The sequence below is a fragment of the Chryseobacterium lathyri genome (assembly GCF_003290185.1).
GTDB lineage: Bacteria > Bacteroidota > Bacteroidia > Flavobacteriales > Weeksellaceae > Chryseobacterium > Chryseobacterium lathyri.
The window spans coordinates 57672-115342 of the sequence record NZ_QNFY01000011.1 but is presented as its reverse complement, the minus strand read 5'-3'; the positions used below and the strand labels follow the sequence as shown (position 1 = coordinate 115342).

The window sequence follows — 57671 nt, the reverse complement described above, 5'->3', positions numbered from 1 at the left end:
CGCCAGAATCGTTGTAGGAACCAATACAGCGACCTGTTTTCCATCTGTTGCCGCTTTAAATGCGGCACGGATTGCTACTTCAGTTTTTCCAAAACCTACGTCACCACAAACCAGCCTGTCCATTACTGTATCAGCTTCCATATCCCGTTTTACATCTATGGTTGCTTTTTCCTGGTCCGGAGTATCTTCGTAAATAAAACTGGCTTCCAGCTCATTCTGCAGATAGGAATCCGGAGTATAGGAAAATCCTTTTGCCGTTTTCCTTTCAGCGTATAATCTTATAAGGTCAAAAGCAATCTGTTTTACTTTTGCCTTTGTTTTCTGTTTTAATGATTTCCAGGCCGGAGATCCCAGCTTACTCAGCACAATTTCTTTTCCGTCCGGACCGTTATATTTTGAAATTTTATGCAGGGAGTGAATACTTACATATAATAGGTCTCCGTTTTTGTAAGTCAATTTAAAGCATTCCTGGATTTTTCCATCATTATTTACTTTGACAAGCCCCATGAATTTACCGATTCCGTGGTCGATGTGGGCAATATAATCGCCTATTTTCAGAGACATCAGATCCTTCAGGGTAAGCTGTTCGGATTTTGCAAAGGTGTTTTTTGCTTTATATCTTTGATAACGGTCAAAAATCTGATGGTCGGTATATACTAAGAGTTTATGGCCATTATCTACAAAACCTTCATGCAGCTCGGATTTGAAACTTTTAAAAGGAAGTTCGTGCTCAAGCTCTTCAAATATAGATTCCAGTCTTTCTTTTTGTTTTTCTGTAGAGAAAGAGATCCAGGTATCAAAACCTTCGGCCTGTCTTTCTTCAATGTCTTCTATCAGCAGTTCAAAGTTTTTGTGAAAGGAAGGCTGCGGAACCTGCTCAACTTTTATTTCCGTGATTTCTTTAAGCCCTTCAATAGGAATTCCGGCAAAATCAATTGTTTTAAATTTTTTAAAATCAAACAGAAAATCCTGATCTGAAATAAAGAGGTCCTGTGGTGCCTTGTGAGCAATATCTTTATTCAAAGTATCATATTTTTCCAGTGCTTTCTCATAGAAGTTCCTGATCTTCTGCATTCCAACGGCACCATTTCTGGAAACAACAAAGCTTTCTTTAGGCAGCAGCTCCAGAAGCGAAACCCGGGTTCCGGTTACTGAAAAATTCATATTGGAAACCAACTGAAAGTCTTTCACCTTATCTATGGAAAGCTGTGTTTCTATATCAAAGGTTTTAATATTCTCCACTTCATTTCCAAAGAAAGTAAGACGGTAAGGCTTTTCATAGGAATATGAAAACACATCAACGATTCCTCCTCTTACCGAAAACTCTCCCGGTTCGGAAACAAAATCTGCCTGCTGGAAGTTATAATGATTCAACAGCTCGTCTACAAAATCAAAATCCAGCTGATCACCTACTTTTATGTGATGGGAGATCGCCTTAAAGTCTTCTTTTTTCAAAACCTTTTCGGACAGAGAGCCCGCATAAGCCACAATAACTTTAGGAGCTTTCCCGGAATTGATTTTATTCAGAACTTCAGTCCGAAGTACAAGATTTGCATTCTGTGTCTTTTCTACCTGATAAGGTTCAAGATGTGTTGCCGGAAAGTACAGCACTTTGTCCTTTCCAAGCAGATCTTCCATTTCAGTATTGGCATACAGGGCATCTTCTTTATCATCCACCAGATAAAGAATGGTCTTCTTCTGAGTTAGAAAAAGTTCGGAAACAAAAATAGAAACCGAAGATCCTGCACTTCCTTTCACGGAAATATGTTGGCTTTTCTCTAACTGGGTAAAGATCTCTTTTCCAAATTCTTTTTGAAGCAGGTCAGGAAGAAACTTTTCGTGAATAGGTTTTAGCTGCATAAATAGTAATAGTATAAACGACAAAAGCGATTTCGGGAGTGTTCCGAAACCGTTTGCTTACAACAAAGATAAGGATATTTTTTTCTTCCCTCAGAAATCAGGGATTACTAAAAACACAATCAAAATACGCAACACCTACCCAAATCTTAATTTTTTACCAATTTATCTAATTAAAAGTTAAAAAAATACGGATATTCTGGCATGGCATAGTGTTTGAAAATTTCAACCTATCAAACTTTTTAAAGAAATAAAATTATGAAAAAAGCAATTAAAATCTTAGGAATTTTTATGTTGGTCTTTGTTACCGCATTATCTTTTGCATCTTGTAGTGATGATGATGATCCAGTAAACAACGATTTCTTCGCAGGAACATATAAGGGAAGCATTTCTTATAATGATGGATCTACCAACAACAGCACAGATAACGGAAGTGTATTTGTAACCAAAATCGCGAGCGGTACGAAATATAATTTCGCATTCTCGAACGGTATTCCGGATCTTAACGGAGTAGAATTTCAACAGCAAGGAGACCATACGCTTGTAATGGTTGGTTCCAATGCCACAACTTATATTAGAATTGACAATAATGAATTGAAAATTCTATACAACAAGGACGGTAAAACCTGGACCGCCAACTGTACACGTTAACCCAACTATTCATACACATGAAAGCCTGCTTTATGAAGCAGGCTTTTTTTCTTTTAAAAGCTTTCATTAAGTTTTTTTTAAGCAGTAATAAACTTTAGTTAAGGTTGAAAATTCTGGATTTCCAGCCTGCTTTTTGTATATCTTTACTCAAGGAAAAACAAACCGTACACCTATGAAAAAATTATTAACAGCAATGTCCCTGGCTCTAGGACTAGGCTTTGCAACTGCTCAACAGACTGCTCCGGCAACACCTGCTGCCCCTCATCATCAGACAGCAAAAACAGTAAAAGCTCCTGAAGCTAAAACTGCAAAACCTGCAGCAAAAATGAAAAAGGACGGAACCCCAGACAAGAGGTATAAGGAAAACCAAAAACTTAAAAAAGACGGCACTCCAGATAAGAGGTACAAAGAAAACAAGTAAACTTTAACATATAGTTGTTATTTTCATAATCAAATTTCGAAGAACCGGTGAACTCATTCGCCGGTTTTTTTTGTGGCATATATGGCTGAAAAATAATTTTATATTCTATACTTATTTATAAATTTGAGGCATGTTAAATTTCTTCAAGAAAAATGTGGCACTTGTCTGGGCAAAAAAGCATGTTCAGAAAACCGGGGAATTCAAAAAAAACTCAGTAAAAAATCAGGAGGCCCTTTTGCTGTCTTTGGTGAAAACGGCTCAGAAAACTCTTTTCGGAAGGGAACATGACTTTGAAAACATTCAGTCCATCAAAGAATTCCAGGACAGAGTTCCTGTTTCGGATTATGAAGATCTGAAACCTTATATTGAGAGGGTAAAAAAAGGACAGGCCAATATTCTCTGGACAGAAACTCCTGAATATTTTGCAAAAACATCAGGCACAACCTCCGGTTCGAAATATATTCCCATCTCAAAGGAGGGAATGCCTTTTCAGATTGCAGGTGCACAGAGTGCACTGTTCCATTATATCGCCCAGAAAAACAATGCTGATTTTGTGAACGGAAAAATGATCTTTCTGCAGGGAAGTCCTGAAATGGAGGAAGTCTTCGGTATTAAAACGGGACGGCTTTCCGGAATTGTGGCTCACCATATCCCAGCCTATCTTCAAAAGAACCGTCTTCCAAGCTGGAGCACCAATATTATGGAGGATTGGGAAGCGAAGGTAGATAAGATTATTGAAGAAACAGAACACGAAAATATGACGCTGATCTCCGGAATTCCGCCATGGCTGATCATGTATTTTGAAAAGCTTACTGAAAAACACGGTAAAAAGATCAAGCAGCTTTTCCCCAACCTCCAGCTTCTTGTAACAGGAGGTGTCAACTATGAGCCTTACCGGGATAAAATGAATGACCTGCTGGGTGGAAAAGTGGATATCATCCAGACGTTTCCGGCATCTGAAGGCTTTTTTGCTTTTCAGGATGACTACACTAAGGAAGGTCTGCTTCTTTTAACGGATCATGGAATTTTTTATGAATTCATACCTCTGGAAGAGTATGGCAAGCCTGCTGCAAGAAGATTAACATTAAAAGATGTAGAACTTAATAAAGATTACGCACTGATCCTCTCTACGAATTCAGGTTTATGGGCTTATTCAATAGGTGATGTTGTAAGGTTCATCGATAAAGATCCGTATAGAATCCTGGTGAGTGGCAGAACCAAACATTTCACCTCTGCTTTTGGAGAACATGTGATCGCTTTTGAGGTAGAGGAAGCAATGAAGGCTACTGTAGAAAAATATACATCACAGATCACAGAATTCCATCTTGCCCCACAGGTAAATCCTACGGAGGGTCTTCCATATCATGAATGGCTGATAGAATTTGAAAGGGAGCCGGAAAATTTAGAATTGTTCAGAAATGAACTGGACCGCCAGCTCCGGGAGAGAAATACGTACTACGATGATCTTATTACCGGAAATATCCTTCAGCCACTGCATATTACCCCACTTAAAAGGAATGCCTTCCATGAGTATGCAAAATCGCAGGGCAAACTGGGAGGCCAGAATAAAACACCAAGACTTGCCAATGACAGAAAAATTGCAGATCTGTTGGAAATTTACAAACTTTAGAGATATTTTTTCAATTCCCAAAACATATATTCGAAAAAAATTATAAATTTGAAAAAATAAAAATAATAATGAAAGCATCTGTACTTTTAAAGTCATCTTTACTAACATCCTTATTTGTCATTTCATCCTGCGCTACAACAAAGTACAGCGAGGACATTTCAAAAAACAATTATTCTAATCTTCAGGCTGGAAAAATGTATGTTGTTACCATGAAAGATGGTTCTGCCAAACAGAAAATGCTATTCCGAAACATAGATGGTGACAACCTTATAGGAACTGCAGGCAAAAAGGACAGTACAGAGGTAATTATCCCGAAATCCAATGTAGCTGCTGTAAAAGACAGATCTAAAGCAAGAGTAACAGCAGGCGCTACCGTCATTGGCGCAGCCGGTGTTGCGGCCATTGTAATCAGTGCATTGAGAGCTGACTAAATAGATTTTATCTTTCGGGACCTATTTGATTTATCATTCAGAAAAACAGTATATAAGCAGCCTTAAATAAATATTTAAGGCTATTTTTGTGCATGATTTCCTTTACACCGTTAAAAACATTGCAAAATGTTGAATTCAGGAATCTTCTTACGGGAAGATTTTTTATTGTTTTAGCCTTCAGAATGCTCGCTACTTTATTGGGATGGTGGGTGTATCAGTTGACAAAAGATCCTTTTTCAATAGGCCTTATCGGACTTTCGGAAGTAATTCCTGCGGTAAGCTGTGCTTTATATGCGGGCCATGTCATTGATATGAATGAGAAAAAAAGGCTGCTCCTGATCTGCAATTATGCATATATTTTCCTGATTGGCCTGCTGCTGATCCCTGCATTTTTCAATGTCGAAATGCATTTTAACGGACATGAAATCACTTATTTTATATACACCGTTATATTTTTCACCGGAATTGCAAGAGCCTTTATTGGGCCTATCGTTCCTTCAATGATTCCTAAAATAGTAAAGAAGGAAAATCTTCCGAATGCAGTAACCCTGAACCAGGCTACATTTTTGATCTCTTCTGTATGCGGGCATGCTGCGGGAGGACTTCTTATAGGATTTTTCGGTGTAAAATGGACATTAATCGTTATTATCTCTTTAATATTTATCGCTTCTCTGTTCTTCTGGCAGCTGAAACAACAGCATTCCGAGTATATAAAGGCGAATGTAAATGTGGTGGAAAGCATGCGCGAGGGTATTTCCTATATCTTTAAGACAAAAGAAATTTTAGGGGCATTATGCCTTGATATGTTTGCCGTTCTGTTTGGTGGGGCCGTTGCTATGATTCCGGTATTTGCCACTGACATTTTAGATGCGGGAGCAGAAGGTTTCGGTCTTTTGAATGCTGCTTCAGATATAGGTTCTATGTGCATCATCACTCTTCTGGCGGTTATTCCGTTAAGGAAAAATCAGGGAAAAATTCTTCTTGCCGTTGTTGCCGGATTTGGACTTTGCATCATTGGTTTTGGCTTATCCAAACTGTATTGGCTCTCATTTATGTTCCTTGTCATGAGCGGAATGCTTGACGGAATTTCGGTGGTAATCAGAGGGACTATAGTACAGCTGAAAACTCCTGACAATATCAGAGGACGTGTACTGAGCGTCAATTCTATATTCATCATGTCCAGCAATGAAATGGGGCAGTTTGAAAGCGGACTCATGGCAAAACTACTCGGTGTGGTGCGGTCTGTAGTCTTCGGGGGAACTATGACGGTGTTGGTAGCCCTTCTTGTAGGGAGCACAAATCCCAAGCTGAGAAAAATGAATTATTAGACAATAATATATTGATTCTATTAAATATATCACAAAAACTTTAATTTAACTTTAATAATTTTTTATATTTGTCTTTTTTAAATCCCCCTTTATGAAAAAAGCATTACTCGTTTTCCTAATCATCTGCTCACGCATCTTATATGCCCAATCAGATTGTATTAGTGCAATATCTATTTGTGGAAACTCGGACATCTCTTACACCCCTTCGGGACCAGGGAATGTCCTGGAAGGTATTGGTGTCAATTCCTGCCTGAGTGATACGGATAACGAACACTTTTCTGTATGGTACAGCTTCACAGCGTCAACATCAGGAACATTAGCATTTGTGATTAATCCGACCATTGATACTGATGACTATGACTTTGCTGTTTATGGTCCTACTACAAACGGATGTACTTCTTTAAATAACAATAACATTTTTGTAACTCCATTAAGATGTAACTTCAATGGTACAGGTTCATCTCAGGGAAATACAGGTTTACTTCTGACAATACCGCCACCGCCGCCGCCAAACACCAATGGAAGTGCCGGAAATCAAGCTGAATGGAGTCCACATATGGTCGTACAGGCTGGTGAGACTTATTATCTTGTGGTAGATAACTATAGAAGTTCACCAGATGGATTCTCGCTAACGTGGACAGGTACTGCAAGTTTAAGCTCTGCATTCAACGATCCTACCTTAGCTCCGTTTCCGTTTGTTACTCCAGGACTTCCTGCAGCTAATCCTGCAGACCCGAATGAAGTAACGGTATGTTCACTTGCCACTCCATTCAATTTTGCTACTCTAAGCGCAGGAATCATCAATGGCAACAGTCCAAATTTCAAAGTATCTTACCATAAAAATACGAATGATGCCATTACAGGAGGAAATCCTGTCACTTCAGAGGTTGTAAACCTTACATCAGTTTACTACTACAGGATCGTATATCAGGATCCTGCGAATCCTACAAACCCCATGAATGGCTGTTTTATTACAGGAAAATTCAAATTCAGGGACGGCGGATTTACATTAACCAACGCCACGCTTACGAGTTGCAGCAACAACGGTTCAGGAACAGCCATGTTCGATCTTACTACTGCCGCTATAGGAGCCGGTCCCACTCATACTCTCCAGTATTACCCGACCTTGTTTGATCTGAACGCTGGAACGAATGAGATCACCAGTCCTGCTATCTATCAGTTTGTTTCTGCTGAAGGAAAAATCTATGTAAAAGCAACCAATGAATTCGGATGTACGGCAACAGCGCAAATCACCCTGAAGTTTCATCCCCTGGTAGCTGTCACTGATGCTTCTTTAAGATCTTGTTTCCTTGAAACAAATCCTTCACTTGGAACATTCAATCTAAGCAATGCCACAGTAACAACTGTAGTAGGGGCGGTCAAAAAATACTATCCGTCTCTAACAGATGCGGTAAACGGAACCAATGAAATTCTGAGTTTCTTAGCCTATACTGCTCCAGCCGGAGTTATTTATGTAAAAGTATTTAATGCACAGGGATGTTATTCTATTGCAAAAGTAACATTAACTGTACTTTCTCCTGTTTATTCAAATGTTCTTCAGGACAAGATCATCTGTGTTGAGGATAAAACAACACTGGATGCGGGGCCTGGATTCAATGGTTACGAGTGGAGCACGGGAGCGACTACGCAAGCTATCAACAATGTAGGGGTAGGAACATATTGGGTTAAATTAAAAACCGGCGACTGTATCACACTACAGGCTGTAAAAGTATACGCTTCTGAACAACCGGTTGTTTCAAGCATTGATATTTCCAACACTACTATAACTGTAAATGTTATTGCCGGAGCACCTGAGTACAAATATTCTATGGACAACATCAACTGGCAGGACTCTAATGTCTTCACCAATGTTTCAAGAGGAGACCATACTGTATATGTAAAAGATGCTTATGACTGCGAACCTATTGAGATAACAGTTGTGGTGCCTAATCTTATCAATGTGATCACTCCAAACGGAGACGGTGTAAATGATGTAATAGATTATTCAGCATTATCTGGCAAAAATGGACTTATATTCAGCATCTTTGACAGATACGGAACCAAGATCCACCAGGCAGATAAGTCCAATGGATATAAATGGGACGGAACAGTTGCCGGCAAAAAAATTCCCACGGGAACATACTGGTACTCTGTCACTTGGAATGAAAATGATAAAAAGAATACTCCATTCAAGTTCTCAGGATGGGTAATGGTAAAAAATAGAGAATAACTCTTGTTAAAATAAAACCGCTCTACGGGGCGGTTTTTTAACATAAATGCTGATAACTTTATTTACTCAAATCTTGTTTCACAAAAATCATTTTAAACATGAAAAAAACATTACTTCTTTTAATTTTATTTATAGCTCAGGTATTTTACGCACAGTCCGACTGTGTTACAGCCATTCCGCTCTGTGGAAACTCGGATATCTCATACACGCCCTCAGGGCATGGAAATATAGAAGAGGAGCTGTCAGCAAACGGATGCCTGGGCAGAGATGAAAATTACTCAGTATGGTATACTTTTACGATAGCAACATCAGGAACTCTATCATTCACTATCGATCCAAACGTTAATTCAGATGATTACGATTTTGCAGTATACGGTCCTACCACCAACGGGTGCACATCTCTGAACACCAACAACACCTTTGTAACGCCAATCAGGTGTAATTATGCAGGAAGGGTACCCAATGGGGATACCGGACTCAGCATGACTATCCCGCCTCCAGGAGCCCCCAATGGTACCGGAACGGCAGGAAACCAGGGAGAATGGAGTCCTTATATGCAGGTACAGGCTGGAGAAACCTATTATCTTATTGTTGACAATTTCGAAAGTTCTGACGACGGGTTCAAGCTGATCTGGGGTGGTACTGCTACATTAAGCTCAGCATTCAACGATCCTGTTCTGGCACCTAATCCTTTTATCCCGCCAGGAATTCCTGCGGCTAACCCGACAGATCCTTCAACGGTTATGGTATGCGGACTGCCATCACAATTTAACTTCACTACGCTTACACCTGGTATTATCAATGGAAATAATCCCAATTTCCTGGTTACTTACCATGACAATACCAACGATGTTGTAACAGGAGAAGATCCTCTTACCATTGCTACAGTAAACGGAACGACCACTTATTACTACAGAATTCGTTATTTTGACCCAAACAACCCGAATAGCGCCGTCAACAAATGTTTTATCAGTGGTAAATTCAAATTTGTAAACGCCAGCATTACCGGGAAAAATGCCAGTATTTTTGCCTGTAACAATAATGGCGAAGGAACAGGAAAATTTGACCTGACAACAGCAGATGTATTTACCGGCCCTATTACTAAAAAATATTACCCTACTCTTGCTGACCTGAATGCTGACACTAACGAAATCACCAATCCTACCGATTACGTTTCTGCTCCTACAACAATATATGTTAAGCTGATTTCCGCATTCGGATGTACAGCTATAGCAACAATAACATTAACATATCATCCGGTTGTTGCCCTAAGGGATGCACTAATGGAAGAATGTTATATTGAAAATGATATCATGCAGGCTAAATTTGACCTGACAACAGCTAATGTAGGCGCTGTAGCAGGACAGACAAAAAAATTCTATAAGACCTTAAACGACGCTAAAGCCGAAACTAATCCTATTGGTAATTCGACCGCTTACCTTACGACAAGTACTGAAGTGTATGTAAGAGTTACCAATGCCAATCAGTGTTATTCTATCGCCAAAATCACACTGAAAGTTCTTCCTCCGGTAAAATCTGCTGTGCTGAAAGACAAAACGATTTGTGCGGAAGGAAAAACAACTTTGGATGCAGGACCTGGATTCGATGGATACGAATGGAGCACCGGCGCTACCACACAATCTATCAATAACGCAGGAATAGGAGTTTATTGGGTGAAGCTGAAAACCGGGAAATGTTTTACACTTCAGACTGTAACTATTTTTGCCTCTTCGCAACCGGTAATCTCCAGTGTAGATATCAGCAACAATACTATAACAGTGAACGCTTCAGGTGGAACTCCTCCTTATATGTATTCAATTGACGGTACCAACTGGCAGTCGACTAACACATTCAGCGGGCTTCCTAGAGGGGATAATAAAATATTCTTAAAGGATTTTTATAACTGTACCCCTGTTCAGATTACCATTACTGTACCTAATCTGATCAATGCGATCACTCCAAACGGGGATAAGATCAATGATGAGATCGACTACTCTGCCCTGTCTTATAAGAAAAATCTTGTTTTCATCGTCTATGACAGATATGGCAATAAGCTTTATGAAGCCAATAAAATGAGAGATTATAAATGGGACGGAACAGCTTCCGGCAAGAAAATCCCTACCGGCACTTACTGGTATACGATCTCATGGAACGAAAACGACAAGAACAGTACTGAAACGAAATATTCAGGATGGATACTGTTGAAGAATAAAGAATAAGATTATTTTTAGCTATATAAAAAAAGACTGCCACAACTGGCAGTCTTTTTTTATATTTCATTATTAACCAACCATTCAATTTCATTATTCAATAAAAAATCATTGACTATTTTCATTCTGATGGATAGTACTTATTGAAATTTTTCTATTTTTGATCCCCACATTTTTACTAACATTTATTTTGAGTTCTACTGCTATAGGTTACAGCAGGATTGCTGATAACTTGTTAGTTACTATTTTTTAATTATTTTTTTTAAATAAGCTATCTTTGCATCATGGCGCAGAAAGAAACATTATCATCCCTTACGCACGGAAATTTTGCAAGAGAACTGTCTATTGCGGATGGAAAAATGCCACCCAATGCTGTAGATTTTGAAAGACTGGTTATAGGAACTTTTTTGATAGACAAAAAAGGTCTTGACCATTCTATTGACCTCCTTACTCCTGAAGTATTTTATGATCCCAGACATCAGGTTATTTTTGCCACAATTCTAAAACTTTACGAAGGCAACCATCCTGTAGACCTTATGACCATTATCCAGGAATTAAAAAAAGAGGATAAATTAAGCCAGGCCGGAGGTGATCATTATATTATTGATCTTACCATGGGAGTAAGCTCCTCCGCTCACATTGAATATCATGTCCGAGTTATTCTTGAAAAATATATCTTAAGAAGTCTGATTAATGTTTCTGCCAACGTGATCGATTCATCCTATAAAGAATCTACCGATGTATTCGAACTTTTGGATAAGGCTGAACAATCTTTCTTTGAAATTACCAACGGTACGATCAAAAAAGGATTCGACACCGCCAATTCATTGGTAAAGCAGGCTATCGATACTATTAAATCTTTGAAAGATAAGGAAGGGCTTTCAGGAGTTCCTTCCGGATTCAGGGATATTGACAAAGAAACGGGAGGCTGGCAAAATTCTGACCTCATCATTATTGCAGCCCGTCCGGCGATGGGTAAAACGGCATTCCTTCTGTCGATGGCCAGAAATATTGCCGTTGGCCATAAGATTCCGATGGTGCTTTTCTCCCTGGAAATGGCATCTGTACAGCTTATCACGAGGATGATTGCTTCAGAAACGCGAATTTCTTCTGAAAAACTGAGAAAGGGAACTTTGGATGATGAAGAATGGCAGAGACTGTTCTCCAACGTATCCGAGCTTGAAAATGCACCACTTTTTATTGACGAAACCCCCTCTCTTTCCATATTCGACTTCCGCGCAAAGTGCCGAAGACTGGTGATGCAGCATGGTGTAAGGCTGATCATGGTGGATTACCTTCAGCTGATGACTGCAGGAGGTGGAGGTAAAGGAGTCGGAAACCGTGAACAGGAAATTTCCATGATCTCGCGTTCATTAAAGGCTATTGCCAAAGAACTGAATGTACCTGTTATTGCCCTTTCACAGTTATCAAGAAGTGTGGAGGCACGCCCGGGAAAAAGACCTCAGCTTTCTGACCTTAGGGAATCCGGAGCGATTGAGCAGGATGCGGATATTGTATCTTTTATTTTCAGACCTGAATATTATAAAATTGCCGTTTGGGACAATGATGAAGAAGGCCAGGAAACTCCAACGGAAAATCAGGCTGAACTGATCATCGCAAAGCATAGAAATGGTGCTACAGCCGACGTCAGATTATCATTCTTAAAACATTTTGCAAAATTCGGGGATATTGAAGCAGCATTAGACGGTGGTATGGGAGGTTATCCTTCTAATTTCGGATCTAACGAGCCTAGTGGTTTTGATAAAATAAGAACTACTATTCAACCTGGAGCTGCATTTGATTTACCAGACAGTTCAAAGCTTTCAGGATCTTCAATGAATGACCTTGATGATGATGACGATTTCCCATTCTAAAAACATACTATTTTAAATTAACAACAGCTTGGCATTCTTCAAACTTAGTTTTTACAGAATACCAGTTTTATATAGACTTAACTTTTGAGAATAGAAATATACACCGACGGTGCATGCAGCGGAAACCCCGGCAAAGGAGGCTATGGAATTCTTATGCGTGTTCCTGAAAAAAATTATCAGAAGACATTCTCCAAAGGATTCAGAAAAACCACCAATAACAGAATGGAGCTATTGGCTGTTATTTCCGCTATGGAAAAACTAAAGTCTTCGGAGAACGATATTCATATTTACACAGACAGCAAATATGTAGCTGATGCCGTGAACCAAAACTGGATTGCAGGATGGATCAAAAGAGGATGGAAAAATGTAAAAAACCCCGATCTCTGGAAAAGATTTATTGAAATGTACAACAAACACAACCCAAAAATGCATTGGGTAAAAGGCCATGCAGGGCACTTTGAAAATGAGCTCTGCGATAAACTTGCCGTAGCAGCTGCAAGCTCACCTGATCTGGAAGTCGATACTTATTTTGAAGGACTGGAAAGCAATTCTCTTTTTTAAAAATCTAAATTAACATCTTTATAATTCTCTATTCGCCTATTCATTTTACAATTCATTGACAAATCATTAATATTTTCAGTTAAATTAACATTAAATACATATTAATCGGTTAGGATTTAATATATTTACAACGTCTAAAATAAAGTAATTCCACTTCAATGAATAAATCTTTACTGTCTTACATTTCTCTCTTTCTGTTTTTTTTGTCAGGGGGAGTGTTTTCTCAAACTTACCAGTTAACCGGAAACCCTGTAAATACTACAGGATGGTCCATGGTTGCTCCAACCCAGGTACTAGGCGATTTTGTCCAGCTTACTCCGGATACCAATAACCAATCCGGATCTATAAGACTGAATGATCAGATTAATTTAAAATATTGTGATAAATGGAGAGTGGAATTCGACTTCAGAATGGACTCTAACCAAACTTCCAACGGAGACGGAATTGCATTTTGGTATCTGGCAAACCCGCCTGTTGCAAGTGTATTGGGTTCCGGCCTTGGAGTTTCCCAAAATGCAGTCGGTTTTATTGTAGGTTTTGATACTTACAACAACACCACTACCGCTACAATGAGTAAGATACATGTTGCTTACGGGCAGGTTGCCAATACAACAGATAGCAACAATGTAGAATTCTTCAATGTTCCGGGGAGCTCTTTTCACTCACCGGACCTGAATACCACCCAACCTTTTCAGGGAACAACTTATAAGCATGTTGAAGTAACAGCTCAGGTAGATCCGGCTATTCCTACGAATTGGATTGTAAAAATAACACTTGATGGTACGACCATCTGTAACCAGTCTTTTGCCCCATCGGGCACGGCAGCTGCTATGACCATTGGATATTTTGGATTTTCGGCTTCTACAGGAGGGGCAAGGTCAAGACATTCTATTAAAAATGTAAAAATCTACACCGATAAAGTTCCTATTTTACAAAGTACAGCGACACAGACTTTCTGTCCAAATCCGACTACAGGGTTTGCATCTGTAAATTTAACAACTTTCAATTCTCAATTCGTTAGTAACCCTTCCAATTATACATTCACGTACTTGCAAGGCTCAACACCTATTACAAATCCCACTAATTTCCAATTCAATGCCAATACTACGGTTACTGTGATTGTAAAGGACAATGCAGGAATATTATGTGATAATCCGGACGGAAAAATACAGCTGGTCCTGGCTCCTCTTACACTTACCGATAAAACTTTAACGGCATGTAACAACAATAAAGCAGGAACAGGATTATTCAACCTTAATACTGCAGATGTAACAAATGTACTTGGCGCCACTAAAAAATATTATAAAACACTGAATGATCTGAATGCCGGAACCAATGAAATCACGAATCCCAATTCTTACACTTCCGCACCCGGCATAGTCTATGTAAAAGTGACTACGCCGCAGGGATGTACCGGTACGGCAAAAATTACCTTAACATTCTATCCTGAAACTCCGGTAAAAGAAGCCACGCTACAGTCATGCTTTCTGCAGGATAATATTACGACTGCCATATTTGACCTTACTTCAGCCAATGTGACGACACTGACGAGCGGGTTTACAAAGAAATATTATTTAAGCGTAGCAGATGCATTAAGCGGAACCAATGAGATTGTCAATCCATCTCAATATATGTCCGTGAGTACTGCAGTCTATGTAAAGGTAACTGACTCAAACGCATGTTTCGCTATAGCAAAAGTTAACCTCGTTGTACTTTCACCAGTGAAATCAAACGTTTTAAAAGATAAAATTATCTGCATTGACGGAAGAACTGATCTGGATGCAGGTCCGGGCTTTGATGGCTACGAATGGATTACCGGAGCAACCACTCCTTCTATACAGGGAGTAGGTGTTGGTCTTTATTGGGTAAAGCTAAAAACAGGAAACTGTATTACATTGCAGACCGTGAAGGTTATTGCTTCGGCAAACCCTGTTATTTCAAGCATTGATATTCATAATACAACGGTAACTGTGAATGTTTCAGGAGGCACTCCACCATATAAATATTCTTTAAACGGTATCGACTGGCAGGATTCAAATATATTTACAGGCTTGCACAGAGGAGAGGTAAAAGTTTTTGTCAAAGACTTTTACAACTGTTCACCCGTTGAAGTTCAGATCACTGTTCCCAATCTGATCAATGCCATTACACCGAACGGCGATAACGTGAATGACTTTATTGATTATTCCGCATTGGCCTATAAGAAAAATCTGGTTTTTATAGTATATGACAGATATGGCAATAAACTTTATGAAGCTGATAAAACAAGAAAATTCAAATGGGATGGAACTGCCTTCGGCAAAAAGATCCTCACAGGGACTTACTGGTATTCTATTTCATGGAATGAAAATGATAAAAACAATACTCCTACGAAATATTCAGGCTGGGTATTGGTAAAAAACAGAGAATAATAGCTTTTCATACAAAATCACTCCTTCACCGGAGTGATTTTTTAATAGGATTGGGCTTGTGGGATCAAGGCTTATCATATCTTAACTTAATAAATAAGATATATTTTATTTTTAACCATTTCATATAAATTTTAAAAATTACTTATAAAATTGACAATTTTTGTTAATCATTTGACAATTATACATTATATATTAGAAAATAAAATAAATATATTTACAGGAATAACCTCAAAAACTAATCGCTTCATATGAAAAGAAAACTACTCCTTTATTATTTAACTATTTTTCTATGCTTTTCAGGTCAGCTGTTTTCACAAACATATCAGCTTGCAGGAAACCCTGTCAACACAACGGGCTGGGACCTTGTTTCAAATGCAGCTGTTGATACAGATTTCATCAGGCTTACAACCGATAACGGAAACTTGTATGGCGCTATAAAACTGGCTACCCCTATCACATTAAGTTATTGTGACAAATGGAAGGTAGAATTTGACTTTAGAATTGACGGAAACGGAACAACACAATTCGGAAGAGGAGACGGATTTACTTTCTGGTATCTTGCCAATCCGCCGACAGGATTCGTATCCGGTGGTGGACTTGGAATTCCCGGAAATGCTTCCGGACTGATGGTAGGATTTGATATTTTCAATAATACCACGGAAGGACAGATGAGTAAAGTACACGTTCTTTATGGCACCAACAATACAGCCGGAAACAATATTGAATACAACACAACGCCCGGCAGCACATTTCATTCTCCGGACCTCAACCCTACTCAGCCATTCGTAGGACCAAACTATAAACACGTAGAAGTAAACGGTGAAACAGACCTTACCAACCCTACGAACTGGATCATTAAAATAAAAATTGACGGGGTTCTTATTGCGGACCAGTCATTCGCTCCTTCGGGTGCTGCCATTGGAATGTCACAGGGATACTTTGGATTTTCGGCAGCTACAGGAGGTGCCAGCGCAAGACATTCTATCAAAAATGTAAAAGTTTTTGTAGACAAAGTTCCCATTCTGAATGCTACAGTAACTCCATTTGTATGTACCAATCCTGCCACCGGTACCGGAACTGTGGACCTAACGTCTTTCAATGCTCAATTTGTCAATAATCCGGCAAATTACATATTCACCTATTATGTTTTAGGAAGTTCAACACCTATTGCCAATCCTTCAAATTTCCCGTATTCTGGCAACACTACAATTAAAGTAGTCATTAAAGATCCTAGTTCTACACTCTGCGATAATGGAGACGGAGTCATACAGCTGAACCCCACTCCGTTTGCAGCCACTGATGCTTCGCTTACGGGATGTAACAACAATAATGCAGGTACTGCAACATTTGACCTTACCACAGCTGCTTTAACAACAGTTCCTGGTTGTACAATGGAATTTTACAATACAATGTCAGACCTGAATGCAGGGATCAACCAAATTCCCAATCCTACAGCTTACGCATCAGGAGCGGCCATATTATTTGCAAAAGTGACCACTCCCCAGGGATGTGTGAGTGTAGCAAAAGTTACCCTGAATCTCAATCCGGTTGTGGTCGTTACCGATGCATCATTAAGAACATGCTTCCTTGAAACCAATCCTTCACTGGGAACATTCAATTTAAGCAATGCACCGGTAACAGTATTGACGGGAGCAATAAAAAAATATTATCCATCCCTTACAGATGCTGAAAACGGAACGAATGAAATTTTAAATTTCTTAGCATATACTGCTCCATCCGGAGTCATTTATATAAAAGTATTCAATGCGCAGGGATGTTATTCTATTGCAAAAGTTACCCTCACCGTCTTATCTCCGGTTTCATCCAGCGTATTAAAGGACAAAATCATCTGTATTGAGGACAAAACCACACTGGATGCAGGCCCTGGATTCAATGGTTACCAATGGAGCACAGGAGCAACGACACAGGCCATCACCAATGTAGGTGTGGGAACTTACTGGGTAAAATTAAAAACCGGAGACTGTATTACACTGCAGACCGTAAAGGTATATGCTTCAGAGCAGCCCGTGGTTACCAATATTGATATTTCAGGAAGCACCGTAACTGTCTTTGTTAACGGAGGAACACCGCCTTACCAATATTCAATGGATAATATACAATGGCAGGATTCCAATATATTTTCAAACGTTCCCAGAGGTGAAACTAAGATTTATGTAAAGGACAACTATGATTGCGAGCCCATTCAGATCGACATCACGGTTCCTAATATTATCAACGTGATCACTCCAAATGGAGACGGCGTAAACGACGCTATTGATTATTCAGCACTTTCCAATAAAAAGAATCTGGAAATCGGAATTTTCGACCGATATGGGTATAAGCTTTTCCAGGCTGATAAGTCCAACAGATATGTCTGGGATGGCACCACTAATGGAAGCAAAAAAGTTCCGACAGGAAATTACTGGTATTCTATCACATGGAATGAAAATAACAGCAAGAATACTCCAATCAAATTCTCAGGCTGGATTATGGTAAAAAACAGAGAGTAAATTAAAATTGATTATTTTTTAAATACCGGGATCACTCCAAATTTGGAGTGATCTTTTTATTTTTATAAAAGGATATATTTCATTATAAGCTCACTTTATTCGCATTCTATTCTTAAATTTGCCCTATGAATTATTTGGAAGCTTTAAGCAGAAGATATTCTGTGAAGAAATTTAATCATGAGATTATTCCCCAGGACATCCTGCACAATATTCTAGAGTCGGGAAAGTTGTCTGCCAGTTCACTTGGGCTTCAGCCATACAAAATACTGGTAGTGGAAAGCCAGGAAATGAAGCAGAAACTAATTCCGGCTTTCTATAATCCTTCACAGATTTCTACCTGCTCACACCTTATTGTTATCATTTCGAAGAAAACTATTGAGGAAAGCTATATTCACGGTTATTTTAATCATATTTCTGAGGTAAGGGAAACTCCTGTTGAGAAACTCGACCTTTTCAGAAAAAGTATTAACCAACATATTACCCAAAAAACACAGGATGAAATTTTCAACTGGGCAGAAAAGCAGTCTTATATCGTACTTGCCAATCTAATGTATACCGCCGCTATTGAAAATATAGATTCCTGCCCTATGGAAGGCTTTCGGCAGGAGATGATAGAGGAAATTCTCAACATCAATTCTGAAACAGAAAAAGTAACTGTCACTCTGGCTTTAGGCTACCGTTCTCAGGAAGATCATTTTCAACACATGAAAAAAGTAAGAAAACCAAACGAAAAATTGTTTAAATTTATTTAATATTTAAACGATCGTACCTAAAGCAAGCATATGATAAAAGCGGATGTATTAGTAATTGGTTCCGGCATCTCGGGACTTTCCTATGCCATTAAAGTTTCTGAACAACTCCCTGATGCCAAGATCATCATCGTAACAAAATCCGACGAAGACGAAAGCAATACCAAATACGCACAGGGCGGACTGGCCGTAGTCACCGACTTTAAAAACGATAATTTCGAAAAACATATCGAAGACACCATGCGTGCCGGAGATGGAGAAAACAAACGCGACGTGGTAGAAATGGTCGTAAGGGAAGCTCCCACAAGATTCAACGAAATTGTAGAATGGGGCGCTAATTTCGATATGAAAAATGGAGAGTTTGCCTTGGGAAGAGAAGGCGGCCACACGGAAAACCGAATCGTACACCATAAAGATATTACCGGATTCGAGATAGAAAGAGCTCTTCTGGCAACAGCCAACAGCAGCCCGAATATTGAGATCCTCGACCATCATTATGTTATTGATATCATCACCCAGCATCATGTTCCAGGAAAGGAAGTAAGCGAAGGTGATATCAACTGTTACGGCGCCTATATTCTTGATGAAAAATCAAAAAAGATCAAAAAGATCACTTCCAAAATAACATTGGTTGCTACAGGAGGTGCGGGACATGTTTATAAAAACACAACAAATCCTACCATTGCTACCGGTGACGGAATTGCTTTTGTAGCCCGCGCAAAGGGCAAAGTTTCCAATATGCAATACTACCAGTTCCATCCAACGGCACTGTACAGCAAGATCAACGGAATGCTTTTCCTGATTTCTGAAGCAGTCCGGGGAGATGGTGCTAAATTAAGAACCAAAAACGGTGAAAAGTTCATGCATAAATATGATGTGCGTGAAGAATTAGCCTCAAGAGATATTGTAGCCAGAGCCATTGATAATGAAATGAAGATCTCCGGTGATGAATTTGCCGGTCTTGACTGCCGCGATATGGATCATGAAAAATTCCTGGAACATTTCCCGAATATTTATAAAAAATGTAAAGAAGAAGGAATTGATCCTTTTATCCAATTGATTCCTATAGTACCGGCATGCCATTATCTGATGGGCGGTATTGAAGTCGACAGGGACGGTCAGTCTTCCATCCGTAATCTTTTTGCAGTAGGAGAATGTACCAATTCCGGATTGCATGGTGCGAACAGACTTGCATCAAACTCATTATTGGAAGGCTTGGTTTTCGGACATAATGCCGCTATAAAAACAGTTGCTCTCCTCAATGAAAATAACTTCAACTTCGATGATCTTAAAGCCGTTCCGGAATGGAATGAGGAAGGAATGAAGATCATGGACGAAATGGTGATCATAAGCTACCTCAGAAAACAGCTTCAGGAAATGATGAGCGATCTGGTAGGTATCGTAAGAAGTAACAGACGTCTTAATATGGCCTTACAGAAGCATCAGGAGATTGCAGCAGCCGTGGACGAGATTTACCACTATTCTATTCTTTCACCGCAACTATCTGAATTAAGAAACCTGACAACCGTTGCCCACCTCATCATTACCCAATCTATGGAAATGACTGAAAATAAAGGGGCATTTTATAATAAAGACTTAGCTTAAAACATACATAATGAAAAGACCAGCTTACGCTACAGATAAAGTATTAAAAACATTCATCAAAAACGCCCTGGAAGAAGACATTCAGGATGGTGACCACTCTACCCTTTCCACAATTCCAAAGGACCTGAAGCAGAGTGCCAAACTTCTGGTAAAGCAGGACTGTATTTTGGCAGGTGTTGAGTTGGCGGAAATTATTTTTAAAACTTTTGATAAAGATCTGAAAGTTGAAATTTTCATTAAAGATGGAAAAGCAGCGAAAGTTGGTGATGTAGCTTTAATAGTAACCGGCAGCGCAAGATCTATTCTTTCCACCGAAAGACTTATTCTGAACTGCATGCAGAGAATGAGCGGTATTGCTACCCTTACCCACGACTGGGATTCACGATTGATAGGAACAAAAACAAAACTTTTAGATACCCGAAAAACAACTCCTAACTTCAGAGTATGTGAAAAATGGGCCGTTGCTATAGGTGGCGGAACCAATCACAGATATGGACTCTATGACATGATCATGCTGAAAGATAACCACATCGACTATAACGGGAGCATTACGAATGCCGTAAAAATGGCAAAAGATTATGTTAAAAATACTAAGAAAAAATTAAAGATCGAAGTTGAGACAAGAAATCTTGAAGAAGTAAAAGAAGCCATCAAAGCAAAAGTAGATAGAATCATGCTCGACAATATGAGCGTATCTATGATGAAGCAGGCAGTAGAAATGATTAACGGCTCTTGTGAGTCTGAAGCCTCAGGTGGAATTACCCGTGATATGTTAAAAGAAATTGCATCTACCGGGGTCACTTATATCTCTGCCGGAGCCCTTACCCACTCGGCTGAAAATATCGATTTGAGTCTCAAAGCCGTGAAATAGCGTTATATTTTTAATAAAAACAGCCCCTATTTGTTAAAAACTCAATAATATGATTTTTTTCATGTAAAAATTTAATTTTTATTTATATAGCTGAAATTCAACAAGTTAAATCTTATTAAGATTGAGTAAAAATTAACATACAGTTAATATTAGTTAAATTTTATTTCGCGAATTTTGCAGAAAATTAAATCTAACTATTACTAACGATTATGAAATTAATCAACAAATCGATGCTATCTGTAGTAATTACATTATCTACAGCAAGTGTTTATTATGCTCAAGAAGTTCAGGATACGGTGAAAACCAAATCCAATGACATTGAACAAGTTGTAATCACTGGTGTTGCTGATATTGCTAAAGATAGAAAAACACCGGTAGCAGTTTCAACCATTAAGGAAGCACAAATTGTACAACGATTAGGAAATCAGGAATTCCCGGAAATCTTAAATTCTACTCCTTCTATCTATGCTACAAAAGGTGGTGGTGGTTTCGGTGATGGCCGTGTTAACATTCGTGGTTTTGATACTAATAACACCGCAGTAATGATTAACGGTGTTCCTGTAAACGATATGGAAGGAGGAACAGTATACTGGTCAAACTGGCTTGGTTTATCAGATGTTACTTCTGCTATGCAGGTTCAAAGAGGTTTAGGATCATCTAAATTAGCTATTGCATCTATTGGAGGAACCATTAACGTTATTACAAGAGCTGCTGATAAAAAGAAAGAGGGTAATGTAACTTTAGGTCTTGGTAATGACGGATACCTGAAAACATTATTTTCATACAATACTGGTAAATCTGCAAACGGGTGGTCTACTTCATTCTTAATGGCAAGAACTGCTGGTGCAACATATATAGATGGTTCTGATTTTGAAGCATACAACTATTATTTTGCTCTTGGATGGCAGCCAAATAAAAAGCATGATTTCCAATTCACGTTTACTGGGGCTCCTCAATGGCACAACCAAAACTTTAACGGAAGTATTGCTACATATTTAGATATGGGTGATGGTAAATTGGATAAGGTTTTTGGGGATGAACCAAACAGAAAATATAATTCTAACTGGGGATATTTGAATGGAAGACAATATTCTCAATCTGTAAATTATTATAGTAAGCCTGTTGCATCCATCAACTGGGATTGGACAATGAGCGAAAAATCTAAATTATCAACTGTTGTTTATGCTTCTTGGGGACGTGGAGGAGGAACCGGAGTTATTGGATCCATTAATGGAACTAGTATAAACAGCCTTCCGAAAACTCAAGATGGTTTAATCCGTTTTGATGACATTGTTGCGTGGAACCAAGGACAATCAGTATTATGGAACCCATCAAATCCTGCAGCTCCAATCAATAAAGTTAATGCAACGCCAGGAATTGCACAAAGAACCAATGGTCTAGTAAGAAGAGCTTCAGTAAACTCTCACGATTGGTACGGATTCCTTACCAATTTCCAACATAAAATCAATGATAATTTTAATTTTTCAGTTGGTCTAGATGGAAGATATTACTACGGTTATCACCCGGGAGTTTTAACCGATCTTTGGGGAAATAACAAATTTATTGAAAAAGACAACAAGAATAATCCTAATATGGATGTAAACCTTGTTTACAATGCAGCACCTTCTGCTAACCCATTCATTAAAGCTATAAAAGATAAAGACCAAATTGTATACAGAAACTATAATGGAGAAGTTCTTTGGGGTGGAGTTTTTGGACAATTAGAGTATTCTAAGGACAATCTTTCCGCATTTGTACAGGGTTCTGCTTCCGAACAAGGGTTCTCAAGAATTGACAACTGGATTATAGATGGTGTTACCGAACAATTAGGAGAAAAGGTAAATACAAAAACAGAGATGAAATATCTGTTTGGTTATAATGTAAAAGCAGGTGTTAATTATAATATCAATGATAACCATAACGTATTTGTAAACGCGGGTTATTATTCTAAACAGCCAAACTTCTTCGGAGTTTATCCTTATTCTGTTTCAGACGGAAGACAAACAGGTAACCTACAAGTTGTAAATAAAGATCTTCAGAATGAAAAAATTGCTTCTGCAGAATTTGGTTACGGTTTCAGATCTTCCAAATTAAGAGCAAACCTTAACTTATATTATACTTCTTGGGATGACAGATTCGTTCGTCTTACAAACCTTACTATTTATGGTTTGGAAAGAGCAACTGTTAGCTTAAATGGTGTAAAGCAGGTGCATATGGGTGCTGAGCTAGAATTATTCTACAAGCCTTTGAACTTTTTAGAATTTAACGGAATGTTATCTATAGGAAACTGGAAATATAAAAACAATCCTACAGGTCTTTTAGTTGATGAAAACGGAGCTCCTATTGTTGGCTCAAACGGAAAAAACGAGGTTACATTAGCTTTAGATGGTCTTAAAGTATCTGATGCTGCGCAAACCACAGCAGCTATTGGAGCTACTGTGAAACCAGTTAAAAACCTTGATATTTACGGAACTTGGAGATATTATGACAACCTTTATGGAACATTTAGTATCAACAGTGGCTTTATCATTGGAGAAAATGGACAAATTCCTGCAGCCAGAGCAGAAAAAGGTTCTTTAAAAGCACCTTCTTATAACCTCACTGATGTTGGAGCATCTTATACATTTGATCTGAAAAATGGACAGAGATTGATTTTATCTGCAAATGTTTACAACTTATTTGACACTACATACATTTCAGATTTAAGATCATCTAACAAAAAAACAATATCTGATTATAAAGATATTGCGGGTGGGCAGACTGCTCAACAGCAATTAGATGCTTACAACGCAAATCCAAATAACTTCTACAAAGGTTTGGATGTTAGCAACAACGTTTATTTCGGATTCGGAAGAACTTGGTCAGCTTCACTTTCTTACAGATTCTAATAAGATCACAATATTAGATTTTATAAATATCAATCCCGGCTTTTCGCCGGGATTTTTGCTATATTTGTGTACAAAAAATTGAATATGGATTTTTACAAGATTTTGCTTAATGCACACAAAGGATTCGGGTATCTTGAACTTCTTTTGGTCTCATTATTTATTATTGCCCTTTTAGCCACAATGTTTGGCTTCAGTGGTAAAGTGAACAAATTTTTAAAGAAGACGACTCTCTTTACGATGATTTTCTTCCATGTTCAGTTTTTAATAGGGATCGTCATGCTGGTGATCAACTTCACAAAAGGATTGGATATGGGATCAGTAATGAAAAATGCCGATTTAAGATTCCAGTATGTGGAGCACCCATTTTCTATGCTGATTGCAGCAGTATTGATGACCATCATCAACAAAAAAGTGAAGTCCAATGACACGATTTCTTTAGGTATTGTGATCATGGGTCTTATCGCTGCAGGTTTATTTGCATTTGCCTTCCCTTGGACGAGAGTCTTTGGGGCTTAAAACATAAAATAATAAGTTATCAATGATGAGTTATAACTTTGTAATAGTTTAACCTTAAATTTTTTAATTAAATCAATGAAAGTAGCTGTAGTCGGTTCAACAGGAATGGTTGGACAAGTTATGCTTAAAGTTTTGGAGGAGAGAAACTTCCCTGTAACAGAATTAATTCCGGTGGCATCCGAAAGATCTGTAGGTAAGAAGGTGAAGTATAAACAGGAAGAATTTACCATCGTAAGCATGAAGGACGCTATAGCTGCCAAACCGGATATTGCTATTTTTTCTGCCGGAGGAGACACTTCTCTTGAATTCGCCCCTCTTTTTGCGGAAGCTGGCACCACAGTGATTGACAATTCTTCAGCATGGAGAATGGACCCTACCAAAAAACTGGTTGTTCCGGAGATCAATGCTAATGTTTTAACCAAAGAAGATAAGATCATTGCCAATCCTAACTGCTCTACCATTCAGTTGGTAATGGTTCTGGGGCCACTGAATAAAAAATATGACCTGAAAAGAGTGGTTGTTTCTACCTACCAGTCTGTAACGGGAACAGGAAAAGCTGCCGTGGATCAGCTCAATGCTGAAATAAGCGGAGATGACAGCGTTGCCAAAGTATATCCTTATCAGATTTTCAAAAATGCTCTTCCTCACTGTGACGTATTCAGTGATGACGACTACACGAAAGAGGAGATCAAATTGATGAAAGAACCTAAGAAAATTTTAGGTGATGATACATTTAATCTTACAGCAACTGCAGTGAGAGTTCCTGTTCAGGGAGGACACTCAGAAAGTGTAAATATTGAATTTGAAAACGAGTTTGACCTTGACGAAGTAAGAAAGATATTATCCGAGACACCAGGCGTAGTGGTAATGGACAACGTGAAAAACAACGAATATCCAATGCCGCTGTACTCCGAAGGGAAAGACGAAGTTTTCGTCGGCAGGATAAGACGGGATCTTTCACAGCCCAAAACGCTGAATCTCTGGATCGTGGCAGACAATCTGCGAAAAGGAGCCGCAACGAACGCTGTACAGATTGCAGAATACTTAGCAGCCAACAACTTAGTTTAAACTAACAAAATAAAAAAGAGTCTCAGAATTGAGATTCTTTTTTTTATCAAACTATGGAAAATAAAAAAACCATTACCCGCAAAGATAAAATAGGATTTCAAAAGCTGATTGCCGCTTTCGGAGTCATTTTATTCATAGGAAAGATTATTGCCTGGAAGCTCACCAATTCCGATGCCGTGTTTTCTGATGCCATGGAAAGCATCGTCAATGTCATCAGTGCATTTATGGGACTTTACTCTCTTCATCTTGCCGCAAAACCTAGAGACGAAGACCACCCATACGGCCACGGAAAAGTAGAATTTGTAACATCCGGTATCGAAGGGGCTTTAATCGCCATTGCCGGTATTATGATCATCTATGAAGGTGTCAACAGCCTTATTGTAGGGAAAACCCTGAGCAAAATAGATATGGGAATATGGATCATTGCTGCAACCGCTATTGTTAATTATCTCCTGGGATATATTTCCATTAAAAAAGGGCAGGCAGAAAACTCGCTGGTTCTTGTATCATCAGGGAAACATCTTCAATCCGATACCATCACGACATTGGGTGTCGTAATAAGCTTAATGATTGTTTACTTCACTAAAATCTACTGGCTGGATTCAGTTGTAGCCCTTATTTTTGGGCTTTACATCATCTACGTAGGCTATAAAATCGTAAGAAAATCTTTAAGCGGTATTATGGATGAACAGGATCCTGATCTTTTGAACCAGATTATCAGATTACTCGAAGAGAACAGAAGAATAGAATGGATCGATGTCCACAATATGAAAATTCAGCAATTCGGAGCCAATCTCCATATTGATGCCCATATTACCTTACCTTGGTACTACAGCCTTCGGGAAGCGCACAATGAAATGGAAAAAATGATTATTCTTTTAGCTAAAAACACAAAAAGAAGCGTAGAATTTAATTTCCATATGGATGACTGTAAAACAGTATCGTGCCCTGTATGCCAGATAAAAGACTGCCCTGTCCGCGAAAAAGATTTTGTAAAGAGAGTACAGTGGACTCCTGAAAATGTCACCAGTGTGGATAAACATACTGCAGATTAGCCTGTAGTAATAAATTTGTCAGATTTATTTATCTGCTCTTTCCATTAATTGTTTTCTATAATAAAACATCGGAATAATCAAAAGCAAAGCCAGCGGCTGGATGACAAACCTTCTCATATAAAAAGAGAAAAGATATCCTATCTCGAACTTATCATGTATACAGTAAAGATAAATCGGAAAAGTAATCACAAAAATAATGGTAATCAGCAATGCTCCCTGTGCCGTCCACTGGCGGTTTTTAAAAAGACATTGAATGATCAGGCACGAAAAGGCAAGATTAAGCATAAACCTGAAAAGATGTCCTGCAATTAATTTCCCCCATTCAAACCGGGGAAATGCAATATTTTTAATCGCTTCATGAAAATATTCGAGAAAAGGGTCATAGAAAATTTTGTCTTCAAGCATCCGTACGCTTATAAGACCGCAGATTCCCGCTATCACCAAAAGCCAGTTAAGAATTTTCATTTTTCAAAGCAAAGAATTTAATCCAAACCAGCCACAGAACCACAACAGTCCCATAAATAACTGCTGGAAAAATAAAATCATGGAATATTTTTCCATATTCCGGATGATCTACCATAACGATATTTAGTCCCATGATTCGCAGAAGGTTCATAATGTAAAGCAAAACAAGCCCAGCCAAGGCGAAAATATATGTTTTAGCACCTTTATAAAATGCAAAAACGAAGGCTATAAACAAGATCATGACGGAAACAGCATTACATCCCTCCACCATTCTTGTCACATAGTTTTTCTTTACATAAAACCAAACCTGTTCATTTTTTACATCATCATAAAGCAATGTAGGAAACCCTATAGTCTTTTGAACGGCGGCAACCTGATCAGCAATCATCCGGGAAAAAGGATCCAGCCCATTTTCTTTACCGCTGTTCAGATAAAACTGATACCCTAGAAGCAGCACCAGGTAGATGACGATGAACCTCAGCAAAATGTTTAAAACCGGTTTAAAATCCTTTAACATGATACAAAGATAGAAATTAGACTGAAACTTAGGTTAATAAATATTTGATATCAGACGTTAGATTTTACAAAATAACTTAACTAACATCAAGTCTCAATCACCATCCAGAACTCCAAATCCTCTGATAATCCTACTCCAGCTCTAATATCTCAAACCCTCAAACAGCCAAAACAATCAAAACAATCAAACTCCCATTAAATTAGTATATTTGTTTCCATATTATGACTTCCGAAAACGCAAAACGATTTTTTGAAAATTATCTGGGTGAACCATCTTCTGAGTTCGTTACACTGGCTCAAAGTGGTTCTGCGAGAATAAATTTCCTGGCTAAATCCAACACCAGAAAATACATTGTCACCAGCAATGAAAACACCGCGGAAAACGAAAGCTTCCTTTATTATTCTGAAATCTTCTCAGAGCTTGACCTCAACACACCCAATATTTTTGCTGTTTCAGACGACAAAAAGATGTATATACAGGAATTTCTAGGAGAACAAACTCTTTCAGATGTTATTACAACAGAAGGACTTTCCGATAACGTAAGAACATTGGTAAAGCAAACATTAGAAAAGCTTTTCCAGCTCCAAATGCGGACCCAGGGGAAAATTGATTTTTCAAAAACGTTTGAATACGAAAGGTATGACGAGCTTCCCGTGATTCATGATCTGTATTATTTTAAAAATTTTGTAGCTGATATTCTGGAGCTCGAATACCGTAAATCTGTTTTATTGAAAGAATTTAAACAGATTGCCCAGCTTATTGAAAGTCTTGAACCCAAAGGAATGATGATCCGCGATTTTCAGGCAAGGAATATTATGGTGAATGAAGATCGTAAAGTTTCGTTCATCGATTACCAATCTGCGATGGAAGGGCCATTGATGTATGATGTGATTTCTTTCCTTTTCCAGGCCAAGGCCGACTTTCCGGAAGATTTTAAAAATGAAATGCTTGACTATTATATCATGCAGTTTGAAAATGAAGAAATCAAAACTAAACTAAAAAATTCGGTAAAACCAATTCAGATGATGAGATTTCTGCAGGTACTTGGAGCCTATGGCTTCAGAGGGCTAATCCAAAGGAAGCAGCATTTTATAGTCAGCCTTGAAAAAGGAATTCACAATATCACGCAGTTTGCCGCATCCTGGGAACAGATGCAGGATTATCCGGAACTGAAAAAAGTAATAGAACAACTGTCTTCGGAAGAATCAAAATTGAAAATTAATCACATTTTAAATAGCTAGCTTTCGACTCCGATCAAGCCGACAGCTTACAGATAACCGGTTATCAATAAAACTAAATAAGCCTTAATGGTTTAAATAAAAATAAAGAATAATGTTACACATCGACATACACAGTTTTTCTTACAAAAAAGGAGGAATTCCTAAAGACCATTCAGGAAACGGCGGAGGTTTTACCTTCGACTGCAGAGGAATTTTAAATCCAGGAAGAATTGAGGAATACAAAATCCAAACAGGAAATGATATCGGGGTTCAGGAATACCTTGAAACAAAAACCGAAATGCCTAAGTTTCTCGAGCTGGTAAAATCCATTATTTCAATTAATATTGACAATTATCTGGAAAGAGGTTTTGAAGACCTTCAGATCAATTTCGGATGTACAGGCGGACAACACAGATCCGTGTATTCTGCGATCAAGATTGCTGAATTCATCAGGGAAAAATATCCTGAAGGAATAGAAATAAGCCTCCACCATGACGAACAGCACCACCTGAATATGAGTAATGAATAATGAGCAATAAGTAATATTTTACTTTTCATCAATTCCTGAAATTACTCATTACATATCACTCATTACCTAGACTATATGAAAGCTTTAATTTTCGCTGCCGGAAAAGGCACAAGGCTAAAACCATTTACGGATCACCATCCAAAAGCACTGGCTCCGGTAAACGGCATACCGCTTTTGGAAAGAAATATCAATTATCTTAAAGGCTTTGGAATAAAAGATTTTGTGATCAATATCCATCATTTTGGAAATCAGATTGTTGAATTTTTAAATAAAAACAGTAATTTCGGCTGCAGCATTGAAATCTCAGATGAAAGGGACGAACTGCTGGAAACCGGTGGCGGCTTGATTTTTGCTAGAAGATTCCTCGATCACGGGGAAGATTTTCTAATCATGAACGCTGATATTTTAACGGATATCAATATTGATGCGCTCGTTGAATATCATAAAAAGATAAAAGATTTCGCTACTTTAGCGGTTTCCGATAGAGACAGTTCCAGAAAGCTGCTTTTCAATGATGATATGGTTTTGAGAGGCTGGCTTAATGTACAGTCGGGAGAGCAGAGGCTTGCAGAATTCAACAAAGGCTTTAAGGCTCTTGCCTTCAGTGGTGTTCACTGCATCAACCCTGCTATCTTTGAAAAAATAAAGAGAACCGGCAAGTTTTCTGTTATGGAGGAGTATCTTGACCTGATGCAGACTGAGCATATCCACGGATTTGTACATGACAGCATTCTGATAGATGTGGGAAGACCGGAATCTGTAATAGAAGCCGAAAAATATTTTAAATAATTTGCAATGGAAATGGATGGAACCAGGGATGAAAGTTTAGTAAATCCTGCACTTGATATTAACGAAACAAAACTTCACAACAGTCTCAGACAGAAAACCTGGGACGAAACCATCACCAAAGACAGTTGGATGGTTTTCAAAGTAATGGCTGAATTTGTGGACGGATATGAAAAGCTGGCCAAGATAGGACCATGCGTTTCTATATTTGGTTCTGCAAGACTGAAGCCTGAAAGCAGATATTATGAAATGGCTGTTGAAATTGCTGAAAAGATCACCAAACTGGGCTTCGGAATCATTACCGGAGGCGGCCCAGGGATCATGGAAGCTGGAAATAAAGGCGCTTTTAATGCACAGGGAAGATCCATCGGGCTCAATATTGATCTGCCGTTTGAACAGCATTTCAATCCGTATATTAATAAATCCTATTCTATGAACTTCGATTACTTTTTTGTAAGAAAGGTAATGTTTGTAAAATATTCCCAGGGATTCGTAGTAATGCCGGGCGGGTTCGGTACTCTGGACGAGCTTACGGAAGCAATGACCCTGATTCAGACCAATAAAATAGGCAAGTTTCCGATTGTTCTGGTAGGAAGTGAATTCTGGGGCGGATTATTGGATTGGTTCAAAGCAACACTGTTAAAAGAAGGAATGATTGCCGAAGATGATTTAGACTTATACCGTGTGGTAGACACTGCTGACGAGGCTGTTGCACACATCAAGGCATTCTATGATAAATATTCTGTGAACGTAAATTTTTAATTGGCATATTATTTGTGACCTATAATTAGCAAGAATGATTGTAAATCTATTAATTAAGATGAAAAAACTTTTATATATATCAGGAATTTTAACATTTTTTGTGTTAATGAGTTTTATGTATGTAGACTTTTTCTCTTCAATGACCAAAGTTGATTATATAGATGGAAGCAAAACATTGAAGTTTACCACAAAAATGAATACTAACCATATTTCTGATGCTATTAAAATCAATCCTAATACAGCAGGATTTGAAGCAGAAGTAAAAAAATATGTAAATAATAATTTTGATGTGTTCGTCAATGGCTCTCCAAAAACTATAACTTTCACCGGAAGTCAGGTAAGTGGAGAAACTGTATGGGTATATTTTGAGACCGGTGGTGTTTCCGATATCAATACCTTAAAAATTAAAAACACTATTCTTTTAAGTGCTTTTCCTAAGCAGATCAACATTGTTAGTGTTGCTTACAAAGGAAGCCAGAAAGTAATGAACTTCCAGCGAGGCAAGGAAGTGAATGAAGTTGCTTTCTAAACAGAATAATTTTAAAATATGAACCACTGCATCTGCGGTGGTTTTTTGTTTTTACTGTTTTATATAATTCAATCTAAAATCTTCTTCATAATGTGGCTTTCCAATCATATTCCCTTAGCATATTTAAAAGGAATCCGATTAAGCAATCTGTGATATCATATTTTTCGAACATAATAAATTCATTTTCAATATCATTAAATCAAAAGCTACAGATATGTCATGCTTTTTTATTAATTCTTCATTTGCATTTGCTCTTATCATTTATCACAACATAAAAAAGGCCGTCTAATGAAAGACGGCCTGTATTTAAAATATCAGATTTAAATTATTGAACCTGAATATTATCTAACTGAATAGTCGTTGTAACACCAGTTGATGCTCCGGTATATTCAAACAGGATAAATCCATTACCCGTTAATCCGGCAGGTAAAGTATAAGTTCCCGCAGGCGTTAATGTACCGTACCCGCTAACAGGGGTTTGTGGAATTGTAAATGCAGATGTAATATCTGTTTTTGTTGCTGCGGTAATATCTCCAAGTGGAGTATAATTGGTTGTGTAGTATACTTTTAAAGCATTACCGTTCCAGAATCCAACATTTACATCAAATTTCAACGTATTGGCAGCTGTAAAATCAACAGGTACTGCAAAATAGGTCAAATAATTTCCAGATCCTGAATTAGCTCCCAGCTGAATATACTTATTGTTGCTGAAAGTTTTTAACTGCCAGTATCTGTTTCCTAATACCGCATCATTTACATATTTAGGATACACTTCAAGGTTAGCAGGAGTCAGCGAGTAACTTTCAAAGTTTTCAAGGAAAGAACCTGAATAAGTGATCTCAGTACCTCCTTTAGGCGGCGTTGAATCTACTCTTGTTCCAGTGAAATTAATATCGGACAAGCTTCTGATCAGCATCTGCCATGTTGTATTGTATCTGCTTACCACAAAAGTAACAGTTCCGCTCCCTTTCGGTAAAAGCTCTCCTCCACTCTTGAAGAATCCTGAGTTTCTGATTACTGCAGTACCACCTAATTTATCTTCAATATTTCTGTCTGTATCCAAGCCTTGGCCTCCTGCATCATAATCAAGATATTTTTTCTGTACCGGGAAAATTTCACTTATATTGAACTGCACATCAGACACCGTTACTAAAGTATTGATTAGATTAGCCTGCTTTGCATCATTTAATGAATTAAGCTTTGTTGGAATAATAGTCTGGATATCCAATCCGTTTCCACCACAAACTCCGGAAACATATCTTCCTACAAGAGCCTGAGGAATTCTACCAATGGCAAAATTCGGATCTTCAGAACCAAGTTTAATTGATCCTCTGTCAAGTCCTAAACGTAATCCTTTAGCATTAATTCTGATATGTGCCCCTACCGGAAAGTCTGCAAAATTACTTGCTTTATCTACTTCGATCTGAAGACCCACAGTAGGGTTTACCGTTTTATCCTGGAAGGAAATCGTTTTATAAAAATTTCCCTGAGCATCAGAAGAAACGATATAACCGTCGAAAATCTGATCTGTTGTAATCAATTTGTATCCAGTTGCAGGAGCCTGAGCTGCAAAATCAGCCATTGAAATGGTAGGCGCCTCAAATTTATTTGAACAAGCGATTGGAGGAGTTTCCCAATCATCATTCTTTACACAAGAAGACACTGCAGACAGTACACCTACTGCCACAAATGCCGTTTTGAAAAAGTTAGTGAAATTATTCATTGTTATTTTTTATTTATTAGAATCTGAATTGTAAGTTAACGAAGTACGAACGCCCCTGAGTATACCAGTATTTCGGTCCGAAAGAGGGTTTAGGGCTATAATAATCATAAGCGAAATCCATAGCTTTTGTTTCTCTTGTCTGTTCGAAACCTCCTGTGATGAATCTTCTGTTGTTCAGGATATTATTTACAGAAGCGGTCAATAATATATAATACTTTCCGATCATGAATGATTTCCCTGCATTAGCATTCAGGAAAAATGCAGAAGGAAGTTCTACCGGTTTCAGCATATCGCGTACATCACCATCGGTAAGACCTAAATAAGGAGTACTTGAATATGGGTTCTGAATAAAGTTATTCGTTCTTAAAGCCGGAGCCGGATCCAGATAATTATTATCGAAATAGTTCCAGTTGGCTCCTACCCACCAGTATTTTGGATTGTTATATCGGAAACCTAATGAGAAAGCTCTCTGAGGAGTACCTCCCTGCTTATAATCTTTCAGATATGCTTTACCGAAAGAAGTCACACTGCTTCCTGATGCATCAGAAACCAAATAAACTTCCGGATTATTTCTGTACGTATACTGTCCTAAACTTGCAAGTCCCTGTAAAGATAAAGTAGGAATAACTTTTAGATCAACACCTAATTCCACTCCCATATTTCTTTTCTCAAGATTAGACATCACCTGAGTAACGAATGCACTCTGTACCTGAGAAACAGATCCGTCTGGATTGGTGCTGCTCATCTGGATCCCGTCTGCAAAGAAGCGCTGTACGTTGGTTTCATTCTGTGTATCTACAATATATCCTGATGCTCTTAATTTCAGGAAGGGTGTATTGATAACATAGCTTAAATCATTAGCCGTGTAAACCGTACTCCTAATATTAGGATTAACAAGGGCATTGATTCTAGGATTGATAAACAAATCCTCCAGGAATGGTGCCTGATTGTACATCGCTCCGTTATACACTAAGAAATTACGTCCATTGATACGATAAACGATCTGTCCTTTCAGACCGAAGTTCCAGAAATTGTAATCTTTACTTTTCCCGTAAGAGTTTTCATATAAATAATGCTTGAAAAGACCTTCTCTGTTTGAAGTGGAATATCCTGCCATAGCAGAAACAAATACATCGAAATTACCGGTAGAGAATTTCAGTCCCGGATTTACTTTTGCTTCCTGTCTTCTCAAAATATAATTATAAGTCATACGGTCTCCCACTCTCAACTGAACGTTAGGATCCAACGTATTATAGAATCCTGTAGAACCAGGTTTAGCAGACTCTTTAAACGGATCAACACCAATAGCATAATCACCCCCTAAAAGGTCTTTCATTTCACGGTAAAGTTCAGATTTGTAGTTCTGATAAGAAACGTTCATGATAAACTTTATACGGTCGTTAAAGTTATATGTGTAATGGGTACCTGCGTTGAAGATCTTATCATCACTTACATCATCTACAAGATATATCTTGGAACGTTTCCCTGATAATCCGTACAAACGAGCCATTTCAGCCTGGTCTGCAGCATCGTTCTTTTGATTATTGGCATAGATCTGCCCCCAGTTAATCTGAGTAACATTGGGATCTCCATTCTGCCAGTTAGACATACTTGTATTATAGGCATCCCAAAGCGTGTTATACTGCATGGGATCAGTCTCAGTGTTATTAACGGAGTTATAAATAATACTGTTGATATAGTAACTTGGTAAGTTTCTATAATAAGTAGGTGACGGATTGGTTACCCCATTCCAGTCCAAACGCGAACCTTTATCTTTTCCAAACTGGTAAGATGCAGTTGTCCAAAGGCTGGAATTTTTATTAATCTTCCAGAAATCCTGAACCTGAAAAAGCGGCTGGAATCCTCTTCGAACTCTTTCACTCCTTTTTTCTCCATCCTGCCATCCCCAGTAAGAGTTGTAATGTACACCTCTGTAGTCATATACTTCCTGAGTACTTGGACTGGCTGTAGATCTTCTATATGGTGCACCTATCGCATTGAATGTTATCGTATGGCTGTCACTGAATTTCTTTTCTATACCCAGGTAAGCTCCATAAGCATCGTAGAAAGTTCCTTCCTGAATTCCTTCCTCAGCCCATCTCCTGGCTCCCATTACAGTAAATGCCCACCCTTTCTTACTCATTCCTGAGGTATAACGTAAAGAGGTTCTGTTTCTGTAGTTTCTGTTAGTCAAGGACTGTGTAAACTGGAATCCTTTTCTATACTCACTGGCTTTCGTATTCTTATAAACAACAGAGCTGTTTCCACCAAAAGCATATTCAGACGGAGAATGGTTAGATGCGATCTCCGGATATCTCGTGATCTCGTTCAATCCACCCCAATTGCTGAAGTCAACATTACCATTATCAGATTTTACCATTGAGACACCATTCAGCATAGATTCTCCTGTTCTCCCATCAATTCCTCTCGGACGGAACCAGTAAAATCCTAAATCAAAAGCAGCAATTCTGCTGAAAATATCCTGAGAAGATTGTAATAATCCTACTGTAGAAGCTTGCCCGCTGCTGTTACTGTCATCATCATCATTGTCTATAATCGCTAATCCTTGATCTGCGTTGGTAAGTGCAGAATATAGAGTTATGACCCCTAGATCCTTTCTTTTCTCATCGGTTACGTCAAACTCCATCATTTTGGTTTCGAAGTTTGGTTTCGTAATCATAATTTGATAATGGCCCGGCTGCAGGTCTACAAACTGGAAGTATCCAATTTTGTCAGCCGTTACATCATTTTCGCTCCCTTTAAGATCTACTTCTGCCCTTTCAACAGGCTTTCCATCAGCATCCTTAAGATACGCAAATACAGTAGTCTGCGCAAAATAGAATGAAGCAGGAAGTAAAGTAAATAAAGAGACTAATGATAGTTTTTTAATCATGAGTATATTATTTTTTTTAATACTTTTCTTCTTAATTCTCAACAGTTTAAAAGTTGGGGGCACAAATTTAATCAAAATTTGGAATCTCCAACTTTTTTAACAATATTTTTTCTTAACATTGCAACCTTTTAAGATTCATTATATAAAAGAATTGTTTTATCTTGTTTTAAATTTACAAATATTTAAATGGAGTGAATTAAAAAAAGGTAAATTTGTGGTTTAAATAATTTTAATACTCTAGAGGATGAAGAGATTGATGAGTTTTATCGCTGTTATTTTTTCAATAATGGCTTTTGCACAACAGGGAAAACTTAGGAAAGTGGCTACTGTTGGCTTTTTGAATGTTGAAAACCTTTGGGACACCATCCGTTCTGCAGACTATATTGATGGTACAAAAGATATCCGTAATCCGGCTTTCCACCGAAGCATTCCAATGGATTCCATTAAGTTTTTAGAAGCAGAGAAACATGACGGGCCCTGGAGTGACGGTGCTTTAATAGGCAAAAAAGCAGTAAGATATCAAAGCGGATCTGACGAATTTACGCCAAACAGCAGTAAAAATTATAATACTAAAATTTATAAGGCCAAGCTTGCCAACGAAGCCAAGGTAATATCTGAAATGGGTGCACAGTATACGAAAACAGCACCTGCAGTAGTGGGACTTATTGAAGTTGAAAACAGGCAGGTCATTGAAGATCTGGTAAAACAGCCTGTTCTTGCCAAATATGACTACGGAATTATTCATTATAATTCTTATGATTACAGAGGAATTGATGTTGCATTAATTTATCAGAAAAGAAGATTTACCCCGACCAATTCATTGAAAAAAGAACTAAAAGTTTTCGGTGATGATGGTAAAAGAGAATATACAAGGGACATTTTGGTAGTAACAGGTTTCCTGGACAATGAAAAAGTTGCATTTTTCATGAATCACTGGCCATCAAGAAGAGGTGGCGAAGCCGTTTCATTACCTAAAAGAAATGCTGCTGCCGCTTTACTGAAACAGCAGATGGACAGTATAAGAGCAGCAGATCCTTCCACTAAACTTTTTGCAATGGGTGACTTTAATGATGATCCTGTGAGCGCAAGTTTGAAAAATTATCTAAAAGCTGTTGCAGGCCCCAAAGATCTGAGCGAAACTACACCATATCTTAATTTAATGTATCCTTTATATAAAAAAGGGATCGCTTCACTGGCTTACCAGGATGCCCCTAACCTTTTCGACCAGATCATTGTTTCTAAGAATGTAATATCTGATCAGGTGACAAAAGAATATTCTGTATACAAAGCAGAAATCTTTGCTCCACCTTATTTAGTGAATAAAGAAGGAAATTATAAAGGATATCCTTTCAGATCCTGGGATGGAGACCGATTTACAGGAGGATACAGTGATCACTTCCCGGCATTTGTTATTCTTCAGAAAGAACCATAAAAAATTAACTTAGGCACTCATTTTGAGTGCTTATTTTATATACAATGTTCATTATGAAAAATCTTATTATACTATTTTTCTTCGCCTTTATTCCTTTCAGCTGTTTTTCCCAAAACAGTCCCAAGAAAGAAGAAGAAAAATCAGAAATGAAGCCTTCTAAGAACGAAGACGGAGAATGGGAGCTTACTGTGATTGATACCCAGTTTGATTACTTTTTAAATGCTGTAGCCAAACCGATCAGCCAGTACTCAGAATCTTACCTGAAAACAAAAAATACATTTCTGGTTACTGAATGGAATTCCTACTACAATTCAGGGAAATACCGGAATATTATAGAGTCAGGTATAGATTACGACCCAAGAGAAAACTACGGAATAAAATTCGAATATAAGTTGTATCAGGTCTTTGCCTATGTCAGCTGGAAATACGGACTAAGAATGAATGGACTTTCCGGAAGCGATGCTGTTAGATAAAATAAACACTAATGTTTATACATTTGATCTACAATAAAAAGGTTCAGAATTTCTTCTGAACCTTTTTATTTTTATAATAGCTGAAAATTATTTGTTGAATAATTCCTCCACTTTATCCCAGTTTACAACATCAAAGAATGCTGAAACATAATCAGGTCTTCTGTTTTGGTAGTTTAAATAATAAGCATGCTCCCAAACATCTAATCCAAGAACCGGAGTTCCTTTCACGTCTGCAACAGGCATTAACGGGTTATCCTGGTTTGGAGTAGAAGAAACAGATACGGATCCGTCTGCATTTTTAATCAGCCAAGCCCATCCTGAACCAAATCTGGTTTTAGCCGCATCAGAAAAATCAGTTTTGAATTTTTCTAGACCTCCATAATTTTCAATGGCAGCTTTTACATTTCCTACAGGCTCTTTGCTTCCACCCGGAGTTAAAATTTCCCAGAATAAAGAGTGGTTAAAGTGTCCTCCTCCATTATTTCTTACGGCCGGCTTGTCAGTCCCAGTCTGGCAGATCTCTTCGATCGTTTTTCCTGCCAATTCAGTTCCTTCGATTGCTTTATTTAGATTGTCAATATAAGCCTGATGATGTTTTGTATAATGGATCTCCATAGTCTTTGCATCAATAGTTGGCTCTAATGCATCGTATGCATATCCTAATTTAGGTAATTCAAATGACATAATTTTTATTTTTAATGTTATATCCAAATTTAGCCAATATTTAAGCGATTATCAACAATTGGGGATTACTTTAATAAATCTTTAACATTGATATATTGATTTAGAATGAATTAATTTTTATAGGAGGGAAGCAGAAAGTCGGAAGATGGAGGTATCGCAGTATAAAATACATCTCAAAGTTGTACTTACTAATAAAATATAAGCTGCTGTCTTTCCTTAACAGTCCCCAATTTCAAGCTTCTTAAATACCTAAACTCTAAGACACTCAAGCTATAAGATTTTCAAAAACTCCACTATCCAAATAAAAAGCACGAAGATCGCTGATCCCCGTGCTTTTTTATTAACAATTAAATTAATCTATTTATTCATAGACATCAGGAATTCTTCGTTATTTAAAGTTCCTCTGATGTTTTTATTTACAAATTCCATTGCTTCTACAGGATTCATTTCAGAAAGGTATTTTCTGAAGATCCACATTCTCTGAGAAGTAACTTCATCTAAGAGAAGGTCATCTCTACGCGTACTTGAAGACACAAGGTCAATTGCAGGATAAATTCTTCTGTTGGCAATTTTTCTATCCAACTGAAGTTCCATGTTCCCTGTTCCTTTAAATTCTTCGAAGATTACTTCGTCCATTTTAGAACCTGTATCGATAAGCGCTGTAGCAATAATGGTTAATGAACCGCCTCCTTCAATCTTTCTGGCCGCTCCAAAGAATCTTTTCGGCTTGTGAAGTGCATTAGCATCCACACCACCTGATAAAACTTTACCTGATGCCGGCGTAACGGTGTTATAAGCTCTTGCCAATCTCGTAATTGAATCTAGTAAAATCACTACATCATGTCCACATTCAACCATTCTCTGGGCCTTTGCTAAAACAAGATTCGCTACTTTTACGTGCTTATCTGCTGCTTCATCAAATGTAGAGGCAATTACTTCCGCATTTACACTTCTTTCCATATCGGTAACTTCTTCCGGACGTTCGTCAATCAGAAGAACCATCATATATACTTCAGGATGATTGGCTGCAATAGAGTTGGCAATATCCTTAAGCAACATCGTTTTACCTGTTTTAGGCTGGGCAACGATCATCGCTCTCTGCCCTTTTCCGATAGGTGCGAAAAGATCCACAATTCTTGTTGAAAGTGTAGATCCATTTCCTGTAAGGTTAAATTTCTCTTCAGGAAAAAGCGGAGTCAAATATTCAAAGGCAACACGGTCCTTGATGAACGCAAGATCACGTCCGTTTACTTCTGTAGGTTTCAGCAAGGAAAAGTATTTTTCACCTTCTTTTGGAAGTCTTACAATTCCTTTAACGGTATCTCCGGTTTTCAGACCAAAATTTCTGATCTGTGCTGTAGAAACATATACATCATCAGGAGAAGAGATATAGCTGAAATCAGATGAACGAAGGAATCCGTAGTTATCCGGAAGGATTTCCAAAACCCCTTCAATACTAACCATCCCGTCAAAACTAAACTCTTTTCTGTGCTCAGAATGATGCTCCTCATTTCTGTCAGCATGTTGTCTTTGCTGATTTGGATTCTGATTCTGATTCTGGTGCTGATTAGGATTTTGGTTCTGACCCTGGTTTTGGTGTTGATTAGGGTTCTTATTTTGGTTTCCGCTGTTTTGCGGATTGTTGTGTCCTTTTTGTTGGGATCTGGCCTGAGGTTGGGAAGTAGCAGGCTTTTCTTCTGATGGAGCAGATCCCTGAGGTTCTGCATTTTTAGGAGCTTCTGCTCTTTCTTGTGGAGTTTCTGTATTGCCTGTGTTGGCAGTTACTCTCTTTCTTTTTTTCCTAGCCTGTGCTGAATTATTTTCTTCAGGAGCGGAAACTGTTTCAGCTTTAGGCTCTTCCTGCTTTATTTCTTCAGCAGCCGGCATCTTTTCTTCTACTTTCTCTTCAGCTTTAGGGCTTTCTTCAGTAGGTGCTTTTGCTTCTGCTTTGGGTTTGGCAGGTTGTCTTTTAGGCGCTGCTTTTTTTACAGGAGCCTTTGCAGGTTTATCTGCCGGTTTTTCTTCAGTATCCATACTGGTTTCTGTGGCGTTGAAATAATCTTTTGCAACTTTAGGGTTAGAAGCCTGAAAGTCAAGAACGGCAAAGATCTTATCATTATCATTGCTGTTTCTAGCAACTTTAACGCCTAAATCTTTTAAGATTTTAGTCAGTTCCGTTACGGATTTTGACCTTAACGTTTCTATGTTAAACATACTTAATGTAAAAATGTAATTAATTGTGAGTAAGAAAAGTAAGTCCGGTGACTTTTGTTTTCAAGTACATATGTATAATGCAAATCTACACTTATTTTTGAATTGTGCAAAATTTATGTTATTTTTGCCAGGTATTTAATAATCTATGTTACAGAGAATACAGACTATATGGACCCTTTTGGCAGTTTTGGCTGCTGTTTTCCTTTTCATTACGGGACAGGATGTTGACGTTTTCGGCAATATTCCGGTGATTAATATTGGCTGTATTGTACTTGTTTTAGCAGGAGCATTGAGTATTTTCAGTTTTAAAAACAGAAAAAGACAAATTTTGCTGAATACATTCAGCATCATTATAAACGTTTTGTTGATTGGTGTATTGGCGTACTGGTTACTAAACTTATCCGGAGGAATTCAGATTCCTGAGAAGGGTATTGAGCCGGTTTTCCCATTGATCGCGGTAATATGTCTGTTTATTGCAAACGCATATATCCGCAGAGATGAGAGGCTCGTGAAATCTGTAGACCGACTTCGATAGCCTTACAACGATTTTTTGAGTGAGAACAGTTCCGAAAGGAGCTGTTTTTTTTTATTTAACACAAAGTTTCACATCTAAGTTTTACTATTTAAGCAGGGCAAAGATGCGGGCTTCGCCGTTGGTCAAGCGGACGGTAATACGAGCGCTTATTCAATCAATCGAAGATTGATTTTCACTTTGCATCCATAATTTTTACATTTTTAAATTAAACTTTGCGTTTAAAATAAACCATTAAGATTGAATAGTCTTTTATGAATATTAAGTTCAGCTTCACTTAAAAGCAGATAATTTTCTTAATTATATTTACCCCCTTTAACCTTCTTAATGGTTCAAAAATGTATGCTCACCAGATATTTTATATCATTTCATGCAACATTTCCGTTAAGAATACGACTGATCCTATAAATTTGTATCAAAAAATGAAAAAACTAACCTACCTGGTCCTGTCATTCTGTTCAATATTTACATTTGCACAGGAAGTTTCAAAAGAAAGAGTAACCACCATACTTGCAACCCTTGCTTCAGATGAAATGAAAGGCCGCGAGATCGGAACTCCGGAAAATGATAAGGCCGCAGAATACATTGCAACGCTTTTTAAAGAAAACAAACTTGAATACTGTACGGGAAATTCTTACCTGATTCCTTTCGAATATGAAGGAAAGAAAGCTTATAATGTATGCGGCATCAAAAAAGGAAAAACAGATAAATACTTAGGATTTTCAGGGCATTTCGACCATATCGGGACCAGTGATAAAACCGGCGACAATATTTATAACGGGGCAGATGATGATGCGAGCGGAATTACCACTTTAGCAGGTATTGCCGACTATTTTAAAAATAAAAAGCCTGAATTCTCAATGGTTTTCATGGCCTTCAACGGTGAAGAAAAAGGAATGCTGGGTTCAAGAGCTATTTCCACAGATACCGGTTTAGATAAGATATATAATAATATGACTGCACTTTTCAATTTTGAAATGGTGGCTACAGAATCCCAGTTCGGAAAGAACGCTCTTTTTATGACAGGCGATGAATTTTCTGATTTTGATGAGCTTTTTAATAAGTATGCGGCCAACGGATTAAAAATCAATTCCGATCCGTATGCTGCACAAAAATTATTCTACAGATCAGACAATGTGAGCTTTGTAAAGAAAAAGATTATTGCTCATTCATTTTCTACCGTGGACATGACGAAAGCGTCCCATTACCATAACGAAAGTGATGATGTAAAGGTTGTAGATTTTGATAATTTAACAACCATCATCAATAATGTTGGAAAAACTTTAGAAAAACTGACACCACAGAATTTTGCTCCGAAATATAATAACAAAGTAAAATTTCAATAATAAATAATAAAAAACAAAACCGCCGGACTGGCGGTTTTTTCATACCCTGAACCCTTCTAATCACTGAAAATTAAACAAACGTTTGTAACAAAAAACAATTTACTGAAACATATTAATTAAAGTAAAACAGGATTAAGAACGTCTTTTCCTTTAATTTTACGTAATTTTGCTATCCAATTTTTCATTGAATGAAACCATTACAAAGAATACTTTATTTCGCGAAACCGCATCAAAAATACCTTTTCGGAAGTATGTTTTTCAATATACTGTACTCCTTACTCAATATCTTATCTGTAGGAACTATGCTTCCTATTTTGGGGCTGATGTTCGGTACGATTGAAAAACAAGGAAAAGAACCGGTTTGGAGCGGTGCCTTTGGCGATTATTTCAATTATATAAAAGATAAAGCTTATTATTTTGTACAGGTACAAATTGATCAGCATGGTGCTGTTTATGTACTTGCTGTTCTGTGTGCGATTACAGCAGTTTCATTTTTATTAAGAAATATTTTCAGGTACGTAGGCGCATTCCTTTTAGTGAATTACCGTGTTGGGATTACCCGTGACCTTCGTACTGCGATGTACAATAAATTCCTACAGCTTCCTGTTTCATTCTTTACGGAGCAGAGAAAGGGAGATATGATGTCCAGAATCTCCAATGACATCGGAGGTGTAGAAGGTGGAATTATGGGAGTACTGGTAGATATCATCAATGCTCCGTTCATGATTATCTCATCATTGATTGCCTTATTTTTACTGTCCCCTCAGCTGACACTCTTTTCACTGGTGGTTTTCCCGGTTATGGGATTATTGATCTCCTGGACGGGGAAAAGCTTAAAAAAGCAGGCTCATTTTGCCCAGGCTGAACTGGGAAATCTTTTTTCACTGGTAGACGAAACTTTAAAATCTTCTAAAGTAATCAAAATCTTTAATGCGGATAAGATCCTTAAGAACAGATTCAACGAAACAACGACCAACTGGCAGAATTTCGCCATAGATATGAGCCGAAGAAGAGAATTGGCCTCTCCTATGAGCGAATTCCTTGGTTCCATTACCATTCTTATTATTACGTGGTATGCCGGAACTCAGATTTTAGAGGAACAGACTATGAAACCTCAGGCTTTCCTGGTTTTCATCGGAATGTTCTTCCAAATCCTGGATCCTGCCAAAAAGCTTTCCAGTGCAATATCTTCTATCCAGGGAGGTATGGCAAGTTTGGAAAGAGTAGCTGAAGTTCTTGATTATGATTTAAAGGTAGAAGAAATTGCAGAGCCGGTTTCTATCTCTACCCTTAGCAACCAAATTGAATTCAAAAACATTGGATTCTATTATGATAAAGACAATGTTATCCTTAAGAATTTCTCACTGATCATTCCGAAAGGAAAAACCATAGCACTTGTAGGACAGAGCGGGAGCGGAAAAACAACGATTGCCAACCTTCTGGCCAGATTCTATGATGTGAATGAAGGTGAAATTTTAATTGACGGAACTAATATTAAACATTTAAAATTAAAAGAATACCGTCAGCTTCTGGGAATGGTAACCCAGGAGTCTGTATTGTTCAATGATTCCATCTATAATAATATACTGATGGGTAAACCTGAGGCCACAAAAGAAGAAGTTATTGAGGCGGCAAAAATTGCTAATGCCGATACCTTTATTTCGAATCTTCCCGAAGGCTATGATTCCAATATCGGGGATGATGGGAATAAACTTTCCGGTGGCCAGAAACAGAGGGTTTCTATTGCCAGAGCCGTATTGAAAAATCCACCGGTAATGATCCTGGATGAAGCCACCTCTGCCCTGGATACTGAATCTGAAAGATTTGTTCAGGATGCTTTGGATAAAATGATGGAAAACAGAACCTCACTGGTTATTGCCCACCGCCTTTCAACCATACAAAAAGCAGACTGGATTGTAGTAATGGAGAAAGGAATTGTAGTGGAACAGGGAACACATCATGACCTTATCGCTAAGAAAGGAATGTACCACAAACTGGTGGAACTTCAAAATTTCGACTAATCGTTTATTGAATTAAATTTCACTTAAATGAATCCTATACAAGAGTACTTCTACAGAATTAAAGAACCTGAAAGAAGTGCTCTTTTGTTTTTACGCAAAAAAATTCTGGAATCTGATACGGAAAATATAACAGAAACATTAAGCTTCGGGCTTCCATTCTTTAAATACAAAAAGAAAATGCTGTGTTATCTTTATTACAGCAAAAAGTATAAGCAGCATTATGTAAGCTTTTATCACGGCGATAAACTCGATTACCCTGAACTTATCCGGGATGGCAGAAAGAAATTTAAAATCCTTTTAATTGATATGGAAAAAGACTTACCTGTTTCTTTTATTATGAATGTCATTGATGATATAAAGCAGTACCTGTGACCAGCCAATACAGAGACTAAGCTCAGCAAAATACAGCTAAAAATTCTTTTGCTTTAACGAAATGCAAAGTTATTTAAATCAATCTGGTATAATCAAAATAGGACTACATAACATCACGCATGAATAGAAAAATTCAGAATACCAGGCTTATATTTTAAGTATAAAGTTGTTGATGTTAATATCAGAGGGGATATCCAATTTTTTTCGGATTCTATATTTTCTGCTTTCAATCGCTCTCACACTGCTATTGGTACATGAAGCAATTTTTTTAGTATCAAAATTCAGTCTCATTAATGCACAGATATGGATTTCGGAACTAATAAGACCTGAGTTGATATTTAAAAGGTTAGGCATAAAATCCGGAAAATAAATCTGAAATTTTTCAATAAAGAGAGGTGAATCTACTTCTGCCAGCTCTAAAATTTCGGCAATATTGTCTTCAGTAAGATTATTGTTAGTGATCTGCTGTTTCATCAATTCATTATTGGTCTTAAGCAGGTCTTCGATGGTTGAATCTTTAATCTCCGTTTCCTTCATTAAACCGTTAATGAGTTTATCTTTCTGGTATATAAAGAACGCATCTATGAGAAATTTCGTAAAGCAAAAAATGATATTAAGCAACTGTATTATCTTAAAGTCTGCCTCCTTGATATATTTGCTTCTTGGTAAAAAATTCAATTCAAAATATAAACAGCCGACAAAGTTTAGAGCAATAATGATCACAATAAACAATATAAGATAATAATCTTCTTTGTAATTGAAATAGAAAGGCAATGCAAATAAAAGCGAAAAATAGAAATATTCAACACCTGCATTCCTAGAAGTATATATATAGAAAAAACTTATTATGAATGTAAGAGCTATAAAAACAATTATTATTGTTGCTTTTAAAACTCTTCTGAATTTACTGATTTTTCCTATAAAAAATATTAAAAATAACCAGAAAAAAGTAATACAGATAAGAAATGTAGATCTCCCACCATCTCCAAAGAAAAATACCGAATAAAATAAAAACAGTAAAAAAAGAAATAAAAGATAACGATTGATCAGCTTTATATAGTTATGGTCTAAATAATTATCATATACTTCATTTTCACTGTTAATTAGTTTAGAAATCCTGTTTATCATATTCCAAAACGTTTAAAATGTGACTGTATTACAAAATACACAGTAAAGATAATTCTCCCACAGATTGATTACAAACTTATATTTTAAAAATACGCTTCCACTTTGAAAGCGTATTCCGGCTCATTCGGAAATAGTTCGCCGTTTGCGTATTATTAAGTTTATTTTTTTTCTGATATTCAAGGATATTGAGAATGGACCTTTGGTCATAGGAGCGAAGTTTTTGATTTTTACTTTCCACTAAAAGCTCTTGCTTACCAAAAATCATTCTGTTTAATGCTATAATATCTATAACAGTATTAATCGTTTCAATTTTTTGCATGATCCTGAAATTATTCATTTTATCAGGGAATTTCTCCTCAATAATATCAGTATATATTTTTTTATAATCCGGCCCTGTATCTTTCATGCTTTTTTAATCCACTTGGAAAGAGTGGTTTTAGGTATTCTGTATTTCAGGACCACGTCATTCATTGTCATCTTTTTGCTGACAATCTTTTCTATTATAAAACTCTTCACTTCCTCAGTATATATGTTTTTTCTAAAAGCCGGCAAGTTATCTTTTGGCCTAGAAATATCATGCCTCTTACTGGGAGGGGCATAAAGAATCAAATGCCCGCTATACACTCTAAAAAAATCATACTCCAGTAACTTGCTCCATCTTAACAATAAAAAGGTATCAATACTGCTTTCCCGATACATACTTTCAATCTCGTTCTCACTGCATTTCATAAACTTCTCAATTCTGCCGACAGGCATCCCAACTTCACGAACCCGTTCATGTATAAGCTTTCCAATATGTATACTTTTTAAATTCATTCTTCATTTGTTTTTATTATTGACTGAAAATATTAACTATTGCTGTCGCGGGTACAAAATTATTGACAACCCACGTAGCCCCCTCATCATAACCTACTCAATATTACGCATGAGTAGTAAAACTCATACACAAAGAGATTATGGAGGAATCAGAATAATTTCAAACTGTCAGCTTCATATGAAAACAAAAAAGGAGAAAACTTAATTTCTCCTTTTTTCTATTTTGACTTATTCTATATTAATCTTTCATTTTGGCGATCACATCCAGACCTCCTTTTGTAATGTCTCCTATCTTGCAGATGATTTCGGTATCCAAGGGCAGGAAAACATCCATTCTTGAGCCGAATTTAATGAAACCGAACTCATGTCCTGCTTTGGCCTGATCTCCCTCATTACAGTAGAAAACAATCCTTCTTGCCACATATCCCGCGATCTGTCTGAATACTACCTGATGATTGGTTGCTGTTTCTACAGCTACCGTAGTTCTTTCATTCTCTGTAGATGACTTTTCGTGCCATGCCACAAGATATTTTCCGGGATGGTATTTCTTATAGATCACTTTTCCGGAAACCGGATATCGGCAGATATGAACATTCAGCGGTGACATGAAAATGGAAACCTGAATGGCTTTTCCTTTAATAAATTCAGTCTCATCCACTTCTTTGATCATAACCACTTTTCCGTCTACCGGAGCAATCACATTTTCTCTATGCTCAAGTATATTACGGTCCGGAACTCTGAAAAACCAAAATACCAAACTATAAACCACCAATAATGGCATAATGATCAGCAAAGACCATATTTTAAGAAAATAAATAGCCAATATACTTATGATGATAAACAGTATCGTTGCTACGGTAATCGTTCCTTTTGATTCCTTATGTAATTTCATTAAATAAATTTTTCTAAAATAAAGTACAAATATACGACAGGAACGCAGATTAAAAAACTGTCCAGTCTGTCCAGTACACCTCCATGCCCCGGAATGATGTTTCCACTGTCTTTTACCCCGAAATTTCTTTTAAGCTGGCTTTCTACCAGATCACCCAACGGAGCGAATGCAGCAACCAGGAAACCTACCACCATCCAGTTTCCGCGAAGTTCCGGTTGGTAATGCTCTACAAAGTAAGATAAAACCAGCGTCAGGATAACTCCTCCGGCATACCCTTCCCAGGTCTTTTTGGGGGAGATTTTAGGGGCCATTTTATGTTTTCCGAAAAACTTTCCGGTAAGGTAAGCAAAAGTATCACTGCTCCAGATCAGGATAAACAGGAAAAGGACCTCAAGTGAGAACGTTCCTTCAAAGCTGGAAAACTTGGGCAGACCTAATGCAAAGCTGAAAGGCAATGCCACATAGATTACCGTAAATATCAGTTTTCCGCTGTCATAATATAATTCATTGGAATATTTGAATAATGTAACTACCGCAATAGCAATCAGGGAAATAGCCAGTATTTCGTTCAGTCTGAAATCGAAAAAGAAATCATGCTTGAAATATCTTTTGGAAAAAATATAATAAATAAAAATAACCAGCGGAAGTACGATCCATTTTTCATAGCCTTTCCCAAACTTCATGATCTTAACACATTCCCAGGTACCTACCAGCAGCAAAAGACTTATCAGACCGTAATACAGGTATTCCTGTCTGATAAAATCCGGATGGATCTTGTTGATCAGCTGGGCACCCAGCGGTGTTGTGCAAAGAATGATAACGGCAACGTAAACAAGTCCGGAAATGGTTCTTTGAATAAGGTTTTTGTCCAAAATGTAAAATTTATAAGTTGATGCTTAATCTTCAAGCAGCAATAAAAACAGTTTTGTATTCGTATTGGAAGAAGTATCTAAGCTTGACTGACCTCCACTGATGGAAGTAAGGTTCTTGATATTCCCATTTCTTTTTATTTTTCCCATCGCATCATTAAGGTTGTTCACAATTTGTGATACATTGGCCATGATAATGATTTTACCCGGAAGTCTTGAAGAGTGGTAATGCAGGATATTGTTGTGCGAAAGCATGATCCTGCCGTCATAGGCAATAAGATATTCGCAGGTAATGAAAGCAGCATCGTTGCTATGCTCCATTTCAGAAGTATAGGGTATTTTCACTACGCTCAAGAAGTTTTGAAGCTCCTTGTCCCAGCAGAAAACATTACTGATTCCTTCTATTTTCACAATCTGGTTTAAAGTCTGTAGAGCTTCCGCTTCATCTGCACAGTAATTAAAAAAACCTCCTGAATGCGTAAATAATTGCGCAAACTTATAGTCAAGATCCGCATTTTTCAGCGAATCCCCGAGCTTTTCCAGACTCTGTTTTTCTTCTTCCTCAGGCTGGTTGGTAAGTTTGCTTACAATCCTCTTGAATAAATTCAACTTAATCTATTTTTAGTCAACTTTATACAAAAATAGAAAATTAATTACAATAGATTCTAAAAATAGTCCTTAAATATGAAAAAACCTGACAATTCTAAGAATGTCAGGTTTATTTGAATATATTTTGGAAGTATTTTAAAGCTGAGTCGGGCTTTCCGGAGCCTGAATTTCACTTTCTTCTTCTTTATCTTGGATAATGATCTGCTCATCGGGTTGTTTCGCAGTAGAAATCGTGCTGGTAACAGGTCTTTCTGTTAACTCAGGATCCCATGCTCTTTTACCGAATATATCTTCAAGATCTTCGCGGAAGATCACTTCTTTTTCCAAAAGTTTATTTGCTAAAGCATCAAGCTTATCTTTATTCTCAGTAAGAATTCTTACCGCTCTTTCATATTGAGTTTCGATGATCGATTTGATCTCTGCATCAATTTTCGTAGCCGTCTCTTCGGAATAAGGTTTACCGAAAGAATATTCAGACTGGCCTGAGCTGTCATAGTAGGAAATATTCCCAATATTAGGGCTTAGTCCGTAAACAGTAACCATAGCCTGCGTTCTTTTCGTTACTGATTCCAAATCAGATAATGCTCCTGTAGAAATATTATTGAAAATAACCTGCTCTGCTGCTCTGCCTCCTAATGTTGCACACAATTCGTCCAGCATTTGCTCAGTAGTGGTCAGCTGCCTTTCTTCCGGAAGATACCAGGCTGCACCTAAGGAACGTCCTCTCGGAACAATTGTTACTTTTAAAAGTGGTGCTGCATGTTCTACCAGCCAGGAGATCGTAGCATGACCTGCTTCATGATAAGCAACTCTTCTTTTTTCAGAAGGTTTGATCGCCATATTCTTTTTCTCAAGACCTCCGATGATTCTGTCTACAGCATCAAGGAAATCCTGTTTTGTAACAGAAGTATGACTGTTTCTTGCTGCAATTAATGCTGCTTCGTTACATACATTCGCAATATCCGCTCCACTGAATCCAGGGGTTTGTTTTGCTAGGAAATCTCTGTCAACGGTGTCATCCAGCTTGATTTTTTTCAAGTGAACATCAAATATCTCTCTTCTTTCGTGCAATTCCGGAAGGTCTACATAGATCGAACGGTCAAAACGTCCGGCTCTCATCAGGGCTTTATCAAGGATATCCGCTCTGTTGGTAGCAGCCATTACAATAACGTTAACGTCTGTTCCGAAACCGTCCATTTCTGTAAGAAGCTGGTTCAGGGTGTTTTCTCTTTCGTCGTTTCCGCCTGAGAAATTATTTTTCCCTCTTGCACGTCCGATAGCGTCGATCTCATCGATAAAGATGATAGCCGGGGATTTAGCTTTTGCCTGGGCAAAAAGGTCTCTAACTCTTGAAGCTCCTACTCCTACGAACATTTCTACGAAATCTGAACCTGAAAGGGAGAAGAACGGTACTTTGGCCTCACCTGCAACAGCTTTTGCCAATAATGTTTTCCCAGTCCCCGGAGGGCCTACAAGTAGAACTCCTTTAGGAATCTTACCTCCCAGTTTTGTATATTTTTCAGAATTTTTCAAGAAGTCTACTACTTCCTGTACTTCTTCTTTAGCGCCTTCAAGACCTGCAACATCTTTAAATGTCACCTGGATTCTTTCTTTTTCGTCAAAAAGTTTCGCTTTAGATTTTCCTATTGAGAAGATCTGTCCGCCAGGACCTCCGCCTCCACCCATCTTTCTGAAAAGGAGGAAGTAGAAAAGACCTAAGATCGCTATCCATATCAATGCTGAAACCAGGATATCCATGAAAGGATTTTTGCCTGCCCCATAATCTTTTGTGGTTTTGATGTTAGCGTCTGCAGCTTTTATCTGATCAAATTTCTGAAGGAAAAGCTGAAGATCTCCATATTTTACGGAAAAATCTGCTTTTGGAGCCATATCGAATGCAGAAAGAGGATTGCTTTGGTTGGCCGTTTTACTGACCATTGCTGTCTTTGCTGCTTTTGTCAGGAAAACATCAGCTTTCTCTGTGTCTTTGTATATGATAACGTTTTGGACCTTTCCTGCCTGCATTTCCCTAAAGAAAGCATCCTCATCAATAGATTTTGCACTGTCGCCTCCTAAAAAATTGGAACCGAAAAATAACAAAAGAGCCACGATTGCAATTGGAAAAAACCAGTTGAATCCTTTATTGTTCATTTATACTTTTTAAAATTTAAAATTCATATTCTATTTTGGTAATTGCTGCATCTCCCCAAAGTTCTTCAATATCGTAATATTCACGTACTTCTTTCTGGAAAATATGTACTACCACTGTTACATAATCTACCAAAACCCACATTGAGTTTTCGGTACCCTCTACATGCCAAGGTCTATCTTTAAGATCGTTTCTTACTTTTTTCTCTACACTTCCTGCCAATGCAGAAACCTGAGTATTGGAGTTTCCGCTACAAATTATAAAAGTTTCCGCTACAGAATTTTCAATTTTTGAAAGATCAAAAATCATTATATCTTCTCCTTTTACGTCCTGGATGGCTTCAACAATTTTATCTATTAGTGCCTGCTTTTCTGCTGTTTTATTCATTAAAATATCTATAATCTGCAAATTTATTGTTTTTCTTTTACTTTAGCCTTATTTTTAGCCCTTTAAAGTCTTAAAGTTTTCTTAAATGGGTCAATTATTTTATTTAAAAGAGTGTTCTTCTACTAATGACGAAATATCCCGGTTTTTACTTTACGGAAATTCAGATTTTATCGCTTTATATACATTCAACCAAACTAAAGGCCGCGGACAATATGGAAATACCTGGGCGGCAGCGGCCGGAAAAAATGTTGCGTATACGCTGGCTGTTAAGGCTCAGAGCGTTCTGCTCTCAGATTTTATATTCAATTACTATACCGCAGTGGTTATCCGGGGTTTCCTTGCCAATTTGACTGATAATGATGTAAAGATAAAGTGGCCGAATGATATTATCTTTAAAAATAAAAAAATCGTCGGAATTTTAATTGAAAAGAAAAAAATTAATCAAAATAATTATTTTATCATTGGGGCAGGCTTCAATGTTCTGCAGGATCATTTTGAGGAAATATCGCAGGCAGGATCACTTCTGACGCAGACCGGACAGGCTTACGACCTTGATGATTTTGCTTTAAATCTTCACGAATATCTATCAGAAAAACTGAAAAATATTCCTTCGGAACAGGAAATCATTGATCAATTCAACCGGAATTTATTCCGTAAAGATGAGATCTCAGTTTTCGAAATAGAAAAAGAGAGACAAAATGGCATCATCAGGAATGCTGACGAAAAGGGAGAGCTCTGGATAGAGCTTGAAAGAGATGGCTTAAAGGCCTTCTATCATAAAGAAATCAAGCTTCTTTACTGATTGGCTCTTTTCAGATACAGGTATAGTGTAAGCGGGAAGAAAACCATATTAGGCAGCCACATGGCAACAGCAGGCGACAGGCTTTTGTTCTCTGAAACCACTTTTAATGCTTCAAATGAGAAAACAAAAACAAACGCAAGGGAAATCCCTATGGCAAGGTTAACTCCGAGACCTCCTCTTTTTTTCTGGGATGCCAGCGAAAGCGCCAGAAACGTCAAAATAATAATGGAAACAGGCATTGAAGTTCTCTGATGAAACTCATTAAGATAAGAATTCAGGTTGCTGTTTCCTTTTTCTTTTTCCCTGTCAATGAATTTTATAAGCTCCGGAGTAGTTTTATTCTGTCCCAGAAGCTCGTTCGGGAAAAGCTCTTCCGGGGAATGCCCGTAGCTTTTCTTTATTTCAGCACCACTGCCCAGTTTTTCAGAGTTATCTTTATTGATGGTCTTTTCCAGATAGTTGGTAAGCGTAAATTGTTTTTTAGCCTTATCCCAATATACTTCCGATGCCTTAAGCTCGTAAGTCATCTTTCTGGTTTTATCAAATTTCTGATATACAAAGCCTGAACCTCTCGTTTCTCTTTTGTTCCAGGAATTCACGAAAATGTATTCCATTTTGCTTAATTGTGCAGAGGCAGGACCCGTCCCCAAGATCTTTTCTTTATTCGCCGCATTATAGGTATAGGCCTCAAGTTGATTTTTCTTGATATTAGCCCATGGAAGCACCATATGATTCACCAGAAGTGATATTAGCGCAATGAAAAGTGAGGTATACAGGTAAGGCTTTGCGAATCTGTGGAAACTGGCTCCACTGCTGATGACTGCAACAATTTCAGTATTATTTGCCATTCTGGATGTGAAATAAATCACGGAAATAAACACCAGAATAGAAAGGAATGTTACTATCAGGTTAATGATCCAGAATGGATAGAAATTGATCAGGAAGTACATTAGATCCAGCTTAGGGTCCAATGCTTTTGCATTTTCTATCCTCGGAATCTTCTGCTGTACATCGATTACCAATACAACTATAGACAGCAATATCAGCATGAAACTGAATGTTCCAAGGTATTTCTTAATGATATATTTGTCTATAATTTTGATCATATTCTTCTCTGTTTAAAGTCTTTGTCTAAGAACCGGCACTACAGATTTTTTCCATTCATAGAAATCACCTGCCACAATATGCTCTCTCGCTACTTTCACAAGATCCAGATAAAATGCCAGATTATGTACTGACGCAATTTGTTTTGCAAGATATTCTTTTGACACAAATAAATGACGCAGATATGCTTTTGAATATTCTCTGTCTACATAACTTGTTCCAAACTCGTCGAGAGGAGAAAAGTCACGCTTCCATTTTTCATTTTTAAGATTCATTACGCCCTGCCATGTGAAAAGCATTGCATTTCTGGCATTTCTGGTAGGCATTACACAGTCCATCATATCGATACCTAAACCAATGGACTCAAGGATATTCCATGGAGTTCCTACTCCCATAAGATACCTTGGTTTGTCTTTAGGAAGAATATCCGTCACTTCGTCTGTAATTCTGTACATTTCCTCTTCCGGCTCCCCTACAGACAGCCCGCCAATGGCATTTCCTTCTGCTCCTGCTTCGGAAATAACTTCTGCCGAGATTTTTCTGAGATCTGAATAAGTAGATCCCTGAACAATCGGGAAAAGCCTTTGTTTATGACCGTAAATCTCTTTATTCTGCTCAGTCCATTCAATACATCTTTTCAGCCAACGGTGTGTAAGCTCCATAGATGTTTTGGCCTGATTGTATTCGCACGGATAAGGCGTACATTCATCAAAAGCCATGAAAATATCTGCCCCGATCTGTCTTTGGATTTCCATAGACTTTTCCGGGGTAAACATATGATAACTTCCGTCGATATGAGATTTGAACTTCACGCCTTCTTCAGACATTTTTCTGCTTTTGGAAAGCGAAAATACCTGAAAACCTCCTGAATCGGTAAGGATCGGCAGATCCCAGTTCATGAATTTGTGCAGTCCTCCTGCTTCCTGCATAATATCCATTGTTGGACGAAGGTACAGGTGATAGGTATTACCCAGAATAATCTGGGCTTTAATGTCTTCTTTTAATTCTCTCTGATGGACTGTTTTCACACTTGCAACAGTTCCTACAGGCATAAAGATAGGCGTCTGGATCTTGCCGTGATCTGTAGTGATCTCTCCTGCTCTCGCTTTTCCTTCAGAGGTTTTTTCTATATTAAAAAATTTCATTCGTATATTCTTTTAATTCGCCGCTATTAACGGTTCTGCTTTGGTGGCAGAAAACGTTTCCGCATCATAATTACCTGTTTAAAACGGGCGCATTTCCACTGTTTTTCAGCTTATCTTGTATATATTTATCCGCTTTCGGGTCTTTTTTTAATACTATTTTTTGTGCGTCTTCCGCAATATTTTTCATTTTGTCTTTAACGACATAATATTTAAAGCTTTCTACAAAATCCTCAGATTTTATCTTGTGGGTTTTAAGGATAAACCTTGTTCCTGCTTCTAAATTTTTGTTTTGATAGATAATGACTGCCTGATCCGTAATAGCAAGATCAGCCAGAATTTCAGCCATCTTTTCAGGCTCGATCAGGTTTTTAGGCTTGTCGATATAGTCGCCACATGAGAACATGCACAGGGTAACGAAAATGAAGACCAGTTTTTTCATAATCTGTTGATTATTGATTTCCATTTTAAATTTAAAACTCCAAATACAGCTTCATGAATAATGCCGCCGTTCATTTTACTTTCTCCTAAAATTCTGTTTGTAAATATAATAGGAACTTCTACAATTTTAAAACCTTTTTTAAAAGCTCTGAACTTCATTTCAATCTGGAAGCCGTATCCTTTAAGCTTCACATTATTCAAGCCAATCTCTTCGAGAACTTTCCTGGAAAAACAGACAAAGCCTGCGGTTGTATCATGAATGGGGAGCCCCAAAATAAACCTTACGTATTTGGAAGCAAAATAGGAAAGCAGAACCCGTCCCATTGGCCAGTTCACTACATTGACTCCTTTGGAGTAGCGTGATCCTATTGCCATGTCTGCATTCAGACAGGCTTCGAAAAGTTTGGGCAGATCATTTGGATTATGTGAAAAATCGGCATCCATTTCAAAAATATAATCATATTTGTTTTCGATAGCCCATTTAAATCCGTGGATATATGCCTTTCCCAAACCATCTTTTACATGCCTTACCGACATATGGAGATGGTGTGGGAATTTTTTTTGCAGGTCTCTAACTATTTCTGCTGTTCCGTCCGGAGAAGAGTCATCCACCACCAGAATATGAAAGTCATCTTCCAATGCAAAAACCGCGGAAATAATATTTTCTATATTTTCCTTTTCGTTATAGGTAGGGATGATGACGAGTTTTTTCATTTCAGTTTGCAAAGATAGTTTATTTAACCTTTTTATTTTATACAAAATAATCTATAATTTTGCAAAAAATATTCTTTTGCTGTTATCACAAAACTTTATAAACCACGTAAGAATACCTGAGAACAATGACTGGGTAATCTTTATATTAATAGGATGCATATTTCTGTATGTTTTCATGATGAATATCATCGAAAGAGATGCCAGCCTGAAAGACTTTCTGCTCCAGAAATATTTTAATGCCAGCAATAACCTTCCGAGCTGGATCATTACTTCCTGCGTAACGGCACTTACACTATCTGCTTTGGTTTCACAGTATATCCCCATCGTTCCGAAATATATTAATGATCTGCAGTTTTTCGGGTATCAGCTTAATAAATTTGGATATACACTGCTTGCGGTCATATTTTTTTATGCCTCGAAATCTGCGTTGGGCTTTTTATTTTACCAAAGCATAGGTGACGGCAGAAAATGGACTATTTTTTATTTTACCTCCACAAAATTCTACTTTATCCTTTCATTTTTGTTAATAATCCTGTGTGTAACCCATTATTATTTCCCGATAGACAGAAATAAAATATTTTCGTATTACTTCTACTTCTTTGCGTTTGTTGCTGTTTTCAAGATTTTCTTCTATTTGTTTCACAAAAACAATATACTTCCCGAAAAATGGTATTATAAATTTTTGTATATTTGCACCCTCCAAATCGCACCTTTATTGTTGCTTTGGAAGTTGTTATTTTTTTAATAAAAGTCAATGATGAGAATAAAGTCTATATTGGTTTCTCAACCAGCGCCTAGTGAGTCTTCTCCATATCTGGATATAGCAAAGAAGGAAAAAATAAAGATTGATTTCCGTCCTTTCATCCACGTCGAAGGAGTTGACAACAAAGAACTAAGAACTCAGAAGATAGATCTGACGCAGTTTACTGGGATTATTTTCACCAGCAAAAATGCGATAGACCATTACTTCAGACTTGCCGAAGAATTGCGTTTTGCGGTTCCGGATACGATGAGATATATCTGCCAGTCTGAGGCGATTGCCAACTATCTTCAGAAACATATTGTTTATAGAAAGAGAAAAATTAGTTTTGGGGAGAAAAACTTCTCGGATCTTCTGCCTCTGTTTAAGAAATTCCCTGCTGAAAAATACCTTCTGCCGTCTTCAGATGTCTTAAGCCCGGATATCGTAAAAACGATGGAAACGGCCAATGTGGACTGGACAAGAGCAATCATGTACAGAACGGTATGCAGCGA

At 37.7% G+C, this 57671-nt stretch carries 51 protein-coding genes (2 of these 51 cut by a window edge); 32 read left to right on the top strand and 19 right to left on the bottom strand.

The features are described 5' to 3' along the window. Positions 1–1860, bottom strand: the 5' portion of a protein-coding gene (gene mfd / locus DRF61_RS16170) for a transcription-repair coupling factor (RefSeq protein ID WP_111958888.1). The gene continues 1509 nt to the left of window position 1, outside the view; 1860 of the gene's 3369 nt are visible here — the first part of the coding sequence; it begins with the start codon at positions 1858–1860; its stop codon lies off the left edge, out of view. Between the two features lie 255 nt (positions 1861–2115). On the opposite strand from mfd, the gene DRF61_RS16165 reads away from it, so the two are divergent. The 18 genes from DRF61_RS16165 (at position 2116) to DRF61_RS16080 (ending at position 26866) form a co-directional block, all read left to right on the top strand. Further along, positions 2116–2508 carry a hypothetical protein gene (locus DRF61_RS16165; protein ID WP_111958886.1) on the top strand — a complete coding sequence of 131 codons (393 nt, stop codon included), beginning with the start codon at positions 2116–2118 and terminating at the stop codon, positions 2506–2508. A gap of 172 nt (positions 2509–2680) precedes the next feature. Further along, positions 2681–2929 carry a hypothetical protein gene (locus DRF61_RS16160; RefSeq protein ID WP_111958884.1) on the top strand — a complete coding sequence of 83 codons (249 nt, stop codon included), beginning with the start codon at positions 2681–2683 and terminating at the stop codon, positions 2927–2929. A gap of 130 nt (positions 2930–3059) precedes the next feature. Continuing rightward, positions 3060–4559, top strand: coding sequence for a GH3 auxin-responsive promoter family protein (locus DRF61_RS16155; protein ID WP_111958882.1), 1500 nt, complete (start codon positions 3060–3062; stop codon positions 4557–4559). 68 nt (positions 4560–4627) lie between these two features. Continuing rightward, the gene (locus DRF61_RS16150) at positions 4628–4990 is read left to right on the top strand and encodes a hypothetical protein (RefSeq protein WP_111958880.1); all 363 of its coding nucleotides are present in this window, start codon (positions 4628–4630) and stop codon (positions 4988–4990) included. Positions 4991–5082: 92 nt separating this feature from the next. Further along, a complete protein-coding gene (locus DRF61_RS16145) occupies positions 5083–6318 on the top strand; it encodes an MFS transporter (RefSeq protein WP_111958878.1) in 1236 nt (411 codons plus the stop codon). A 91-nt stretch (positions 6319–6409) separates the two neighbouring features. Next, on the top strand, positions 6410–8548 hold the full coding sequence (locus tag DRF61_RS16140) for a T9SS type B sorting domain-containing protein (protein ID WP_111958876.1): 2139 nt from the start codon (positions 6410–6412) through the stop codon (positions 8546–8548). A 98-nt stretch (positions 8549–8646) separates the two neighbouring features. Continuing rightward, complete coding sequence (locus DRF61_RS16135; RefSeq protein ID WP_111958874.1) at positions 8647–10767, top strand: T9SS type B sorting domain-containing protein; 2121 nt, start codon at positions 8647–8649, stop codon at positions 10765–10767. A gap of 275 nt (positions 10768–11042) precedes the next feature. Further along, complete coding sequence (gene dnaB / locus DRF61_RS16130; RefSeq protein ID WP_111958872.1) at positions 11043–12632, top strand: replicative DNA helicase; 1590 nt, start codon at positions 11043–11045, stop codon at positions 12630–12632. A gap of 84 nt (positions 12633–12716) precedes the next feature. After that, complete coding sequence (gene rnhA / locus DRF61_RS16125) at positions 12717–13193, top strand: ribonuclease HI (RefSeq protein ID WP_111958870.1); 477 nt, start codon at positions 12717–12719, stop codon at positions 13191–13193. Positions 13194–13351: 158 nt separating this feature from the next. Next, positions 13352–15604 (top strand): T9SS type B sorting domain-containing protein, encoded by a 2253-nt coding sequence (locus DRF61_RS16120; RefSeq protein ID WP_111958868.1) that lies wholly within the window; start codon positions 13352–13354, stop codon positions 15602–15604. A 248-nt stretch (positions 15605–15852) separates the two neighbouring features. Further along, on the top strand, positions 15853–18114 hold the full coding sequence (locus DRF61_RS16115; protein WP_111958866.1) for a T9SS type B sorting domain-containing protein: 2262 nt from the start codon (positions 15853–15855) through the stop codon (positions 18112–18114). Positions 18115–18239: 125 nt separating this feature from the next. After that, entirely contained in the window at positions 18240–18866 is a 627-nt protein-coding gene (locus tag DRF61_RS16110; RefSeq protein WP_111958864.1) for an NAD(P)H-dependent oxidoreductase, read from the top strand. A gap of 30 nt (positions 18867–18896) precedes the next feature. Continuing rightward, a complete protein-coding gene (gene nadB, locus DRF61_RS16105; protein ID WP_111958862.1) occupies positions 18897–20468 on the top strand; it encodes an L-aspartate oxidase in 1572 nt (523 codons plus the stop codon). A 10-nt stretch (positions 20469–20478) separates the two neighbouring features. After that, positions 20479–21339 carry a carboxylating nicotinate-nucleotide diphosphorylase gene (gene nadC, locus DRF61_RS16100; RefSeq protein WP_111958860.1) on the top strand — a complete coding sequence of 287 codons (861 nt, stop codon included), beginning with the start codon at positions 20479–20481 and terminating at the stop codon, positions 21337–21339. 209 nt (positions 21340–21548) lie between these two features. Then, on the top strand, positions 21549–24227 hold the full coding sequence (locus tag DRF61_RS16095; protein WP_111958858.1) for a TonB-dependent receptor: 2679 nt from the start codon (positions 21549–21551) through the stop codon (positions 24225–24227). Positions 24228–24311: 84 nt separating this feature from the next. Then, entirely contained in the window at positions 24312–24743 is a 432-nt protein-coding gene (locus tag DRF61_RS16090; RefSeq protein ID WP_111958856.1) for a hypothetical protein, read from the top strand. Between the two features lie 75 nt (positions 24744–24818). After that, the gene (locus DRF61_RS16085) at positions 24819–25811 is read left to right on the top strand and encodes an aspartate-semialdehyde dehydrogenase (protein WP_111958854.1); all 993 of its coding nucleotides are present in this window, start codon (positions 24819–24821) and stop codon (positions 25809–25811) included. A 53-nt stretch (positions 25812–25864) separates the two neighbouring features. Next, entirely contained in the window at positions 25865–26866 is a 1002-nt protein-coding gene (locus tag DRF61_RS16080; RefSeq protein WP_111958852.1) for a cation diffusion facilitator family transporter, read from the top strand. 24 nt (positions 26867–26890) lie between these two features. On the opposite strand, the gene DRF61_RS16075 is transcribed toward DRF61_RS16080, so the two are convergent. Then, a complete protein-coding gene (locus DRF61_RS16075; protein WP_111958850.1) occupies positions 26891–27331 on the bottom strand; it encodes an exosortase F system-associated membrane protein in 441 nt (146 codons plus the stop codon). Beyond that, on the bottom strand, positions 27318–27848 hold the full coding sequence (gene xrtF, locus DRF61_RS16070) for an exosortase family protein XrtF (protein ID WP_111958848.1): 531 nt from the start codon (positions 27846–27848) through the stop codon (positions 27318–27320). Before xrtF ends, DRF61_RS16075 begins: the two co-directional genes overlap by 14 nt. Positions 27849–28069: 221 nt before the next feature. Between xrtF and DRF61_RS16065 the strand changes: the two genes are divergently transcribed. The 5 genes from DRF61_RS16065 to DRF61_RS16045 all read left to right on the top strand — a co-directional run bounded on the left by DRF61_RS16065 (position 28070) and on the right by DRF61_RS16045 (position 31674). Beyond that, the gene (locus DRF61_RS16065) at positions 28070–29089 is read left to right on the top strand and encodes an aminoglycoside phosphotransferase family protein (protein ID WP_111958846.1); all 1020 of its coding nucleotides are present in this window, start codon (positions 28070–28072) and stop codon (positions 29087–29089) included. Between the two features lie 91 nt (positions 29090–29180). Then, a complete protein-coding gene (locus tag DRF61_RS16060) occupies positions 29181–29597 on the top strand; it encodes a RapZ C-terminal domain-containing protein (RefSeq protein ID WP_111958844.1) in 417 nt (138 codons plus the stop codon). 75 nt (positions 29598–29672) lie between these two features. Beyond that, on the top strand, positions 29673–30386 hold the full coding sequence (locus DRF61_RS16055) for a nucleotidyltransferase family protein (protein WP_111958842.1): 714 nt from the start codon (positions 29673–29675) through the stop codon (positions 30384–30386). A 6-nt stretch (positions 30387–30392) separates the two neighbouring features. Beyond that, complete coding sequence (locus DRF61_RS16050; RefSeq protein WP_111958840.1) at positions 30393–31145, top strand: LOG family protein; 753 nt, start codon at positions 30393–30395, stop codon at positions 31143–31145. Between the two features lie 58 nt (positions 31146–31203). Beyond that, on the top strand, positions 31204–31674 hold the full coding sequence (locus tag DRF61_RS16045; protein WP_223558109.1) for a DUF6702 family protein: 471 nt from the start codon (positions 31204–31206) through the stop codon (positions 31672–31674). 325 nt (positions 31675–31999) lie between these two features. Here the strand turns inward: DRF61_RS16045 and DRF61_RS16040 are convergent, their stop codons facing one another. Beyond that, positions 32000–33397, bottom strand: a complete 1398-nt coding sequence (locus DRF61_RS16040; RefSeq protein ID WP_111958836.1) for a M949_1556 family lipoprotein — start codon at positions 33395–33397, stop codon at positions 32000–32002. Positions 33398–33413: 16 nt separating this feature from the next. Next, positions 33414–36290: a carboxypeptidase-like regulatory domain-containing protein gene (locus DRF61_RS16035; RefSeq protein ID WP_111959039.1), complete on the bottom strand. Its 2877-nt coding sequence runs from the start codon at positions 36288–36290 to the stop codon at positions 33414–33416. 244 nt (positions 36291–36534) lie between these two features. Here DRF61_RS16035 and DRF61_RS16030 point away from each other — a divergent pair, with 244 nt between their 5' ends. Next, on the top strand, positions 36535–37722 hold the full coding sequence (locus DRF61_RS16030; RefSeq protein ID WP_111958834.1) for an endonuclease/exonuclease/phosphatase family protein: 1188 nt from the start codon (positions 36535–36537) through the stop codon (positions 37720–37722). Between the two features lie 53 nt (positions 37723–37775). Then, a complete protein-coding gene (locus tag DRF61_RS16025) occupies positions 37776–38195 on the top strand; it encodes a DUF6146 family protein (protein WP_111959037.1) in 420 nt (139 codons plus the stop codon). A gap of 87 nt (positions 38196–38282) precedes the next feature. On the opposite strand, the gene DRF61_RS16020 is transcribed toward DRF61_RS16025, so the two are convergent. Both DRF61_RS16020 and rho read right to left on the bottom strand, forming a co-directional pair. Next, entirely contained in the window at positions 38283–38879 is a 597-nt protein-coding gene (locus DRF61_RS16020; RefSeq protein WP_111958832.1) for a superoxide dismutase, read from the bottom strand. Positions 38880–39236: 357 nt separating this feature from the next. After that, on the bottom strand, positions 39237–41093 hold the full coding sequence (gene rho / locus DRF61_RS16015; RefSeq protein WP_111958830.1) for a transcription termination factor Rho: 1857 nt from the start codon (positions 41091–41093) through the stop codon (positions 39237–39239). A 145-nt stretch (positions 41094–41238) separates the two neighbouring features. Here rho and DRF61_RS16010 point away from each other — a divergent pair, with 145 nt between their 5' ends. From DRF61_RS16010 to DRF61_RS15995, 4 genes are all read left to right on the top strand, one after another. Beyond that, a complete protein-coding gene (locus tag DRF61_RS16010) occupies positions 41239–41628 on the top strand; it encodes a DUF4293 domain-containing protein (RefSeq protein WP_111958828.1) in 390 nt (129 codons plus the stop codon). A 419-nt stretch (positions 41629–42047) separates the two neighbouring features. Next, positions 42048–42971: a M28 family peptidase gene (locus DRF61_RS16005; protein WP_111959035.1), complete on the top strand. Its 924-nt coding sequence runs from the start codon at positions 42048–42050 to the stop codon at positions 42969–42971. A gap of 188 nt (positions 42972–43159) precedes the next feature. Beyond that, a complete protein-coding gene (locus tag DRF61_RS16000) occupies positions 43160–44992 on the top strand; it encodes an ABC transporter ATP-binding protein (RefSeq protein WP_111958826.1) in 1833 nt (610 codons plus the stop codon). A 27-nt stretch (positions 44993–45019) separates the two neighbouring features. Continuing rightward, a complete protein-coding gene (locus DRF61_RS15995; protein ID WP_111958824.1) occupies positions 45020–45364 on the top strand; it encodes a DUF1801 domain-containing protein in 345 nt (114 codons plus the stop codon). Positions 45365–45511: 147 nt separating this feature from the next. On the opposite strand, the gene DRF61_RS22925 is transcribed toward DRF61_RS15995, so the two are convergent. From DRF61_RS22925 to rsfS, 8 genes are all read right to left on the bottom strand, one after another. Beyond that, on the bottom strand, positions 45512–45901 hold the full coding sequence (locus DRF61_RS22925) for a helix-turn-helix transcriptional regulator (protein ID WP_223558101.1): 390 nt from the start codon (positions 45899–45901) through the stop codon (positions 45512–45514). Between the two features lie 667 nt (positions 45902–46568). After that, a complete protein-coding gene (locus tag DRF61_RS15985) occupies positions 46569–46898 on the bottom strand; it encodes a helix-turn-helix domain-containing protein (RefSeq protein ID WP_111958820.1) in 330 nt (109 codons plus the stop codon). Then, a complete protein-coding gene (locus DRF61_RS15980) occupies positions 46895–47308 on the bottom strand; it encodes a transposase (RefSeq protein WP_111958818.1) in 414 nt (137 codons plus the stop codon). The genes DRF61_RS15985 and DRF61_RS15980 overlap by 4 nt, the downstream gene beginning before the upstream one ends. Positions 47309–47546: 238 nt before the next feature. Next, positions 47547–48200: a phosphatidylserine decarboxylase family protein gene (locus DRF61_RS15975; protein ID WP_111958816.1), complete on the bottom strand. Its 654-nt coding sequence runs from the start codon at positions 48198–48200 to the stop codon at positions 47547–47549. Then, positions 48200–49072 (bottom strand): phosphatidate cytidylyltransferase, encoded by an 873-nt coding sequence (locus DRF61_RS15970; protein ID WP_111958814.1) that lies wholly within the window; start codon positions 49070–49072, stop codon positions 48200–48202. The genes DRF61_RS15975 and DRF61_RS15970 overlap by 1 nt, the downstream gene beginning before the upstream one ends. 24 nt (positions 49073–49096) lie before the next feature. Then, entirely contained in the window at positions 49097–49678 is a 582-nt protein-coding gene (locus tag DRF61_RS15965) for an LUD domain-containing protein (protein WP_174772325.1), read from the bottom strand. Positions 49679–49813: 135 nt separating this feature from the next. Next, the gene (gene ftsH / locus DRF61_RS15960) at positions 49814–51829 is read right to left on the bottom strand and encodes an ATP-dependent zinc metalloprotease FtsH (RefSeq protein WP_111958810.1); all 2016 of its coding nucleotides are present in this window, start codon (positions 51827–51829) and stop codon (positions 49814–49816) included. A gap of 16 nt (positions 51830–51845) precedes the next feature. Next, the gene (gene rsfS, locus DRF61_RS15955; RefSeq protein ID WP_111958808.1) at positions 51846–52214 is read right to left on the bottom strand and encodes a ribosome silencing factor; all 369 of its coding nucleotides are present in this window, start codon (positions 52212–52214) and stop codon (positions 51846–51848) included. An 85-nt stretch (positions 52215–52299) separates the two neighbouring features. Between rsfS and DRF61_RS15950 the strand changes: the two genes are divergently transcribed. Next, a complete protein-coding gene (locus DRF61_RS15950; RefSeq protein WP_111958806.1) occupies positions 52300–53016 on the top strand; it encodes a biotin--[acetyl-CoA-carboxylase] ligase in 717 nt (238 codons plus the stop codon). Here DRF61_RS15950 and DRF61_RS15945 read toward each other — a convergent pair. From DRF61_RS15945 to DRF61_RS15930, 4 genes are all read right to left on the bottom strand, one after another. Then, on the bottom strand, positions 53010–54119 hold the full coding sequence (locus DRF61_RS15945) for an LptF/LptG family permease (protein ID WP_111959033.1): 1110 nt from the start codon (positions 54117–54119) through the stop codon (positions 53010–53012). The genes DRF61_RS15950 and DRF61_RS15945 overlap by 7 nt on opposite strands. A 15-nt stretch (positions 54120–54134) precedes the next feature. Beyond that, positions 54135–55265: a tRNA guanosine(34) transglycosylase Tgt gene (gene tgt / locus DRF61_RS15940; protein ID WP_111958804.1), complete on the bottom strand. Its 1131-nt coding sequence runs from the start codon at positions 55263–55265 to the stop codon at positions 54135–54137. Between the two features lie 70 nt (positions 55266–55335). Next, positions 55336–55704 (bottom strand): DUF4296 domain-containing protein, encoded by a 369-nt coding sequence (locus DRF61_RS15935; protein ID WP_111959031.1) that lies wholly within the window; start codon positions 55702–55704, stop codon positions 55336–55338. Then, a complete protein-coding gene (locus DRF61_RS15930; protein ID WP_111958802.1) occupies positions 55701–56417 on the bottom strand; it encodes a polyprenol monophosphomannose synthase in 717 nt (238 codons plus the stop codon). Before DRF61_RS15930 ends, DRF61_RS15935 begins: the two co-directional genes overlap by 4 nt. A gap of 76 nt (positions 56418–56493) precedes the next feature. Here DRF61_RS15930 and DRF61_RS15925 point away from each other — a divergent pair, with 76 nt between their 5' ends. Both DRF61_RS15925 and DRF61_RS15920 read left to right on the top strand, forming a co-directional pair. Continuing rightward, positions 56494–57162 (top strand): DUF4271 domain-containing protein, encoded by a 669-nt coding sequence (locus DRF61_RS15925; protein ID WP_111959029.1) that lies wholly within the window; start codon positions 56494–56496, stop codon positions 57160–57162. A 12-nt stretch (positions 57163–57174) separates the two neighbouring features. Then, positions 57175–57671: the 5' portion of a uroporphyrinogen-III synthase gene (locus tag DRF61_RS15920; protein WP_111959027.1), read on the top strand. The gene runs 244 nt beyond the window's last position; only the first 497 of its 741 coding nucleotides appear in the window; the start codon lies at positions 57175–57177; its stop codon lies beyond the right edge, outside the window.

Coding starts and splice junctions, on each gene's coding strand:
- DRF61_RS16165 (WP_111958886.1), top strand. CDS start 2,116: ATGAAAAAAGCAATTAAAATCTTAGGAATTTTTATGTTGGTCTTTGTT.
- DRF61_RS16160 (WP_111958884.1), top strand. CDS start 2,681: ATGAAAAAATTATTAACAGCAATGTCCCTGGCTCTAGGACTAGGCTTT.
- DRF61_RS16155 (WP_111958882.1), top strand. CDS start 3,060: ATGTTAAATTTCTTCAAGAAAAATGTGGCACTTGTCTGGGCAAAAAAG.
- DRF61_RS16150 (WP_111958880.1), top strand. CDS start 4,628: ATGAAAGCATCTGTACTTTTAAAGTCATCTTTACTAACATCCTTATTT.
- DRF61_RS16145 (WP_111958878.1), top strand. CDS start 5,083: ATGATTTCCTTTACACCGTTAAAAACATTGCAAAATGTTGAATTCAGG.
- DRF61_RS16140 (WP_111958876.1), top strand. CDS start 6,410: ATGAAAAAAGCATTACTCGTTTTCCTAATCATCTGCTCACGCATCTTA.
- DRF61_RS16135 (WP_111958874.1), top strand. CDS start 8,647: ATGAAAAAAACATTACTTCTTTTAATTTTATTTATAGCTCAGGTATTT.
- dnaB (WP_111958872.1), top strand. CDS start 11,043: ATGGCGCAGAAAGAAACATTATCATCCCTTACGCACGGAAATTTTGCA.
- DRF61_RS16120 (WP_111958868.1), top strand. CDS start 13,352: ATGAATAAATCTTTACTGTCTTACATTTCTCTCTTTCTGTTTTTTTTG.
- DRF61_RS16115 (WP_111958866.1), top strand. CDS start 15,853: ATGAAAAGAAAACTACTCCTTTATTATTTAACTATTTTTCTATGCTTT.
- DRF61_RS16110 (WP_111958864.1), top strand. CDS start 18,240: ATGAATTATTTGGAAGCTTTAAGCAGAAGATATTCTGTGAAGAAATTT.
- nadB (WP_111958862.1), top strand. CDS start 18,897: ATGATAAAAGCGGATGTATTAGTAATTGGTTCCGGCATCTCGGGACTT.
- nadC (WP_111958860.1), top strand. CDS start 20,479: ATGAAAAGACCAGCTTACGCTACAGATAAAGTATTAAAAACATTCATC.
- DRF61_RS16095 (WP_111958858.1), top strand. CDS start 21,549: ATGAAATTAATCAACAAATCGATGCTATCTGTAGTAATTACATTATCT.
- DRF61_RS16090 (WP_111958856.1), top strand. CDS start 24,312: ATGGATTTTTACAAGATTTTGCTTAATGCACACAAAGGATTCGGGTAT.
- DRF61_RS16085 (WP_111958854.1), top strand. CDS start 24,819: ATGAAAGTAGCTGTAGTCGGTTCAACAGGAATGGTTGGACAAGTTATG.
- DRF61_RS16080 (WP_111958852.1), top strand. CDS start 25,865: ATGGAAAATAAAAAAACCATTACCCGCAAAGATAAAATAGGATTTCAA.
- DRF61_RS16075 (WP_111958850.1), bottom strand. CDS start 27,331: ATGAAAATTCTTAACTGGCTTTTGGTGATAGCGGGAATCTGCGGTCTT.
- xrtF (WP_111958848.1), bottom strand. CDS start 27,848: ATGTTAAAGGATTTTAAACCGGTTTTAAACATTTTGCTGAGGTTCATC.
- DRF61_RS16065 (WP_111958846.1), top strand. CDS start 28,070: ATGACTTCCGAAAACGCAAAACGATTTTTTGAAAATTATCTGGGTGAA.
- DRF61_RS16060 (WP_111958844.1), top strand. CDS start 29,181: ATGTTACACATCGACATACACAGTTTTTCTTACAAAAAAGGAGGAATT.
- DRF61_RS16055 (WP_111958842.1), top strand. CDS start 29,673: ATGAAAGCTTTAATTTTCGCTGCCGGAAAAGGCACAAGGCTAAAACCA.
- DRF61_RS16050 (WP_111958840.1), top strand. CDS start 30,393: ATGGAAATGGATGGAACCAGGGATGAAAGTTTAGTAAATCCTGCACTT.
- DRF61_RS16045 (WP_223558109.1), top strand. CDS start 31,204: ATGAAAAAACTTTTATATATATCAGGAATTTTAACATTTTTTGTGTTA.
- DRF61_RS16040 (WP_111958836.1), bottom strand. CDS start 33,397: ATGAATAATTTCACTAACTTTTTCAAAACGGCATTTGTGGCAGTAGGT.
- DRF61_RS16035 (WP_111959039.1), bottom strand. CDS start 36,290: ATGATTAAAAAACTATCATTAGTCTCTTTATTTACTTTACTTCCTGCT.
- DRF61_RS16030 (WP_111958834.1), top strand. CDS start 36,535: ATGAAGAGATTGATGAGTTTTATCGCTGTTATTTTTTCAATAATGGCT.
- DRF61_RS16025 (WP_111959037.1), top strand. CDS start 37,776: ATGAAAAATCTTATTATACTATTTTTCTTCGCCTTTATTCCTTTCAGC.
- DRF61_RS16020 (WP_111958832.1), bottom strand. CDS start 38,879: ATGTCATTTGAATTACCTAAATTAGGATATGCATACGATGCATTAGAG.
- rho (WP_111958830.1), bottom strand. CDS start 41,093: ATGTTTAACATAGAAACGTTAAGGTCAAAATCCGTAACGGAACTGACT.
- DRF61_RS16010 (WP_111958828.1), top strand. CDS start 41,239: ATGTTACAGAGAATACAGACTATATGGACCCTTTTGGCAGTTTTGGCT.
- DRF61_RS16005 (WP_111959035.1), top strand. CDS start 42,048: ATGAAAAAACTAACCTACCTGGTCCTGTCATTCTGTTCAATATTTACA.
- DRF61_RS16000 (WP_111958826.1), top strand. CDS start 43,160: ATGAAACCATTACAAAGAATACTTTATTTCGCGAAACCGCATCAAAAA.
- DRF61_RS15995 (WP_111958824.1), top strand. CDS start 45,020: ATGAATCCTATACAAGAGTACTTCTACAGAATTAAAGAACCTGAAAGA.
- DRF61_RS22925 (WP_223558101.1), bottom strand. CDS start 45,901: ATGAAGGAAACGGAGATTAAAGATTCAACCATCGAAGACCTGCTTAAG.
- DRF61_RS15985 (WP_111958820.1), bottom strand. CDS start 46,898: ATGAAAGATACAGGGCCGGATTATAAAAAAATATATACTGATATTATT.
- DRF61_RS15980 (WP_111958818.1), bottom strand. CDS start 47,308: ATGAATTTAAAAAGTATACATATTGGAAAGCTTATACATGAACGGGTT.
- DRF61_RS15975 (WP_111958816.1), bottom strand. CDS start 48,200: ATGAAATTACATAAGGAATCAAAAGGAACGATTACCGTAGCAACGATA.
- ftsH (WP_111958810.1), bottom strand. CDS start 51,829: ATGAACAATAAAGGATTCAACTGGTTTTTTCCAATTGCAATCGTGGCT.
- rsfS (WP_111958808.1), bottom strand. CDS start 52,214: ATGAATAAAACAGCAGAAAAGCAGGCACTAATAGATAAAATTGTTGAA.
- DRF61_RS15950 (WP_111958806.1), top strand. CDS start 52,300: ATGGGTCAATTATTTTATTTAAAAGAGTGTTCTTCTACTAATGACGAA.
- tgt (WP_111958804.1), bottom strand. CDS start 55,265: ATGAAATTTTTTAATATAGAAAAAACCTCTGAAGGAAAAGCGAGAGCA.
- DRF61_RS15935 (WP_111959031.1), bottom strand. CDS start 55,704: ATGAAAAAACTGGTCTTCATTTTCGTTACCCTGTGCATGTTCTCATGT.
- DRF61_RS15930 (WP_111958802.1), bottom strand. CDS start 56,417: ATGAAAAAACTCGTCATCATCCCTACCTATAACGAAAAGGAAAATATA.